44 protein-coding genes (2 of these 44 cut by a window edge) are annotated in these 57,671 nt (G+C 45.5%); 32 read left to right on the forward strand and 12 right to left on the reverse strand.

The genetic code is table 11. The annotated features are described in order from the left end of the window. On the forward strand, window positions 1–1,683 hold the 3' portion of the coding sequence (locus tag BMW45_RS13415; protein ID WP_092244412.1) for an ABC-F family ATP-binding cassette domain-containing protein. It extends 201 nt beyond the left edge of the window; the window shows 1,683 of its 1,884 coding nt (coding positions 202–1,884); its start codon lies beyond the left edge, outside the window; the stop codon is at window positions 1,681–1,683. Between the two features lie 153 nt (window positions 1,684–1,836). Here BMW45_RS13415 and BMW45_RS13420 read toward each other — a convergent pair whose 3' ends face one another. Next, window positions 1,837–3,612 carry a methyl-accepting chemotaxis protein gene (locus BMW45_RS13420; protein ID WP_092244415.1) on the reverse strand — a complete coding sequence of 592 codons (1,776 nt, stop codon included), beginning with the start codon at window positions 3,610–3,612 and terminating at the stop codon, window positions 1,837–1,839. 503 nt (window positions 3,613–4,115) lie between these two features. Here BMW45_RS13420 and BMW45_RS13425 point away from each other — a divergent pair. The 13 genes from BMW45_RS13425 to BMW45_RS13485 all read left to right on the forward strand — a co-directional run bounded on the left by BMW45_RS13425 (window position 4,116) and on the right by BMW45_RS13485 (window position 18,237). Beyond that, the gene (locus tag BMW45_RS13425; RefSeq protein WP_092244418.1) at window positions 4,116–5,231 is read left to right on the forward strand and encodes a carbohydrate kinase family protein; all 1,116 of its coding nucleotides are present in this window, start codon (window positions 4,116–4,118) and stop codon (window positions 5,229–5,231) included. Window positions 5,232–5,260: 29 nt separating this feature from the next. Then, window positions 5,261–6,121, forward strand: a complete 861-nt coding sequence (locus BMW45_RS13430) for a class II fructose-bisphosphate aldolase (protein WP_092244421.1) — start codon at window positions 5,261–5,263, stop codon at window positions 6,119–6,121. 11 nt (window positions 6,122–6,132) lie between these two features. Continuing rightward, the gene (locus tag BMW45_RS13435; protein WP_092244424.1) at window positions 6,133–6,813 is read left to right on the forward strand and encodes a D-lyxose/D-mannose family sugar isomerase; all 681 of its coding nucleotides are present in this window, start codon (window positions 6,133–6,135) and stop codon (window positions 6,811–6,813) included. Window positions 6,814–6,970: 157 nt separating this feature from the next. Further along, complete coding sequence (locus tag BMW45_RS13440) at window positions 6,971–8,056, forward strand: sugar ABC transporter substrate-binding protein (RefSeq protein WP_092244426.1); 1,086 nt, start codon at window positions 6,971–6,973, stop codon at window positions 8,054–8,056. A 131-nt stretch (window positions 8,057–8,187) separates the two neighbouring features. Beyond that, complete coding sequence (locus BMW45_RS13445; RefSeq protein WP_092244429.1) at window positions 8,188–9,675, forward strand: sugar ABC transporter ATP-binding protein; 1,488 nt, start codon at window positions 8,188–8,190, stop codon at window positions 9,673–9,675. Between the two features lie 18 nt (window positions 9,676–9,693). Next, window positions 9,694–10,662, forward strand: a complete 969-nt coding sequence (locus BMW45_RS13450) for an ABC transporter permease (RefSeq protein WP_092244432.1) — start codon at window positions 9,694–9,696, stop codon at window positions 10,660–10,662. Between the two features lie 242 nt (window positions 10,663–10,904). After that, window positions 10,905–11,852 (forward strand): sugar ABC transporter substrate-binding protein, encoded by a 948-nt coding sequence (locus BMW45_RS13455; RefSeq protein ID WP_092244434.1) that lies wholly within the window; start codon window positions 10,905–10,907, stop codon window positions 11,850–11,852. A gap of 9 nt (window positions 11,853–11,861) precedes the next feature. Continuing rightward, complete coding sequence (locus BMW45_RS13460) at window positions 11,862–13,175, forward strand: sensor histidine kinase (protein WP_025234411.1); 1,314 nt, start codon at window positions 11,862–11,864, stop codon at window positions 13,173–13,175. Next, entirely contained in the window at window positions 13,168–13,836 is a 669-nt protein-coding gene (locus BMW45_RS13465; RefSeq protein ID WP_025234410.1) for a response regulator transcription factor, read from the forward strand. Before BMW45_RS13460 ends, BMW45_RS13465 begins: the two co-directional genes overlap by 8 nt. Window positions 13,837–13,868: 32 nt before the next feature. Further along, window positions 13,869–15,185, forward strand: a complete 1,317-nt coding sequence (locus BMW45_RS13470; protein ID WP_092244436.1) for an ABC transporter substrate-binding protein — start codon at window positions 13,869–13,871, stop codon at window positions 15,183–15,185. Window positions 15,186–15,509: 324 nt separating this feature from the next. Further along, window positions 15,510–15,902, forward strand: a complete 393-nt coding sequence (locus BMW45_RS13475; protein ID WP_092244438.1) for a VOC family protein — start codon at window positions 15,510–15,512, stop codon at window positions 15,900–15,902. Between the two features lie 131 nt (window positions 15,903–16,033). After that, window positions 16,034–16,456 (forward strand): DUF3788 family protein, encoded by a 423-nt coding sequence (locus BMW45_RS13480; RefSeq protein WP_166433349.1) that lies wholly within the window; start codon window positions 16,034–16,036, stop codon window positions 16,454–16,456. Window positions 16,457–17,259: 803 nt separating this feature from the next. Continuing rightward, entirely contained in the window at window positions 17,260–18,237 is a 978-nt protein-coding gene (locus BMW45_RS13485) for a FliH/SctL family protein (protein ID WP_143057038.1), read from the forward strand. Window positions 18,238–18,351: 114 nt separating this feature from the next. Here BMW45_RS13485 and BMW45_RS13490 read toward each other — a convergent pair whose 3' ends face one another. Beyond that, window positions 18,352–23,505, reverse strand: coding sequence for a DUF7601 domain-containing protein (locus BMW45_RS13490; RefSeq protein WP_092244445.1), 5,154 nt, complete (start codon window positions 23,503–23,505; stop codon window positions 18,352–18,354). A gap of 315 nt (window positions 23,506–23,820) precedes the next feature. Here BMW45_RS13490 and BMW45_RS13495 point away from each other — a divergent pair, with 315 nt between their 5' ends. Further along, entirely contained in the window at window positions 23,821–25,236 is a 1,416-nt protein-coding gene (locus BMW45_RS13495; RefSeq protein ID WP_092246479.1) for a hypothetical protein, read from the forward strand. Window positions 25,237–25,656: 420 nt separating this feature from the next. On the opposite strand, the gene BMW45_RS13500 is transcribed toward BMW45_RS13495, so the two are convergent. After that, the gene (locus BMW45_RS13500) at window positions 25,657–26,007 is read right to left on the reverse strand and encodes a helix-turn-helix domain-containing protein (protein ID WP_092244448.1); all 351 of its coding nucleotides are present in this window, start codon (window positions 26,005–26,007) and stop codon (window positions 25,657–25,659) included. 128 nt (window positions 26,008–26,135) lie between these two features. On the opposite strand from BMW45_RS13500, the gene BMW45_RS27830 reads away from it, so the two are divergent. The 13 genes from BMW45_RS27830 (at window position 26,136) to BMW45_RS13560 (ending at window position 41,859) form a co-directional block, all read left to right on the forward strand. Beyond that, window positions 26,136–26,309 (forward strand): hypothetical protein, encoded by a 174-nt coding sequence (locus BMW45_RS27830; RefSeq protein ID WP_166433350.1) that lies wholly within the window; start codon window positions 26,136–26,138, stop codon window positions 26,307–26,309. 163 nt (window positions 26,310–26,472) lie between these two features. Continuing rightward, complete coding sequence (gene lepB, locus BMW45_RS13505) at window positions 26,473–27,015, forward strand: signal peptidase I (protein ID WP_092244451.1); 543 nt, start codon at window positions 26,473–26,475, stop codon at window positions 27,013–27,015. 32 nt (window positions 27,016–27,047) lie between these two features. After that, window positions 27,048–32,438 carry a DUF7601 domain-containing protein gene (locus BMW45_RS13510; RefSeq protein WP_092244454.1) on the forward strand — a complete coding sequence of 1,797 codons (5,391 nt, stop codon included), beginning with the start codon at window positions 27,048–27,050 and terminating at the stop codon, window positions 32,436–32,438. Window position 32,439: 1 nt separating this feature from the next. Beyond that, window positions 32,440–32,997 carry a signal peptidase I gene (lepB, locus tag BMW45_RS13515; protein ID WP_092244457.1) on the forward strand — a complete coding sequence of 186 codons (558 nt, stop codon included), beginning with the start codon at window positions 32,440–32,442 and terminating at the stop codon, window positions 32,995–32,997. Between the two features lie 99 nt (window positions 32,998–33,096). Next, complete coding sequence (locus tag BMW45_RS13520; RefSeq protein WP_092244459.1) at window positions 33,097–34,392, forward strand: DUF7601 domain-containing protein; 1,296 nt, start codon at window positions 33,097–33,099, stop codon at window positions 34,390–34,392. A 66-nt stretch (window positions 34,393–34,458) separates the two neighbouring features. After that, on the forward strand, window positions 34,459–35,406 hold the full coding sequence (gene srtB / locus BMW45_RS13525; RefSeq protein WP_092244462.1) for a class B sortase: 948 nt from the start codon (window positions 34,459–34,461) through the stop codon (window positions 35,404–35,406). Beyond that, a complete protein-coding gene (locus BMW45_RS13530) occupies window positions 35,390–36,625 on the forward strand; it encodes a Spy0128 family protein (protein ID WP_166433351.1) in 1,236 nt (411 codons plus the stop codon). The genes srtB and BMW45_RS13530 overlap by 17 nt, the downstream gene beginning before the upstream one ends. Then, entirely contained in the window at window positions 36,622–37,419 is a 798-nt protein-coding gene (locus BMW45_RS13535; RefSeq protein WP_092244467.1) for a class B sortase, read from the forward strand. The genes BMW45_RS13530 and BMW45_RS13535 overlap by 4 nt, the downstream gene beginning before the upstream one ends. A gap of 24 nt (window positions 37,420–37,443) precedes the next feature. After that, entirely contained in the window at window positions 37,444–37,863 is a 420-nt protein-coding gene (locus BMW45_RS13540) for a DivIVA domain-containing protein (protein WP_092244470.1), read from the forward strand. A 13-nt stretch (window positions 37,864–37,876) separates the two neighbouring features. Beyond that, entirely contained in the window at window positions 37,877–38,737 is an 861-nt protein-coding gene (locus BMW45_RS13545) for an ICP22 family protein (protein WP_092244473.1), read from the forward strand. 47 nt (window positions 38,738–38,784) lie between these two features. Further along, window positions 38,785–39,321, forward strand: a complete 537-nt coding sequence (locus BMW45_RS13550) for a hypothetical protein (RefSeq protein WP_092244476.1) — start codon at window positions 38,785–38,787, stop codon at window positions 39,319–39,321. Window positions 39,322–39,617: 296 nt separating this feature from the next. After that, complete coding sequence (locus BMW45_RS13555) at window positions 39,618–40,712, forward strand: PTS transporter subunit EIIC (RefSeq protein ID WP_092246482.1); 1,095 nt, start codon at window positions 39,618–39,620, stop codon at window positions 40,710–40,712. A 154-nt stretch (window positions 40,713–40,866) separates the two neighbouring features. Beyond that, the gene (locus tag BMW45_RS13560) at window positions 40,867–41,859 is read left to right on the forward strand and encodes a hypothetical protein (protein WP_092244479.1); all 993 of its coding nucleotides are present in this window, start codon (window positions 40,867–40,869) and stop codon (window positions 41,857–41,859) included. 85 nt (window positions 41,860–41,944) lie between these two features. Here BMW45_RS13560 and BMW45_RS13565 read toward each other — a convergent pair whose 3' ends face one another. From BMW45_RS13565 to BMW45_RS13600, 8 genes are all read right to left on the reverse strand, one after another. Next, on the reverse strand, window positions 41,945–43,168 hold the full coding sequence (locus tag BMW45_RS13565; RefSeq protein WP_092244483.1) for a nitrogenase component 1: 1,224 nt from the start codon (window positions 43,166–43,168) through the stop codon (window positions 41,945–41,947). Then, window positions 43,155–44,438 carry a nitrogenase component 1 gene (locus BMW45_RS13570; protein ID WP_092244486.1) on the reverse strand — a complete coding sequence of 428 codons (1,284 nt, stop codon included), beginning with the start codon at window positions 44,436–44,438 and terminating at the stop codon, window positions 43,155–43,157. Before BMW45_RS13570 ends, BMW45_RS13565 begins: the two co-directional genes overlap by 14 nt. Further along, the gene (locus BMW45_RS13575) at window positions 44,435–45,187 is read right to left on the reverse strand and encodes a nucleotide-binding protein (RefSeq protein WP_092244489.1); all 753 of its coding nucleotides are present in this window, start codon (window positions 45,185–45,187) and stop codon (window positions 44,435–44,437) included. The genes BMW45_RS13570 and BMW45_RS13575 overlap by 4 nt, the downstream gene beginning before the upstream one ends. A 14-nt stretch (window positions 45,188–45,201) precedes the next feature. Then, on the reverse strand, window positions 45,202–45,987 hold the full coding sequence (locus tag BMW45_RS13580) for an ABC transporter ATP-binding protein (protein WP_092244492.1): 786 nt from the start codon (window positions 45,985–45,987) through the stop codon (window positions 45,202–45,204). 1 nt (window position 45,988) lies between these two features. Continuing rightward, the gene (locus tag BMW45_RS13585) at window positions 45,989–47,035 is read right to left on the reverse strand and encodes a FecCD family ABC transporter permease (protein WP_092244495.1); all 1,047 of its coding nucleotides are present in this window, start codon (window positions 47,033–47,035) and stop codon (window positions 45,989–45,991) included. Continuing rightward, window positions 47,036–48,073 carry a FecCD family ABC transporter permease gene (locus BMW45_RS13590; protein WP_092244498.1) on the reverse strand — a complete coding sequence of 346 codons (1,038 nt, stop codon included), beginning with the start codon at window positions 48,071–48,073 and terminating at the stop codon, window positions 47,036–47,038. Continuing rightward, window positions 48,070–49,062, reverse strand: coding sequence for an ABC transporter substrate-binding protein (locus BMW45_RS13595; protein ID WP_092244501.1), 993 nt, complete (start codon window positions 49,060–49,062; stop codon window positions 48,070–48,072). Before BMW45_RS13595 ends, BMW45_RS13590 begins: the two co-directional genes overlap by 4 nt. 174 nt (window positions 49,063–49,236) lie before the next feature. Then, window positions 49,237–50,034: a helix-turn-helix domain-containing protein gene (locus tag BMW45_RS13600; RefSeq protein ID WP_092244504.1), complete on the reverse strand. Its 798-nt coding sequence runs from the start codon at window positions 50,032–50,034 to the stop codon at window positions 49,237–49,239. A 240-nt stretch (window positions 50,035–50,274) separates the two neighbouring features. Here BMW45_RS13600 and BMW45_RS13605 point away from each other — a divergent pair, with 240 nt between their 5' ends. Beyond that, on the forward strand, window positions 50,275–54,174 hold the full coding sequence (locus tag BMW45_RS13605) for a hemoblobin-interacting domain-containing protein (protein ID WP_092244506.1): 3,900 nt from the start codon (window positions 50,275–50,277) through the stop codon (window positions 54,172–54,174). Between the two features lie 211 nt (window positions 54,175–54,385). Here the strand turns inward: BMW45_RS13605 and BMW45_RS13610 are convergent, their stop codons facing one another. Continuing rightward, on the reverse strand, window positions 54,386–55,066 hold the full coding sequence (locus BMW45_RS13610; protein ID WP_092244509.1) for a 4Fe-4S binding protein: 681 nt from the start codon (window positions 55,064–55,066) through the stop codon (window positions 54,386–54,388). 404 nt (window positions 55,067–55,470) lie between these two features. Between BMW45_RS13610 and BMW45_RS13615 the strand changes: the two genes are divergently transcribed. The 3 genes from BMW45_RS13615 to BMW45_RS13625 all read left to right on the forward strand — a co-directional run. Next, window positions 55,471–56,169 (forward strand): GntR family transcriptional regulator, encoded by a 699-nt coding sequence (locus BMW45_RS13615; RefSeq protein WP_092244511.1) that lies wholly within the window; start codon window positions 55,471–55,473, stop codon window positions 56,167–56,169. A gap of 379 nt (window positions 56,170–56,548) precedes the next feature. Next, window positions 56,549–57,319, forward strand: a complete 771-nt coding sequence (locus tag BMW45_RS13620; protein WP_092244513.1) for an acyl-CoA dehydratase activase — start codon at window positions 56,549–56,551, stop codon at window positions 57,317–57,319. 15 nt (window positions 57,320–57,334) lie between these two features. Continuing rightward, window positions 57,335–57,671: the beginning of a 2-hydroxyacyl-CoA dehydratase subunit D gene (locus BMW45_RS13625; protein WP_092244516.1), read on the forward strand. It continues 902 nt past the right edge of the window; 337 of the gene's 1,239 nt are visible here — the first part of the coding sequence; its start codon is at window positions 57,335–57,337; its stop codon lies off the right edge, out of view.

Consider the following 57,671-nt stretch of genomic DNA (forward strand, 5'->3'; position numbering starts at 1 on the left):
TCCAGAAAACTGACAATCGGATACTTAAAGCAACAGGCATTTGATGATAAGGACAGGACAGTAGAGGAAGAACTGCTGTCCTCCTGTCCTGCCAGGGATCCCTTTGCCAGGGAGCAGTTTGAATATGAGCGGGAATATGATACGCTGTTTACCGGGTTTGGATTTACAAAAGAAGATAAGAAAAAAAGGATTTCCCAGTTCTCCGGCGGAGAGCAGACAAAGATTGCCCTTATCCGTTATCTGCTGTTAAAACCGGATATCCTGCTTCTGGATGAACCGACCAATCATCTGGATGTTCAGGCTACGGAATGGCTGGAGCAGTATATGAAGCAGTATGAAAAATCAGTGGTAATGGTATCCCATGACCGCTTTTTTCTGGACCAGACGGCATCTGTGGTATATGAATTGTCGGGAAAGAGGCTTACCCGTTACCCTGGAAACTATACCCATTACCGGGAAGAAAAGAGGAAAGCGGTCAGGATACAGACGAAGGTCTATGAACGGCAGCAGGAAGAGATCAAACGCTTAAATGATTTAGTGGAACGGTTTAAGAATAAGCCCCGGAAAGCCTCATTTGCAAGAGCAAAAAGGAAGGCAATGGAACGGATGGGCCCGGCAGTGAAACCGGTGGAAGATGATATCCACATGTTCACAGGGCCTTTGGAGCCAGCCTTTTTAGGGAGTAAATGGGTCTTTGAAGCGGAACACTTGAAAATCGGTTATGACCATCCTCTCATGGAACTCACCATGAGGATCCGAAGGGGACAGAAGATAGGAATCCTGGGTCCAAACGGGGCCGGAAAAAGTACCTTTTTAAAAACGGCAGCAGGTCTTATTCCTCCGCTCTCCGGGGAGTATTCTCTGGGAAACCAGATTACCATCGGCTATTTTGACCAGCATTCTTCTGAGATAGACTCTGATAAATCCGTTGCCCAGCATTTTCATGATTTGTTCCCTTCCCTGACAGAAAAAGAGGTTAGGAGTATATTGGGGGCATATTTATTTGGTGGAAAAGAGGCTGGAAAACGGGTGAGCCTCCTGTCGGGAGGAGAAAAGGCAAGGCTTGTTCTGGCTGAGCTTTTGCAGAGCAGACCGAATTTTCTGATCCTGGATGAGCCGACCAACCACATGGACATCAGGGCAAAAGAGACCCTGGAATCTGCATTCCGGGCTTATACGGGCACCATTTTGTTTGTATCCCATGACCGTTATTTTTTAAGCCGGGTGGCAGAATCGGTTCTCATCTTTGAGAATCAGTCCGCCTTTTACTATCCTTTCGGTTATGAGCATTATCTGGAAGGTCGCAGAAGGACAGTGAAGGGGGAAGGTCTTTCGGCACAGATCAGGGCGGAGGAGCAGGCTCTGATTGCCGGAATGCGCGCAGTCCCCAAGGCAGAAAAACATAGGTTAAGAGAGATACCGGTGGAAGAAGCCTACATGGACTGGAAGCTTGGTCTGGTTCTGGAACGTCTTTTGCCGGCAAGAGACAGGGTGATGGAATTGACAGCTGCCATGGAGGAGATGAAAGAAAGGTGGCTGGGATCGGAAGATTTCTGGAAGGAAGAAACGTGGAAAGAGTCCGGCCGCTACGAGGAACTAAAGGAAGAGCAGCAAAAGGCATGGGAGGACTGGCATGAGCTGTGCCTGGAATGGTTTGATACGGCATATGAAGAAGGTATGTAAAAGCCTGTTAATAAATAAGTTTGCATTAGAGTCGGAATAAAAAAATGAGCTTTGAGTGTGGCAATTAGACCAATCAAAGCTCATTTTTTATTTACAATTTTGTTGTGAGGCTATTTTATGGCAGCCCTATGTAATCTGAGATTGTTCCCCTTATCAATACTTGCCGGAATAATCATAGGGTGTTGAAGTGCCTGTATAAAATTCCGGTTCCGCGCTCTCAAAGGAAGGAACGTATTCCTTATGAAAATCCGTTTGTTCTCCATTTAATTTGAATTTTCCAACTTCCTGCTGCAGTGTCTCGGACTGTGCTGCCAGCTCCTCACTGGAAGCGGAGCTTTCTTCTGCGGTTGCTGCATTTGTCTGTATGACTGCAGAAACCTGTGACAGGCCCTGGTTAATCTGGTCGATTGCAACCACCTGTTGGGAAGAAGCAGATTCAATTTCCCGGATCGCTTGTTCCAAAAACTTTGATTTTTCTTCCACTTCCTGAAGGATCTTAGCGGCATCAACTGACATCTTTCTGCCTTCGGTAACGGCTTCTACGGAATGAACGATGAGGTTTGCTGTTTCCTTTGCCGCTTCCGCAGATTTGATCGCAAGGTTCCGAACCTCATCCGCTACTACTGCAAACCCCTTTCCGGCGCTGCCGGCACGGGCGGCCTCAATGGCGGCATTTAATGCAAGAATATTTGTCTGGAAGGCGATGTCCTCAATCACTTTTGTGATGCTGGAAATTTCTTCGGAAGTTGCGTTGATCTTATTCATAGATGCATTCAGGCTTTGCATGCGTATATTGCTTTCGTTGACTCCGGCTGCATTCTGTTCTACGTACTCAGATGCCAAACGGACATTATCCGCATTCTGGCTGGCCTGTTTTGCTACTGTGGCTATGGCAGCGTTAAGCTCTTCCACGGTTGCGGCTTGTTCCGTAGAACCGGAAGCCAGGGCCTGTGCTGCGGAGGATACCTGTCCGGCGCCGGAGTTTACCTGATCGGCTGCTGTGTTTATAAGAAGCAGAGTCCGGTTGAGATCCTTCTCGATCTTACGAAGGGCAAGTCCGAGCACGTCTTCCTCAGAACGAAGGGGAACTTCCTGTGTAAAATCTCCGTTGCTGATTTTCTCGGCAATGAGCACCTGATCCCGGATGCCAGCCAGCATAGTGGTAAAAGAGGCAGCAAGCTGACCGGTCTCATCTTTGGAGTTAACATCCTTTAAGTCAACATCCACATGCCCAAGAGCGATTTTATCGGCAGCCTTTACAATCTGCCCGATCGGCAGGCTGATCATGCGGGAAATTCTTAAGCCCAGGTATATGGCAATGGCTGTTCCTGCTAAAATGATGAGGCAAAGAACAACCGTCAGGATGAACGCGGTAGAATCGTTGTTTTCACTGGTCTCTTTAGCCACCCTCATCCGGACATCCACCAGCTTGTCAAAGTTGTCAAACATCCTTTGGATGTTGTCCTTCTCATTATCGAAAGCGTGTAATGCCGTGTCCTTAGACCCTTGTTTGGCTACGTTTAAGCATTTTTGGATGGAGGGATCAAAGGAATCCGTAAATAATTGAGTTGCCTCGTCTATTAAAGCGAGAGCTTCTGAATTCTTGATACTTGTCCGGTACTCGGCGGTACTACTAAGAAAGTTGTTCTTTGCTTCCACATAGCTTTTCTCCAGGGATTCCAGTTCCATGGTATCACCGGCATGGCTGGCCATAGCGTTGGCATCTGCACGAAGCTGATACAGATTTTTGGTGGCAATGATTAAGTCCTTCATGGGAACCGTCTGCTCTTTGTACAAAAAGGTGTCCTTCTTGTTGATTTGGGACATGCCCCAAACCCCTGTGATGCCGATCACAAGCATAATAAATACCATGCTGAGAAAGGCTGTAAGTAATTTTCTGGTGATGCTGAAGTCTTTGAATTTCTTCATACTGATACCTCCTAGTTTTTCATCTGCTTTTCATCTGTTTTTTATGTATAATCGTTTCCATTTGGTTTGTCATGCTCCTCAAAACACGAACTGGTGTATACATACAACGTCTGAAGCCCCGTTTTCGGTATACAATATGAATCAATATTTTGTGAACATCTCCAGGCGGCGGTTTTACCAGAATCCCGCCATCCATTTTTTGACAAATATCGACAAGGATCATTATATAATACAAGATTATTGTTTGTCAATCTAAAGAAAAAGAGTGTTAATGATAGAATATAAAAACATTTTAATAAAAAATAAAAGGTATTTTTAAAAAAAATTTGAACATTTGATTCAGAAGCTTCGACGCGGGCCAAAAGTGATTTGAAATACAAAAATATTGTGCAATATACACATGACAAATGTCATATATCTAATTACATTAGTAATAAATGCATAAAAAATATTGACTTTTTCCTTGGAGTTGTTATGATGATTACAGAGAAAGGGGGTTAAACATGAAATATCAGAAAGGGAAGAAAAAAGTTATAGTGGCCGGACATATTTCCCTGGACATTACGCCGGTATTTAACAATAGCGGTGATCAGAAGTTTTCTGCTCTTTTGCGTCCGGGAAAGCTTTTGCGTGTGGGAAAGGCACAGATATCCACAGGCGGGGCTGTTTCCAATACGGGGCTGGGTCTTCATGCCTTAGGAGCTGACGTGCTTTTGATGGCAAAGGTCGGAAATGATGACTTCGGCCTGATATTAAAAGAAAAGATCAGGCAGAGCGGATGTGAGAGCAGCATTCCGGCAGTGGAGGGGGAATCCACATCCTATACGGTGGTGATAGCTCCAAAGGGTTTTGACCGGTTTTTTATCCATGATCCCGGTTGCAATGATACGTTTTGCTGCATGGACGTGGATTTTGAGCAGGTGTCAGGGGCTTCCCATTTTCATTTTGGATATCCCACGCTGATGCGCAGATTTTACGAGAACAACGGAGAAGAACTAGTCAGCCTTTTTAGGAAGATCAAGGAGCTTTCCCTTACCACATCCCTGGATTTAACGGCAGTTGATCCTGATTCTGAGGCGGCTGGCTGTGACTGGGAGAGGATCCTGGCATCTGTGCTACCTTACGTGGATTTCTTTGTTCCAAGCATTGAAGAACTGGGGTACATGCTGGACAAAAAGTTGTATGACAAATGGCAGGAAAGGGCAGGCGGAGAGGACGTTACATCCATACTTTCCTTAAGCGAGGATGTGGAGGTCCTTGCGGACCGGGCGCTTAATCTGGGAGCAAAAACCGTATTGATAAAATGTGGGGCGGCCGGCATGTATTTAAAGACCGCACCGGAGCACTTTTTGGAAGGCTGGGGCGCAATTGCCTGTTTCCAGAACAGCTTTGTCCCTGACCGCATCCTTTCAGCTACCGGAGCAGGGGATACGAGCATTGCTGCGTTTATAAAGGCAATGTTAGATGGATCAAGACCGGAGGAATGTCTGGAGCTTGCAGCGGCAACAGGAGCTTCCTGTGTGACGGCTTATGATGCCATCAGCGGACTTCTGCCCTTTGAGGCTCTTAGAGAAAAGATACAAAACGGGTGGGAACAACAGAACATCATACACCCATAATAAAAACTATAAAACAGGAGGAAAAAGATATGCTGATCACAATGAAGGCAATTTTAGAACTGGCGGAAGTAAAAAACATAGCAATAGGGGCATTTAACATTACTTCCCTGGAAGGGATCCAGGCGGTGCTTGAAGCCTCGGAAGAATTAAACCAGCCGGTAATCCTGCAATTTGCTCCGGTGCATGAGGCCATCATCCCCATGAAGGTCATAGGTCCTATTATGCTCATGATGGCAGAAAGAGCTTCTGTACCGGTAGCAGTGCATCTGGATCACGGCGATGATTTAAGCATACTGAAGAAGGCCCTGGATATGGGATTTACTTCAGTCATGTATGACGGTTCTGCCCTGTCCTTTGAGGAGAATGCAGCCAACACACGGATCGCAGTTGAGATGGCAGGGACATACGGGGCATCTGTGGAAGCGGAAATCGGCGCCATGGGAAGACAGGAATTCTCCAGTATAGGAGAGGGAGAAGAGGGAGAAGCCACGGAAGGCTGCTATACGGACCCGGAGCAGGCGGAGAGATTTGTAAAAACCACGGGAATCGATGCCCTGGCATGCTCCTTTGGAACGGTTCACGGACTTTACATTACGGAACCTAAGCTGGATTTTGACCGGATCAGTCAGATAAAAAGCAGGATCGGACTTCCCATTGTCATGCATGGAGGCTCCGGTGTCAGTGACCAGGACTTCCGTAAGTGCATTAATAACGGCGTCCGCAAGATCAATTATTATACATACTTAGCGAAGGTAGGCGGAATGCATGTAAAAGAAAAGGCCATGGAATCGGAAGGATATGTATATTATCATGATGTGACCTTATGGGGAATTGAAGCCATGAAGAAGGATGTGCTTCATACCATAAAAGTATTTTCCAATTTGGAATAAGGAGGTTTCCGATGAAACGTTCAGAAATTAACAAAGCATTAAGGGATATGGAAGAGATGGCTAAGGCATGCGGATTTGCCCTTCCCCCATTTTGCCATTTTACGCCGGAAGAGTGGAAGAAAGCAGGCCATGACTATGATGAGATCCGTGATAATATGCTGGGCTGGGATATTACGGATTTCGGAATGGGCGACTTTGATAAGGTGGGATTTTCTCTGATCACACTGCGAAACGGAAATGTGAACATGGAGAAGTATACAAAGCCATATGCGGAAAAGCTGCTTTATATTAAGGAAGGGCAATTCGCAGCTATGCATTTTCACTGGACGAAAATGGAGGACATTATCAACCGGGGCGGAGGAAATGTGCTCATCCGTGTCTATGAGTCCACAGCAGATGGGGAATTTGCAGATACAGATGTGACCGTTCACAGTGACGGGCGGGAATACAAGGTGGCTGCAGGGACCCAGGTAAAGCTGTGTCCGGGAGAAAGCATTACCATCTATCCGGGATTGTACCATGATTTTGAACTGGAGCCGGGAACCGGTCCTGTACTTTTGGGAGAGGTTTCCATGTGCAACGACGACAATGGGGATAACCGGTTTTACCTGCCTGCCGGGCGTTTCCCGGAAATTGAAGAGGATGAGCCTCCCTACCGTCTTCTTTGCAACGAATATCCGGCAGCGGATTAAGGTGTTGGAAAACCCGGATTCTCAAGAGAGCAGCATAAGAATGTTACATTTGTCATATAAAACTCATTACATTGTGCACATGTTTTAAAAATAAACTCATGATAAGATAAAAATGTAGCAAATACAACGAACATATTGTGTACAAGGAGGAAGTAACATGAAAAAAAGCACAAAAAAATTAACGGCAATGTTGATTTGTGCAGCTCTTACAGGAATCTCTCTGGCAGGGTGCAGCAATGGGGAGCCAGAGACGAAAGCGCCTGAGACTACGGCAGCTGCCACTACGGCAGCAGAGACAAAAGCAGCAGCAGAGACAAAGGCAGCTGTAAAATCTGAATCCGGCGTCAATATGGCTGATGCCAATGTGAAGAAAAAAGATTCAAGCAAACACTACAAATTCGGATATACCTGTATGGATGGTACAAACCCTTTCTTCGTTACCATTGAGAAGACCATGCGGGAAATGGTTGAGGCCCAGGGCGATGAGCTTATTTCTGTGGACCCTGCTAATGATGTAACCCTTCAGATCACTCAGGTGGAGGATCTGATTTCCCAGAGTATTGATGCCATGTTCATGAACCCGGCGGAAGCGGAAGGCATACTGCCGGCCCTGGATCAGTTAAAGGCGGCAAATGTTCCCATCGTAGGCTTTGATACGGAAGTGGCTGACTTGTCTTATCTGATTTCCTACACAGGATCCGATAACTATAATGCCGGTTTCGTATGTGGCGAAGACCTGGTTAAGAAATGTCCGGAGGGCGGAGATATCATTGTACTTGATTCCCCTACCATGAATTCTGTAACCGACAGAACCAACGGTTTCCTGGATGCAATTAAAGGACATAACTTTAACATCGTAGCCCAGCAGGATGCTAAGGGCAACTTACAGGTTGCCATGGGTATAGCAGAAGACCTTCTCCAGGCACACGGCGATGTAGTTGCCATCTTCGGCGGCAACGATCCGACAGCACTTGGAGCTCTGGCAGCAGCCAATGCAGCAGGAATCAAGGACTGTAAGATCTACGGCGTAGACGGTTCTCCTGATATCAAGGCAGAGATGGCTTCTGGCGATTCCCTTATTGAAGGAAGCGGCGCACAGTCTCCGGTTAAGATCGCACAGTCTGCAGTCAATATTATGTATTCCTATTTAAATGGTGATAAAGTAGATGACCGTTATCCGGTAGAAACATTCCTGATCACATCTGATAATGTAAAGGATTTCGGAACAGACGGCTGGCAGTAAAAGAAATATGGAAAGTGCTGTAGGAGGGTGTCTCAAAACAGGAGAAACATTGGGTTTGGGACGCCCTCCGGGCGCTTTAAAACGGTAAATCCCAGAAGACAAAGCAATCGTTAGAACAGGCAGGTGAGTTTATGAGCGAAAAGATTCTGCTTCAGATGAAAAATATCCATAAATCCTTTCCGGGAGTAAAGGCGCTTCTAGGAGTGGATTTAGAACTCCGTACCGGTGAGGTCCATGCGCTTCTTGGGGAGAATGGAGCCGGAAAGTCTACGCTGATAAAGGTTTTAGGCGGCATTTATATAGCGGAAGAGGGGGAGATTTTCATTGATGGCCAGATGGTGATTATTGACGGGGTAAATACCTCCCATGCAAACGGTATCTCCATCATTCATCAGGAGCTGGTACTGGTGCCTCATATGACCGTAGCGGAAAATATCTTTCTGGGACGGGAGCCGGGGAAGGGCGGCTGGATCAACCATGAAGCTATGGAAAAGGACGCCCAGGAATTACTTGATGACTATCATATGAACATTCATGCAGATGCACTCGTTAAGAATTTGACGATCGCCCAGCAGCAGATGGTGGAGATCGTAAAAGCAATCTCCTATCATTCAAAGATCCTGGTTATGGATGAACCGACCTCTTCTATTTCGGATAAAGAAGTGGAGTTCCTGTTTAAGACCATGCGGGCGCTGACAAAGAAAGGCGTAGGCATCATTTACATTTCCCACAAAATGGATGAACTGGAGCAGATCTGTGACAGGGTGACCGTATTGCGGGATGGTGCTTTTGTAGGAACGGAAGTTGTTAAGGATACGACGAGAGATAAGCTGATCGCCATGATGGTCGGCCGGGAGCTGACCAAGTACTATACCCGTGATTATCTGGAACCAGGCGAAGTAGTATTAAAATGTGAAAATATTGCAGACGGAAACATGGTAAAGGGAGCCAGCTTTGAGCTGCGCAAAGGAGAAATCATAGGATTTGCAGGACTTGTGGGGGCAGGGCGCAGTGAAGCCATAAAATGCATCTTCGGCCTTACCCCGGGTTCTACCGGAACGATTTACGTGGAAGGCAGGGAAGTGAAAATCAAATCTCCCGTTGATGCCATGAAATACGGAATCGCTCTGGTGCCGGAGGACAGGAAGCAGGAGGGAATTTACAAGGTGCAGACCGTCCGCTTTAACTCTACCATTGAAGTGCTTAAATCATTTATAAAAGGAATCTGGGTGGATTCAAAAAAGGAAGAAAAGATCACTCAGGAATATATTGATATGATGGACACCAGAACTCCGTCTCAGGAGCAGTTAATGGGAAACTTGTCCGGCGGAAACCAACAGAAGGTCATGATCGGCAGATGGCTTGCCACTTCTCCTAAGATCCTGATTCTTGACGAGCCTACCAGAGGCGTGGACGTTGGGGCAAAATCAGAGATCTACGGGATCATGAACGAGCTGGTAAAAGACGGCATGTCGATCATCATGATTTCCTCCGAGCTGCCGGAGATCTTAAATATGAGCGACCGGGTTTATGTCATGTGCGACGGCAGGGTCACAGGCTGTTTCAGCCATGAGGAGAGCGTCACTCAGGAAGAGATCATGAAGCTGGCAGCAAAGTAGGAAAGAGGGGAAAATCAAATGGCAACAAGACTTCAAAAAAACATAAAACAATACTTAAAAGACAATATCGGTATTATCGGGGCATTGCTGATCCTGTGTATTTTCTTATCCGTATTTCCAAAGACAAGCGGTGCCTTCCTGACACATAAGAATATGTTCAATGTGCTGAGGCAGATTTCATCGAACTTATTCCTGGCATGCGGCATGACTATGGTCATCATTTTGGGAGGCATCGATCTTTCCGTCGGTTCTATCATCGCTTTGTCCGGCTGTGTAGCTGCCGGCTGTGTGGCCCGCTATAACCTTCCCATATTTGCTGCTGTCATCATTGGCATCCTCATCGGCATGGCAGTGGGCATGATGAATGGTGTGGTCATTTCCAAAACCACGATTCCGCCTTTTATAGTGACCCTTGCTACCATGAACGTGGCAAAGGGTCTGGCATATGTCTATACCGGCGGTTCACCTGTGCGGGTGGTTACAAAGGAATGGCAGTTTCTCGGCGCCGGTTACATCGGAGGAGTTCCAACGCCAGTCATACTTCTGGTATTTGTCCTGATCATAACTGCGGTTATTATGAACAAGACTAAGTTGGGGCGCCATATCTACGCAGTGGGCGGCAACGCCCAGGCGGCGAAATTTTCCGGCATCAGCACAGCCAGGGTAAAGCTTCTGGTTCATACATATTCCGGTATTATGGCGGGTCTTGCCGGCGTGGTATTGGCCTCCCGCATGTACTCCGGGCAGCCTACAGCAGGTGACGGAGCGGAAATGGATGCCATTGCAGCAGTAGTGGTAGGAGGTACTTCCATGGCAGGCGGTTCCGGAAAGATCGGCGGAACCATTATCGGCGGCCTTATTATCGGTGTTCTAAACAACGGGCTGAATCTGATGAATGTCAATTCCTTCTGGCAATATGTAGTAAAAGGAATCGTCATACTCCTGGCTGTATTCATCGACTATTTAAGAAATAAAAAGAAGGATTAAAACCCACATCCTTACAAGAAGCGTTTCCTTAACGGAGAGACGCTTTTTGTGATATCCACGAAAGCAAAGAGCAGTGCGAAATAGGACAGGGAAAGATTTTCGTTTTGCCTGCACATAAGAAAATCTTTCCCTGTCCTATTTCATAGGGCGAATGCCCGTGAGCGAACGAATCCTCAGGATTCGTTCGCTGCACTGCGGATGTATGATATAATGAAAAAAACCGCATTTGAGGAGTGAAATACATGAAGATGAGGACATGGCGATTCATTCTGGTCATAGCAATATTGGCCCTTTTGCCCGGATGCAGAAGAAATGAGTTAGACCCCAGACAACACGAGGCCCTCCTTTTTGGGGCGACCTATATGACAAGGAACAACCCTTATTTTGACGTCTTGAACCAGGGAATCGAAGAAGTGGTTGTAGCCAACGGGGATATTCTTCTCACCAGGGACCCCCTACAGGACCAGGAGAAACAGAATGAGCAGATTTTGGAATTGATTCATGAGGGAATCTGCATGCTGTTTATAAATCCTGTGGACTGGGAGGCTGTTACCCCTGCCCTTGATGCCTGCAAAGAGGCAGGAGTTGCCGTCATCAATGTGGATACCGCGGTAAAGGACCGGGATTCTGTCATATCCATCATAGAAACGGATAATTATCAAGCAGGGCAGATTTGCGCCCTGGATATGATGAAGAGGAAGAAATCCGCCAATATAATAATCCTGGACAATCCCATACAAATGTCCATCACCTACCGTTCCCAGGGATTTACCGATGCAATTGCAGGCAATGACAATTACCGGGTGGTATACCGTCATGCAGCTGCCGGTGAAATTGAGGTGTCTTCCAAAGTGATGGAGGAAATTTTGCGTAAAAACATTGACTTTGATGTCATCCTGGGCGGCAACGATCCAACGGCTCTGGGAGCTCTCGCGGCTTTGCAGCAGGCAAGGCGGGAGGAAGGAATCCTGATCTACGGGATCGACGGTTCCCCTGATTTTAAATCGATCCTGGATATGGGCTATGTAACCGGAACCAGCGCCCAAAGCCCTAAGTCTATCGGCAGGGTGGCGGCGGAAACGGCTTACGGGTATCTGGCAGGTGAACCGGTGGAAAAATACATAAGCCTGCCCAGCACATTGATTACAAAGGACAATCTTGATAATTACGAAATTGACGGTTGGCAGTAGGTAGAAGAGATGGAAGCAGAAAAAATTAACAGCCGGATCGGCCTCCTTCAGGTGGGGATTCTGGCCTTAAACATGATCTCGGTCATGGGGATCAGCATATTTATTTACCGGACTATTGAAAAAATCCGCAGGGCGTACGCTGCAAGGGAATTCTTAAACGGGATCCAGGCGATCGTATGGTATCCTTATGCAAAAATCTGGCTCTGTGCCCTTCTTTTAGGACTGCTGACCTTAAGCATGGTGATTCGCGACCGTTTGTTTCCCAATAACAGCAAGGTCATCCTTACCAGCTTGGTAGCAGATTTCATCATTTGCTTTATGATCATCATTCTTTTAAATTTTAACTATAACGGGATCCTGCTTCTGGTATTTTCCAATGTCATCATGTATGTGAAGAACGGGAAATCCAGATATATCCTGGCCGCCGTTGCCATCGGAAGCTTTATATTGGCAGATTATGAGCTATTATCCATTTCCTACCGTCTGTATTCCATCCAGGATTACATCTCTTATTACAGCGCATCGGTACAGCAGTACCTTTTAAGCGTATACAACATTTTAATATCATTAAATGTCATTGTGTTTGTTGTATACTGTGTTAACATCATCAACGAGCAGCAGGGAAATTTAGATGAGATTCACGGACTCAATGAAAAGCTTCAGGAGGTCAATGAGCAGCTTCAAAAATATTCTCTTATGGCTGAAAAAATGGCTGAAACAAGGGAGAGGAACCGTCTGGCCAGGGAAATACATGACACCCTGGGCCATACCCTGACCGGGATCGCAGCTGGGATCGATGCCTGCCTTGCCATCATCGGGACTTCCCCGGAGCAAACAAAGAAGCAGCTGGAGCTGATCTCCAAGGTCACCAGAGACGGGATAAAGGATATCCGCCGCTCGGTGAGCGAATTAAGGCCGGATGCCTTGGAGCGTTTCAGCCTGGAATATGCGATTAACAAAATGGTCACGGATATTAATGCGGTCTCAGAAACCAGGATCTATTTTGATTGCAGGGTCCAGAACCTAAAGTTTGATGAAGATGAGGAAAATGCCATCTACCGTGTGGTTCAGGAAGGGATCACCAATGCCATGCGCCACGGACATGCCAGGGAGATCTGGATCACCATGAAAAGAGAAAATCAGGACATCCTGATTCAGATTAAGGATAATGGGATCGGCTGTAAGGAAATGAAAAACGGTTTCGGAACAAAGCACATGAAAGAGCGGATCCGAATGTTAAGCGGAGTTGTGACGTTTGATGGAAGCGATGGGTTCATCGTCAATGCAAGAATACCGATTCGGAGGGGGGAGACTTATGATTAAAGTATTGATTGCGGATGATCAGGAATTGATTCGTCAGAGCCTGCAGATCGTATTAAACAGCAGGCAGGACATGACGGTGACCGATGTGGCTGCAGATGGCCAGGAGGTGATCCGGTGCGTGAGGAAGAACGTGCCAGATGTGATTTTAATGGATGTGCGGATGCCAAAGATGGACGGAGTGCAGTGCACAAAGATCATTAAGGAAAGCTATCCACAAATTAAGATCATTATACTGACCACCTTTGATGATGACGAATACGTGTATAACGCGTTAAAATACGGGGCAAGCGGGTACATGCTGAAAGGGGTTTCCATGGATGAGCTGGTAGGAGCCATTACAACGGTTTACAATGGCTGGGCGATGATTAATCCGGATATTGCAACAAAGGTACTGCGTTTCTTTTCTCAGATGGCCCAGGCGGATGATACCATATCTGTCCGGGAGAAAAATATGGACGAACTGACTAAAACGGAATGGAAGATCATCGCCCAGGTGGAGAAGGGGGCCAGCAACAAGGAAATAGCAAAGGCCTTGAACCTTTCTGAGGGAACGGTCCGCAATTACCTGAGTACGATTTTAAACAAGCTGGATTTAAGGGACCGCACCCAGCTGGCGATCTGGGCTGTCCAGACCAATGTAAGAAAGCGGATAGAAACTTAGTATATAAATAGAAGAACAAAGGGGAAACAGGAATGGGGAAGTGGAGAAAGCGCCTTTGCATGAGTGCCTTCATAGGGGCGCTGACTGCAGCGGCCTTGATTTACCGCGATCAGCATAGGGAAACAGTTCTGGAATTCGGCATGTTCACAGGGAGCAACTGGGATGTGGCCAGTGCCAACAGCTTTAAGATCATAGACAAAGCGGTGAAACGCTTTGAGGAATCTCACCCCAATGTGAAGATCCATTATTACAGCGGAATTGCGAAAGAGGATTATTCGGAATGGTGTGCCCGCAAGCTTTTGGAAGGGGAGATGCCGGATGTGTTCATGGTTCTGGATTCGGACTTTGACAAGTTCACTTCCCTGGGAGTTATGAAGGATTTAGATGAGCTGATGACAGGAGATAATACCTTTCATAAAGAGGATTTTTTTACCACGGCCTTGAATACGGGGCAACGCAATGGACGTCAGTATGCTCTTCCCTATGAAACAGTACCCACTCTCATGTTTGTAAATAAATCTCTGCTGGCAAAGGAGAAGATCCAGATGCCGAGGGAGGACTGGACCTGGGAGGATATGTATGAAATATGCAGGAAGGTGACAAAAGATACGGATAAGGACGGACTTTTGGATCAGTTCGGCACTTATAATTACAGCTGGCGGGATGCGTTTTACACCAGTGGAGGAAAACTGTATGACGAAAACCAGGAACAGATTTCCTTTACCGACAGCCGGGTCCTGGACGCAATCAAATATATCAAACGGCTGAATGACCTAAACCAGGGACAGAGCGTTACCCAGGAAGATTTTAATGAGGGTAGGGTCGCGTTCATGCCACTGACCTTTGCGGAATACCGTACCTATAAGACCTATCCTTACCGGATCAAAAAGTACACCAGGTTTCAGTGGGACTGTATCACTTTCCCGGCGGGAAGGGAAGGAAAAAACATATCGAAGGTAGATGCACTATTGATGGGGATCAACAGCAAGACAAAGCATGAAAGATTGGCATGGGAATTTTTGAAACAGCTGACCTATAGTACGGAAATGCAGATGGATGTATACTTATACTCTCAGGGAGTTCCAGCCTTAAAGAGTGTAGCTTCCTCTAAAGAAGGGGCAAATATCATACAGGAGGACATGGATGAGGGAGAACAGGTAATCAGCAGCACCCTGCTGTATAATGTCATTGAGGATGGTATCATTGAGTCTAAGCTATTGCAGTACCAGCAGATCATGAATCTGGCCGATGGGGAGGTATCCAAGATTCTGCAGGAAAATAAAAATGTTGACAGCAGCATAAAAATATTTCAGAGAACGGTCAGTAAATATTTGCAGCAGCAGAAATAAATTGGCGTGATGCGACCCGGTTACTCCGCTATAGATGAAGAGTATATCCGCAAAAAAAGTACGTCAAGGCTTAAATGTACGCAATGAAGCTTCAATTGGTCAATTTGGTTAATCTCACTTATCACGTCACCTATTACATTCATTTTCAAAACACAAATTCAGGGCATTAAAAACCGTGCTCATGGCATTGATACCCTACGCGTAGACAATGAATGTTATATTTATATTGTGTAATTGGGCGAAAGGATATGGCTGCTTAACGAATCATTGGATGGTTGGATACTATTATGTTATATAATATAGGTAACGAAAGGAAGGATATTTATGAGCCGGGAAAGCAGCAATCGTGTTAAAATTAACAGGATAAATATTGTCGTTGACTGTGCTGATGCAGGTATTATGGCTGATTTTTATAGTAAGCTTTTGGGATGGGAATGGACGCATCCGCAGGCAAACGGCTGGGCCGCTATTACATCTCCTACAGGTTCAGTAATTGCGTTCCAAGAGGTGGAAGGCTATAACCCTCCTGTTTGGCCGTGGGAACCGGAAAGACAGGGGCAAATGCTTCATCTTGATTTATTGGTAGACAATCTTGATGAAGGAGTGAAACATGCGATTGAATGTGGTGCAAAAGAAGCGGGTTATCAATTTTTTAATACATCCAGAACCATGTTGGACCCTTCCGGTCATCCTTTTTGTATTGATACCGAGGATTAGGAAACTGAGCAATAAGTTGGTCTGAAAAATCATTCTTGATTACTCATCAGACTTGGAGAACCATAATAACCCTGAATGGTATTACGCAAATAAAAGGTTTGTTCATTGCCCATAGAGAAAGGATGTATATTATGCCAAAGCAATTATTAAGAGATGTAAATATTTTCCCTACTTCTGAAGTTATCCATGAAGCATTGAGGGAAGCCTCCGTATCATATGAACAGTTTCTGTACAGGCTGTCAGAGTCTTTTCCCGAAATGTCACTTGACTGGCGGTATTACAAGGATGGGAAGGCATGGCTTTGCAAAGGCAGCAAACGGAAAAAGACTATATTTTGGCTTTCTGTTTGGGAAGGCTTTTTCAAGTTATCTTTTTTCTTCACTGAGAAGACATGCTCTGGCGTAATGGATTTGGAGATCGCAGAAGAATTAAAAATGCAGTTGCGAAATGCCGCAATGATCGGAAAACTAATACCACTTATTTGTGATATGAGCGATGAGTGTCAGTTAGAGGACTTATTTACCGTAATGAAATATAAAGCGGCTTTGAAATAATGTATTTCCGCTTGACGACTGCCCAATTTACTTCTTCATTGGGTGTCTACTAAATTGTATCCTCTTTTTTCTATTCATCTCTTACATGGTAAGGATAAATGCCATAATACCGTTGGCTCCATGTCTAATTAAGTTGAAAATTATTTTTGATGGAAAGGTTGATTTTTATATTTACATCCTTGATTTACTGGTTTATAATGACAGATATAATTTTTTTCTAAAGTACTTGTCTTTTATTCTAATTCATTATTTTATCATTTTCAATTTCAAATAAATCATATTAAAATCCCATATCATATAATATCTGATTCCCAAGTCATCATCGCTGTATTCCATTCTTGCAACCAAATATCTGAAATGTTATAATTCTTATAACCCGTACTCACAGATATATGTAATGAGCCGGCTTTTAGTATTAATCTGGCTTTGCGGCAATATCATTATGAATTTATGTGTGCACAGGTTATACAGTATCTGACGTGCAAAAACAAAAATACAAGCTTCGTTGTGACCTCACAGGTGATGTTCTGCGGAATCCATTTTTCAGCAGGATATCATAAATAATGCCTCCTGTTGTTGATATAGAATTTTAAGAACAATAAGAGGAGGTTTTACAAGTGGAGGAAAGTCTCATAAGAGAATTATATTCAGCCGGCATAAATGCAGAGTATGATGAACATGCGAAAAAACTATTGGCTCAGAAGATTATACTGGCTCACATTCTTGTAAGCACGGTTTCTGAATTTGCAGAAATGGAGCCTGAACATGTGGTTCCTCTTATTGAAGGGGTACCGGAAGTATCAATGGTTCCCGTAAATCCAGGAGAAACAAACTCTCTGAAAGAAAACTTGAGCAATGGAGAAAAGGGAGTTATGCCTGCTATCTCCGGGATTAACACAGAGAGCCAGATTCCTTATGAAGGCAGGGTTAATTATGATGTTCATTTCTTTGTCTGGGCCCCGGGAAAAAGGGGAAAGATGAAGATGATACTGGATGTTGAGGCTCAGAAAAATTTTTATCCAGGTTACCCAATTGTCACTAGAGGAGTTTTCTATACGTCCCGTATGATTTCTGCTCAGCTGGATACAGAATTTAAAATTCCTAATTATGATGATATTAAAAAGGTGTACTCCATTTGGATTTGCATGAACTCGTCAGAAAGAGTCGGCAACACCATTACGGAGTTTGGAATGAATAAGAGAGAGATTGTAGGAAAGTCTGGTGATATGGGAAGGTATGATCTGCTCGGCGTTATAATCGTGGGTCTGCCGAAGGAACTTGCAGGGGAAAACGACGGATCAAAGCTGCATAGACTCTTAGGAACTTTATTTTCCTCCCGTTTATCAGCAAAAGAAAAAGGGAAGATTTTATCAGAAGAATTTAATATACCAATGGAATCTGATTTAGAAAGGAGGATCAATATTATGTGTAATTTAAGCGAAGCGATTGTGGATGAAGCGATTGAAAGGGGCTGGAAAGAAGGGCTGGAAAAGGGGATTGAGCAAGGAATAGAGCAAGGAATAGAGCAAGGAATAGAGCAAGGAATAGAGCAAGGAATAGAGCAAGGAATAGAGCAAGGAATAGAGCAAGGAATAGAGCAAGGAATAGAGCAAGGAATAGAAAAGGGACTTGAAAAAGGACTAGAACAGGGAATGGAGCAATTAATTGCCAACTTTCTACATAATGACAATCATATAAACCTGGCAGTTAAAATGTTGGGAGTGCCGGAAAAAATGGTACTCTCGGTTGCTCTAAGAGAAGGGATTAAGGTTGTGAGCTAAATACTTTAAGGAAGATTTATGAAGAGGGTTGATTATACGTAGTATGACAGTAGGAAAATCATTGAATGATTTTCCTACTGTCTGTTTGTTCCTGCAGTGCAGCATCTTCAGCTGTTACTTATCAAAATGCTTTCTCCACAATATGCCCGAAGATGTCAGGCCTAGAAGTGCCGAGATGATAAGAAATCCGTAAATTATGATATCATCGGACATGTCATCACCGGTTTTTGGAAGGCCAATCGGATGGAGCTTTCCATTTGAACCTACGATATAGCCAAGAGGTACTTCACCATAAACATCATATAGCTCTTGGGGGGTCATCTCTTCCCTGGGTTTTACTTCGGTCGTTGGTGTACCTGGCTCGGTAGGCTCGGTTGGATCTGGCTTTGTCGGATCCGGCTGTTTGGGCTTTACGGAAGGTGTCTTTCCGCCACCGCCACCGCCTGAGCTAGTGGGTTTGCGGTATGTGTTGGTAAATGCAGCAATTGATGTTTCAAGTGTACGGATAATGCCTGAGTCTCCTGTTTGTGCGGCAGTGTATCTTTCAGAGGTATAGTTGGCTTCTGTCACCTGATATTTGGTTCCGTCGGGTAATCCGGTGATGGTGATGCTTTCCCCGTCGGCAAGTGAGATCTTATCACCGCTTTTGATGGTTCCGTCAGAAACTCCCTTTCCCATATAGGAATAGGTACCACTTGCGTTAAAGGTTACAGTGAAATCAAACTTCTTTTTGGTATCAGCGCCGCTTCCTGCAACTGTCTTGCTGATGGTCAGGCTACCGGGCAAAATCTTCGTGTTGATGAAGGCAGCTACATGTTCCTCATCTGTCCTGATGGTACCGGTTGAGCCTATAGATGCGGTAGAATATCCGTTTGTAGAATAATCTTTTTCGATTACCGTATAGTCCGTGTCTTTTGGAAGTCCGGTTATGGTGGCGCTTTGCCCGTCAGCGATAGAAATTGTACCGCCGCTCTTAATGTGTTTCGCCAGAGAATCTCCTGTAATGGTGTAGCCATAGGAGCTGTCATCTGGTGTACCGTCCGGTTTTGTGAAGGTAACAGTGAACTCAAAAGGACCGGTTTCGTTGCTGTTTCCGGCAACAGTTTTTTTGATAGTCAGACTACCAGGAAGATATTTTGTGTTTACGAAGGATGCTGTCTGCACTTTGTCGGTTTCAATTTTACCGGACGAACCAGTGGAGGCAGAGGAGTATCCGCTTGCGGAATAATCTTTTTCAGTTACCGTATAGATTGTATCCATTGGAAGTCCGGTTATGACGGCGCTTTGCCCGTCAGAGATAGAAAGTGTACCGCCGTTCTTGATTTGTTTCGTTATAGCATCTCCTGTTATGGTGTAGTCATAGGAGTTGTCGTCAGAGGTACCGTCCGGCATTGTGAAGGTAACTGTGAACTCAAATGGACCGGTCTCATTGGTGTTTCCAGCAACCGTTTTGTTGATGACCAGGCTACCGGGCAGATATTTTGTGTTGTTAAACTCAGCTGTCTGTGTCTTATTAATTTCGATAGTACCATGCTCACCTGAAAAGGTAGTCTGATAACCATCGCCGGTGTAGTCAGATTCAGTTACCAGATAGGTGGTATCCTTCGGAAGTCCGGTTATTGTGATACTTTCATTATGCTTAAGCTGAACCGTTCCAAGACCGTTCGTGATAATAAGCTGGCCGTTTTCTTTATTGCCGGAGCCTATATAGTTGTAAGTGCCGTCTATATTTTGGCCGATAAGCCTAATGGTGAAATTAAAATCTTTGTTGATATCACCTGCATTGCCATCAACCATTTTGCGTATGGATAGATTGCCAACTGTGTCTGGTTGGTAGTTTATAACTGTTAGAACCTCACCCGCTGTTTTTCCTGCTACCGTAGTAATGGTTTTATTATTTGAATCCTTTGCAACGGTCACAATATAAATCATATTGTCTGATTCATAGGTGTCAGGAACCGTTGTTTCCTTTAAATAGTAGGTAAACGCAGGATCGCCAAAAGCTTTTGGCGCAGGAATCGGGTTGATTCTCAATGTACCATCCGGCCGCATGATGCTGGTCAAAACAGGGTTTTGAAGTGTTTTATCTGTGTATAATGTAAACACAGCGCCGTCAATGATCTGATTCTGAGTATTAACCTTACGGATGTCAATGTAGCCATTGCGCACCAAGGTCGCGCTGGCATGAGAACTATCGACTTGATAAGAGGCATTGGTGCCAGTACCATCGATTGAACTGCCAGACACGGAGACCTGATTCTTTAAGCTGGTGCCGACATTACCGGTTACCTCGGTCGTATAAACGATCAGATATAACTTGCCGTCTGTAGGGGTAAAGGTCAATACGCGCGAATCTTTATCATACGAGATTCTGTCCTGCAGCTGCTCCGTGGTTAACACATTTCCTCCTGAGGTTGGAAATGCTCCATTTATCATCTGATCATACTCTGTGATATGGAAAGCGGTAAGATTCAGGGAGCCGTTCCGTTCAAAAGGAAGTTCAAGTCCTACGGGTATTTTATCCGTGATTTTTATATTTTTCAAATCCGGTAAATCATAGGGATTAAATTTAATTGTCCACTCCAGTGGTTCTTTGCTCGTATTTACATTTTTAATCAGGAATTGAGTTGATACTTGAACCGATGTTGTAGTTTCCGGATTCCATTTATTATCACCTTCTGCAGTCATCTTGACCGTGTTTGTCGCAGTTTGATATGGATCGGTTCTTCCATTTGTATATGATGCCTCCAGATATTTTAAATACTGGTCGTCAGAGAGCTGTGCCTTTACTAAAATGTAATAGGCTTTATCCAGTTTTTTGAACACAAATGTTGCATTTTGGCCGGAAATATTAGTGCTTTCAATAATCTCCGAATCATCCGTAACCGGAGTATCGCTGCTTGTATAAAGCTGATATTTCACATCAGAACCTATGTCAACAAACGACCAGCCAACGGGTAATGTATCTGTCACTGTCACCTTGCCCAGTTTTCCGTTTTCAATGTCTGCACCAGTCAGGTCAAAGCCATCCTTATTAATGTTTAAGCGGAATACTGCGGTCTTATCCAGTGAGTTAAATCCATTTCCACTATCGCCAACAGTCTTTGTTCCGGCTTTAAGTACCTGCTTGCTTAAAACGCTGCTGTTATAAATGGTTCCGGCATTTCCGTCATCTAAATGTACTGTTCCATAATACAGGGAAGCAGTATTGCTGATATCTTTGCCTGTATTTGCGGCAAAGATGTTCGGATCGAGAACCTGTGATTTGAAATTATAAGTGTATGCCTTGTCAGTATTGAACCCACTGACCACAAGAAGGTCACCTACGCGTGTAGAACTTACCATAACTGGTTGGATGGTAAAATTCAGACCATTCTTAGTCCAGTTTTCATTCTCGGTCCCACTTTCATTAACAACTTTCTGACCATACATTGGTGCTATCTTTTTGTATTCTTCGCCAACCAAAGTATTAAGGTTTGTGCTGTCCAGGTTTACAGAGTTACCGTAAATCAAAAGGTCGTATACTTTAAGGCTTGAAGTGTCATGAAAGCCTGATTGTTTTTTTAAGTCAACGGTTACTTTCCATTCGATTTGGCGCAAGGGATAATTCGTTGATACATAACCTTTTGTAAGGCTGTCAAAACCAATGCCTACATCGGCGCTATCCGAAAAGGTTCCATTTGGTTTACCGGTCCAAGTCAGTGTCGCGGTGTTGTGATAGGTTTTAACTGCCCCTACATATGCATCATTTGCGACATCACATACAATCGTCAGCCGAACTTTCTTGCTGGTAGTTCCAGTCAGCGTATACTGTCCGCTCCCGGGTTCCGTTGTATAGGTTGGTACATTAGTCAGCCCATCGCCGGCAGTGAGTTCTGCCCATGTATCTGCCGCTGATTCATATTCCCATTTCGCTGACTTCCAGCTTAATCCTGCAGGGCTGGTGGGAAGATTATCAGTGATGGTCAAGTCCTGTAAGGGTATCTGATCTTGATTAACGGTGATAGTCCATGTAATCGTGCGGTCATTGGGGTTATATGTACCTTCACTCAGCCCGTCTCCTGGCTTACCCTCTTTTTTTATCAAATTTTTTCTTTGAATGGTTATTGGAACAGTATTTGTATTAACCAGCGTATCTTTTCCGAACTTTGCGGTATTATTGATTGTACCGCCATTGATCAGCATCTCCGCAGGAATCATCGTGCGAAAGGTGATGATCTGTTCTCCTTTCACATCTCCAAATTCATAGGATAACAGATTACTGGCATCAGGAATGACCTTAGGACTTGGTTCACTGCCATTGATCATAAACGAATCTTCCACATACTCACCAACATTCGTCAAATGGTCCTGGAATTTATAGCCAAGTAAAGAAATGTCGCTGCCCTTCTTTGCGTTTACTTTGACAGTCCATTCAATTTGTGTCTTGTCATCGGAAAGCCGGCCGGTTTTGCTCTGGGTCTGTGTGATTGGAATCTCCGGTGCCTTGACAGTAAACTCCTTTCCTAAAATGTAAACATTGTTTTTTGGGTTTTCTTCCGTTACGTCGGAGCCGGTGTATTTCATGGTGGCACCGAATTCACAGTTGACATTTGATATGCCCGGATCCTTAAGTACCTCTCCATTAAAGTCGATTCTTACCTGACTATTCTCGAAAGTAAGAGTCCCTACCTTTTCTCCGTTAAACGTTAAATTAAGTGTTGGGGAACCTACGATTGTTATGTTGTCATCCAGCTTCAGTATTGCAAAGTCTCCATAGCTAACGTACTGGTCTGGATCGCTTATGCCATCTCCCTCAACCGGTACATCAAAGGAACCTTCTGCTGTAAAATTCTGTCCAGCAATGATTTCTGTGACAGATGAACCATTCTGCTTGATTGATATGGTTAAATTACCAAGTAATTCTGTTACATCCTTTGGTACCATATCCATAAATTCCGGCTGAAGACTTACTATGCCGGAAGGCGTGGAAGCGTTGGAATCTGTGGCTGTGGTTGGTTCATTCACCTGGCCTTCATCCAATTCTTCCGTTTCATCCGGTTCATCCGTGGGATTGGTTTTTTCCTCTTCCCCGGATGAATCCGGCTTATGCGCCTGACTACCGGTAGCGACGTTGTCATGGTTACTGATCTCAATTACACTGTCAGAACTGTCATTCAATGTATCCAGTCCTCCAGCCCAAACATTGTTGAGCGGCGAAAACACGTTCAGTACCATCATTAGTACCAACAGCCAGCTTACCAGCCGTCTTTGTTTACTTATTTTCAATCTCATTCCTCCTTTTAGTACTGCCTTTCATTGAATTTCAGGCATATGCCTGAGAATTGCGGCTTTGTATTTATAGTAATTCTTCCGCTGATTCGAATTTAGCGCAAAGAATCCTACGAAGATTATATAAAGCTGCCTTACTTGACGCTTGAAAGTTTTTAAAAAAAGTTACGGGAAAATAGACAAGAATGAAAAAATAAGTAACATTATTTTCCAAAATAGGAAAAGCAGGGTAAAAGGTTACACTGAAATAGACAAAAGAGAAAAATCATGTTACAATATTTTCCAGAATATGGAATAGTGGGGGAGCAAGTGATGAAAACCGGTAAATTGCTGGAAGAGCTGATCGATATTGCAAAGACGCCGAAAACAGACTTTGCAATCAGCATGAATATGACTCCTAGTGGATTAAGTAAGATCTTAAAAGGAGGACGGCTGCCTTTTTTAAAGGAGAAGAGAGCATTCAGCAGACAGGCTGCTGCCTATTTTGCCGAGATTCTGTATGGCCATGGCTGTTATTTGAAATTTATTCATATCTTTCCGGTCATATATAATTTCAGTTCCAGGTATGAACTGGAAATATTTCTGGCCTATGCCATAGAATATGCTTTTGATAAAGATTTTGACGAGGAGAACAATGGGAATCTGGGTTATCCGGACAGGGAAGCCAGCTTTCTGGGGAAAAAGACCATTCTGAACATGTTTTGTGTGCTTGTTTCCGATCATATCATGGTTAATCATGATATTCCCCTTGAGTTTTACAGTACCCTTTCTTTTTTTGACCAGTCATATTCCGATATTTTCCAAAGAATAAAAATATCAGGCTCCCGGAAGCGGGAAAGAGCTGTCTTTAACCACTATTTTGATATGTCCGTGATTGAGGCGTCAGCCCTCAATAATAATACTGATATACTTTCCTCCATAGTCGGAGCACAGGAGTATGTAGACTTAAATTTATGGAAAATCACAAAAGAAATGAATTGCACCTTTTTACTTTTAAAGGGGCAATTTCTTCTGATCTTCAGTTTACAGCTGGATGGGATGCCCCTTATGACCTTTGTCAGCCATAAAGGCTATTTAAACGTCTTCTATAATTCACTGGTAAAGAAGGATGCTAAGAAAATAAGCTATAGCGGAAGAGAAGCAGTTACTGTTCTGGAAGCAGATTCTTCTATTCTAACCAGGCTTATGGATATGCATGTGGAAGCTGTATATAATTTTATATCCATTGGTTATTTGATCGGAGAAAAGGATTTGGAATCTGTGAACGGGAGGGCAGTCTCAAAAAGAGCCATTCTGGAACTTTTTCGTAGAATACTGGATAAGGAAACTGCTTTTTTCGTGACTGTGGATGCGATGATTGGTTTTTGCTCTACGGGAAAAGCGATTGTACCTCTTTTTGGCGTCGTGGACTTTCCGCCCGAGGAGCGTATCCCATACCTACAAAGGTTTAATACTTTTATTAATGATAAAAGTTCTGATAAAGTCAGGATCGTGAACAGTGAACAGCCGAAAGCGGCAGTATTCTGTTTACAGGGGTTAAATCTGATTTATACGATTGACCATGATTATAAAAATGAAAAAATCCATTGCTTTGAAACGGATCTTTTTCAGTTGATTTTAAGCAGGGAAACATCAGAAAGTACGATGAAATTACTGGATTTCAGCCCTGACTTATGGCTGGCGTATCTCGATGAGATGTCCAGGAACCTTGGCAGATCCGCTTTATAAAAATGTATAGGAGGTTCCCAAGGCTAAGGTATACGCCTGAAACTGCATTTTAGAGACTGCTGAAAATATTATAAAACGGAATAAGATTATAACATTCAAAGAAAACCGGTGCCAGGATTTGAGTCCTGACACCGGTTTATTTAATTAAGAAATTATTATTCTGGCTTATCCTTGGTATTCTGACATTTTTACCTGAAGTACGTGAACCCGAACTTTGATGAAGGATCTGATGAATATGAAATTCAGTTCTGTTTTCTTTAACGTTTTTGCAAGAATAAGATAAGAATTTTATAGCAGAAAGGGTCAGAGTATGGTAAGGAAATGTATATGATGACAACTGGTGCCAGATATGGAAAAGTACTGACTTTCTTATTTTATACTTGTAAAGTACACAGTTTCTCAATATGTGGATCAACATTGCTATTTGCTTTCCCCACCAAGGCGTGTTTTCAAGGCTTTGATGGTGTCAAGCAAATATAGCTGTTCGTCTTCTGATAATCCCTTAATTACTTCATATAATTCAGTTAATATCTTTGCCCTCTGATTTATTCTTGCAGTGTTCTCCATCTCCCCCGAGCCATTCATTAGCCAGTCTTTGTTTATATTAAGGGTCTGGCAGATGGCATTTATGACTATAGTTTGTGGCTCTGTTTTATTTTTTTCTAAATTGAATATAACACCACGCGATACTCCAATAGTTTCAGCTAAGGAATCTTGGGTAAACCCTTTATTTTTGCGGGCATGTTTTAGGCGTCCGCCTAATGTATCCATTGAAATCACCTCAAGGGAATTATACACCGCAAATAATTCATTGTCAATGCGGCTTAAAAAGCGTTGACAGTGAAAAAAATCCTATGCTATAATTCATTCATAAGGCAAAAATGAGAGGGGGTTATGCCGTGTCAAAGCAAAATGAAGATATAGAGCTGATAGATGAGATTATTGAAAATGTAAACGGGCTGCAGCTTGAATATCAGGAATTTTTTTTGGAAATCGCTAAAGGAATGGCGTTTACAAAGAGCTGTTTAAACAAACAGATTGACGGCGAAACCGACAAGCCAAAGACTGCTTAACCACCGCAGGAACAGTGGTGTAGTTTGGAGCAAAAAGACTGCTGTTTATGCATTAATCAATACAAATTGAGAAAAATGGGATAAAGTTATGTTGAGAAAAATTGTTAATTAAATAAAGGATATAACCAAATCAATATACAGCAGGAAGCGGGTTTATGTAAATATGAAGAGGTCAGTAAAAACTTATCGGCCAAAACATGCCGCAGCAACGAATTACTCCAGCCAGTCATTCTGGCTCTCACTTATAAAATGTACTGTGACTGCGGTGGCGGTAGCGGTGATTTTTAATACAATGTTTGGAATTGCAGCTGTATCAGGGACCTCGATGGAACCGACTCTTTATGATGGGGATATAATCATATTTTGGAAACAATCAAGTTCATATGAAAGAGGGGATATTATATTTATTAAGGCAAATGGACGGGAAGATTACGTCAAGCGAATCTGCGGTATTTCCGGAGATGTGCTGGGGTTTGATGATGATAATGGACTTTTTCTTTTAAATGGAGAAGTACAAAAAGAGCAGTATATCTATGAAAGGACTTATGGGAAGCCGAAAATCGGTTATCCGCTGAAGGTTTCCGAAGATCAGTTTTTTGTTATGGGAGATCACCGAAGTGATTCACTGGACTCCCGCAACTACGGCACTGTAAGTAAAAAACAGATCAATGGAAAAGCTCTCATCCTATTTCGTGGCAGGTTATAAACGTATGAAATTATTGAAGGCAGAGGTACAGTATGAGAAAAAAATGTAATTGGCACATTGGCCTTTCGCTGTTGCTGGTAGTGGTGCTGATTATAGGATTGCTGCCGGTTACAGGTATCGCCCAGAATGACAATGAAGGAGAACTAATTTTGTCCTTTGACATGCCTGTGACAGAAATTAATGTTCCATTAGGTACGGTAAGTGCAGATATTCCGTTGCCTGAAACCCTGACAGCAACCCTGGAGGGCGGCTCAACAGTGAACATACCTGTAACATGGGGAACCAGTGGATTATATCAAAAGGATGAGGCAGGAACCTATCTGTTTACTGCTGATATCGGAACCTATGTCTATGCAAAGGCACGTCCTGTTGCTGTGGTAACAGTAGTACCCTTAGGCGAACTTTTCCATGAGAATCAGATCAGCGGCAAGCTGTGGCTGGATGAAAATGGTGACGGTGTAATGGATGATGGTGAACATGCTATAGCAGGTTATCCTGTCAGCCTTTATACAGCAGATGATAAAAGCACGGCAATCAGGGATACGAAAACTCTGTCAGACGGGACATACCGGTTTGATAACGTGGAACCAGGCAGTTATGTGGTGGGTATAGCATCTAAGACCATTGAAGAAACAGAATATCTTCTGCCGACAGAAGGGGTTACCGGTGATAATAAATTTAATCTGGTACAGATAGACGAGGAAATTACAGCTGCTTACAGCGAACCGGTTGTGATCATGGAGGATGTTGATACTGCGGCAGAGAATATAAATGCCGGACTGTACCAGGGAGCCAAACGATTTTCTTTTCTAGTAGGATCATTCATAAACCTGCCTTTAGGAGGCAATGTACTTGCCAGCGGTGACACGGGCAAATTGGTAGTAATGGAAGCGGACGGGGATCCTTTAAGCGGCTATTATGAGGCATATACCGCAAATGAAAGCGGCCTTCGTGCGGCGCTGATGGGAATCTACCAGAGGAACCAGGCAGAATCAGATTATATTATGTATTTTGGTTCCAATATTACGAATCTGCCGGGAAATATTTTTAATGATACCACTTCCGCAACCGGTACCGGAGATGTTACATTTGCCTCCTTGCGTGAGAGATTAAATACACTTGTGCTGACAGGGGATCAAGAGGATCCGGTTACAGACACGCCGGCGGCTTCCGCCCCCTCCAATGCAAGCCTCATCTCCGTTTCAGGCACCGGTGAAAGATATTTCGGCTGTAACATCATTCTCCGCAATATCCGGCATACGTTTAATGCAGGTAACAGCGGAACACAGGGTGTATATATGAACGGGTATGCCCTTACCCTGGGGGGGAACTCCTGGCAGACGGCAGCCACCCGCTATTTTGGAGGAAGCAGCACCGGGTTTGTTACGCCTTATGAGGAAACTGCCTCCATCACGGTTTACTCTACCGGCAATGGAGACTCTTACTTCATCGGCGGTATGAGGACAGGCACCTTAAATGGCAATGCTGCTGTTACGATACTTGGTACCAGCGGCAATACCTTCAGTATCCGGGGCGGTGGCCTGGGCACCTCCGCCAGTGCACCTGCCAATATTACCGGCAGTGTGACTAACACCATCATCAATATGGCTACCGGGAGCGGTGGATTGGAACGTTTCCTTGGTGGGGTGGAATATGGGTCCGTAGAAGGTCCGATCACCAATGAAATCAGCGGAAGCGGCAGGTTTACATCCTCGGATGCAGGATATACCTGGACTTCAGGTACAAGCCGTTTTATCGGAGGCTCCCTTTACGGTGATGTGGGAAGCGATGCCACGCTGGGAAGTGCTTTGGATACCTCCGATCTTACAGGTCTTTTATATACGGACGATTATGTCATCAAGAACTATATCGATACCAGCAATTTTACCAATGGAAGAGCGTGTTATATCGGTACTAATTTCCAGTCCGGCATTGTAAAAGGTAATGTTATCAACCTTGTAAAGGCGGGGACGGACAACAACGGATCCATCAGCGTTTTTTCCGGAGGTGCAAGTATCTACGCGGCCATCGGGGGTGTCTGGCAGAGTCAGTTCACGTATTATCCTTCCACTGCAAAGGTCACAAACGTGGAGGCCGGACTTAACGCAGCTAAGGCTGCAGCCGATTACCAGCTGTACGGTAATATTACAAATGTAATATATTCGGGCAGCATCTGCTATAGCGCAGACAATGAGCATTGGTTCCGCGGTGCCGGCTGGGGATATATGGAAGGAAACGCTTATTCAGAGGTTGGAACAGAAGGAATAGCCTATCTGGGAAACTATAAAAGTTACAGCTATTCTACCACCAATAGATCTCAGGGATACAACACGGGGTTCGATCTGGTCGGAGGCGGAGGAACTATCTCAGCTAATAACAGTTTTTGTATCAAGGGGGATACGACTTTGGTCACCAGGAATGTCCTTGCACGCTGGACCTACGGCGGCAGTTTCGGCGGGGTGCAGGTGGGGGATTCTGTACGGATTCATCATGGGGGTGTGGTTGATACCTGTGAGGGAACCGGCTACAACAGCTTTATCCATGTAGGGGATGGCCGCGCAGAGGTGCACGGCGGACAGGTGGATTGGTTTCTCAGCGGCGGTGGCTGGAACGATTCTTATCAGGATGGGAATGTAAGCGTTGAAGTTTTCGATAAACCAAATGTTTACATAAATGCTTCAATGGGAGGTACCTATGGTTCTTCTACTACCCACTATATCAGTGGCGATTCGACGATAGTCGTACATGGAGGCAATTTTTCCGGGACGGCTCGTGCTGACGTTTTCCGGGGGTTTTCCGCGGGCCCGTCATATGCCGGGTATATTTACGGCAATGCAAGTGTTACGATCGATCTGCGAGGAAACCAGTATGGTTTTTCCCTTGCGTCCGGTGACAGCATCAGCGGAGGACGGAGGCTGGGGGCTGGTACAAGCTCTTATCTAGGTACAGATGCGAACAATACGGTTACATTGAATGTTCTCACTGACGATTCCCAGACAGATCTGCTGAATGGGCTTAACATATACGGAGATTGTTCTGGTACGGCAGCCAGCGCAGGTAATACAAGGGCCGGGCGTATTATCATCAATGTCAATGCCCCTAATGCCATCATCGGAAATCTTTACGCCACGGATTACTCGAATCTTACCGGGGGAACTTTAAGAAGAGATGTGCAGGTAAATCTGGTTTCTGCGGGGACCATTACAGGACTTTGTGCCGGCAATGGTACGGAAAACATCACAAACACCGTGGCCTCAGCAAGTGAACAAGCTGGTAAGAAAGCAGTAATAAACGTTGGACCGCAGTCTGCGGATCCCAATGATATCCTGGGTGACTGGGAAACCGGCCAGACCCCAGACGGCCTGCCTCATCGGATTTTGATTTCTACGAACGGCATCATCGGCTTTACCTCCATGGATATCCAGAAACGTCTGCTGGTAGCACAGAACGGTAATATTAAAAACGGTTTAAATGCCACAGTATCCAATCACGGCACGTCCTATCATACCTTCGGAGATGTGACCCTGCATGCAGGGGAAGGGATGGTGGGTGCAGGCTTAGGTATTGCCTCTGCCGGCGCATCTTTCATTGCGGGTACAGCACATGTGGAAGGCGAAGGTCAGGTATATATCCAGTCTACCGGTCAGGTAGACCAGATCGTTCTCACTGATATCATAACCACCGAAAATAACGCGCTGACATGGCTGAAGGTGGGGAATGTTAGTGCGGACAGCAATCTGCAGACGAACTGGTTCGGAGTCAGCAGCGGCTGGCGCGTCATCACTTTGAATCCGGATAAAGAAAAAGCAAAAGACAGGATCACCCCTGTGAATTTCAGAGGCTCTGAAGAGTCCACAGGAAAAACGTTCATCGGGGACAGCGATACGCATTTCTCTGGAAATAATGGATATGCAGTTGCAATTCTCGGTTCGGTCTATAACTGGGAGGTAACGGAAGGATATGGCAAGGTATCTCATAATGTTCCGGTATCTACCACAGTGCCGTCTTCCGGGCATTCTATAAGCGCTTACGGTACTGTTCCGGCAGATACGCCGTCTGCAAAAGGGTCCATTGCTCTTCCAAGCGCTTTGATTCCAGGAACGGTTCCCTATCCGGTGTTTTCCTTTATCCCGGATTCTGCCCGCGGTGAACATATGGAAAGCGTTGACATCTTCGGTTCTGACCGGTATATATCCGCAACGCCGCATATGTACCACATTGATGCAGGTGATGTTAATCAGGTAAAAACCTGGACAGCAAGCGGTGACGACAAGGACTATAGCTTTGATATCAGAGCACAGTTTGCCCAGGGCGATACCCAGGTATCTGCCCAGGACGTCATTATCACAGAATCGGAAGCGGCAGCCATTAACAGTGTGGATGATGTCATCTCGTATACGCAGGCCAGCGGATCCCCTTTCTTCGGAAACAATATAACGGCCCAGCTGCTTGATGAGATCCGCACACCGCTGGGGCAGGATCAGACGTGGCGGACCCATACAGTCAGCTATACAGCGGGAGATGAGGCGCTGACAGGGGGTCAGGTACATACAGACGCCCGTGTTACCGTTGTGAGAGACGGAACGGCTGTATCAGCAGACCGGCAGTTTGCTCTCTATGCCAATGATGGGACGATGACACTGGAACAGGCCCAGTTGATAGGCAGCCAGACGGCTCTGGACAGCGGATTTACAAAGGCTGTGGCGATTCTGGCAAATGGAACTACTGCGATGCCTTCTATTGATGATGGAGCTCTTCCTGCTATTACAGGTTCGACTGCCGCAACGGTTCCCAAAGATGTTCCGGTCAGCTATTCTTATGCTCCGGATGGGCAGTCCCAGGCAGTTACGAAACAGGTAAACGTACATATTGAAGGTCCGAGTGAAGTAAATGTTACCATTTCCAAAAGAGTAGCAGGCGACTACGCCGACAAAACAAGGGAATTTTCGTTTGCAATATACATTCGGGACAACAGCGGAGCCGCCATCCCAGCCGGAACCCAGCTTTTATATACAGGCAGTACGGTATCCGGCTCTGGAGCAGAGGCACCGGCCAATGGAACACTGACACTTAATGAGGAAGGAAAAGCCACGTTTACGTTGAAGCATGGCCAGCAGATAACCGTTAAAAATCCTGTGCCGCAGGGCAGTGTCCAAATTGTAGAATCAGCCGATCCGAACTACAGCGTGTCTTTTACGGACAACAGCACCACAAGCGCAACAAACGGTTCGGATACCGGGATAGTCAGCCTTGCAGGAGCAGACAAAACCTTTGATTTCATCAACACAAGAATTTCTGTCGTACCGACCGGCGTATTGATGGGAAGCATACAGGGGCCGGCTCTTCTAGGGCTGTCCATGCTTTTGCTGATGGGGCTGTTTAGCGCCTGTATGATTAATTACCGCCGGAAAAGGAGTTTGTGACATGTCTGAATTGCAGAAACAAGGAGAAAATAAAGCAGCAGAAAAAATTTACGAATTTCAGGCAGAACCCTCACTTGGAAAAGAAATCGTGTTTCTTCTGGCAAAAATAGCTGCGATCATCCTCGCCTTCCTTTTGGTGTTCACGTTTTTGTTTGGTCTTTGCCGCAATTCGGATGCCTCTATGGTTCCGTCCGTTAAAGACGGAGATCTGGTGATGTTCTACCGTCTGGACAAAAGCTATGTTGCCCAGGACACCCTTGTTCTGGAGTATAAAGGAAAGAAACAGGTGCGCCGGGTAATCGCCACAGCAGGTGATACGGTAGATATCACGGAAGACGGGCTTCTGGTTAATGGCGCGCTTCAGCAAGAAGCAGGAATCTATTCACCTACGCAGCGATATGAAGATGGCGTAGAATTTCCGCTTACTGTCAGGGAAGGAGAAGTATTCGTTCTTGGTGACAGTAGGGAAAACTCCACAGACAGCCGTATATACGGAGCTGTGAGGGTGAAAGACACACTGGGGAAAGTGATGACGATCCTCAGACGTAGAAATATATAGCATATGCGGAACAATAGGCGGCAGAATGTCAGAATACAACCCCGCCATCCCCTGTGTTTATATAAAAAGTACAAGAATAACAAACAAGGAGTGAATACGATGAAAAAAAAATCGAACGAGTTACGAGGGAGGCTGACGGCCATGGCGCTTGCTGTGGTCATGTGCATGGGAACTGTCATATCCTCATTTGCGGCCGGTGATCCGATCTTTGGTACGGAAGACGCACCAGCAGCGGCCGCGATCACGAAAAATCTGATCATGCCGGAAGGAACTACAACACCGGCTGCAACCTTTACCTTCCAATTTTCCCCGGTAAGCGTTGACGATAGAACAACATCTGATGATTTAAATACAATGCCGGCCGTTGGTCCAACGACCTTAGCATTTTCAGCCAGCGATACAGGCACTGTATCTGCCGGTGCCAAGAACATATTAAAGCAGTCTGGGGACGTTCTTTCCGGCGTTTCCTTCCCCCATGCGGGCGTATACGTATACAAAATTGATGAGAATCCCAGTGTGACCGGCTATACACCCGGGGACAATGAGTCCTATGTATTTTCTCCTGCACAGTATACGCTTACGGTTTATGTGAAAAATGGTGTAAATGGACTGTACGTGGCTGCTGTCGCTTCAAGTATTTCTGTGAATGACAGCAGTAACCAAACTTCCGATCCTGGCGATAAGGTGGATCCGACTCCGCAGCCAGGTGACCCTAACATCACTGGCAATTACAGTAAAATAATCTTTACCAATACCTATTCAAAAACCGCAGGCGGCGTTGACCCTACGGATCCGAATAACCATGTTCTTACTATAGGAAAAGCTGTTTCAGGCGATTATGCCGATAGGACCAAGTATTTTGCATTTCAGATAACGGCGACTCAGCCGGGTGTTGTACAAGGCTCTGCTACATATAAAGCGTATGTTCTGGATTCAGGCAATAACGTAGTAACATCAGAAGACAACGCCTCTAACCTGCAAACTGACGTCAACGATTATTCGTATATTGAATTTACGTCGGGAGCCACAGAAACAGTTAATCTCAAACATAATCAAAAGCTGGTATTTACTGATTTGCACATTGGTGCAAACTATGTTGCAGTAGAAAGTGCAGTGGAACATTATACGGCATCCGCAATGGTCGTGGAAAACGGGGTAGGTCCGATCCAATATTTTAATTCAATCGAAAATTTGTCTCTTAGTACCAGCACCAAACTGATCGGAGAAAATGAAAACAGTGCTGCATTCACCAATACCTACAGGACCATTACTCCTACAGGCGTGATTATTAACAACCTTCCCTTTGTTATGATTTTGATTTTGGCAGCAGGGGCATTTGCGGCATTTGTAGTAATAAAATCCCGTAAAAAAAGCAACTATGTTCCCCATCGTTAGGCCGGGACGGAAAAGCGGCAGGAATATCCTGTGATTTACATTTAACTTACCGGAAAGGGGTCTTATATGGACATAAAAAGAATCGGCAGAAAAGCAGTAAAAACCGCAAACAGTATTGTAGATTTCCTGGTTCTGACTGTCATTCTCCTGCTGGTCGCTATAGCTTTTTATGCCATATGGGACTCGGATCAGGTATATCAGGCAGCGGATGCTGCCCAGTACTCAATTTATAAGCCGGATGCAGAAGAAGGCAGCATATCATTTGATGAACTTAAGGCAATTAACCCGGAGGTATTCAGCTGGCTCACAGTTTATGGCACGAATATTGACTATCCGGTAACACAGGGAAATGATAATGCAAAATATGTAAATACCAATGCATTAGGAGAATATTCCCTGTCGGGAGCGATCTTTTTAGACTATTCTAATAGTAAGGATTTTCAGGATTTTAACAGTATTTTATACGGACATCACATGGAAAAACAGGCAATGTTCGGAGAACTTGGCTCATTCAGCAGCAAAAGTTTTTTTGACAACCATGTATACGGCAATCTGTACTATAACGGGAAAAATCATGGATTGGAATTTTTTGCTTTTATTAAAACGGATGCATACGACGGAGGAGTGTTTGCGCCGCGGGTCCAGGGCAAAGAGGCACAGCAGGCTTATCTGCAATATCTGTTGGATAAGGCAATGCATACCCGTGAAACCGGAGTTACGACGGAGGACCATATTCTGCTCCTGACCACCTGTGCTTCGGATGCCACCAATGGAAGAGATATTCTTGCAGCCAGGATCATGGAAGAATGTTACACCAATACGTTTGACAAGGAACTATCAGGCGATACAAACGAATCAGTATCGGTGGACCGGCAAGCTGGTCTGTGGGAAAGCCTTCCCCAGTGGCTGAAGATCATGCTGCCGATTATGCTGATAATCCTGTTTGCTATTGCAGTTTATCATAAAGTTAGAAGAAACGCGAAAGGGGTTAATGGAGATGAGCTCCAAGAATAAAGTGAATCCGAAAGGGATAGCTGTGTGGTATCTGCTTATCCTCAGTCTTATGGCCATAGCATTTCCCCTGGATACTCCCGCAGGAACGGATTCGGTTTCCGTTACTCTATATGTAGATCAGGTCTTCGTAAAAAACAGTTCCGCATCAGATGTGAACAATGTGTTTTTGTATGACCTTATTTCTCTGGATCCGGGAAATCCAATGCCGTCAGGGAGTTTAAGCAGTGTCCATTCCTTTACGGCTGCCGGTACAAGCGTGAAAGAAGTCGGTCCCATCACCTTTTCTAACACTGGTATATATCGTTACGAAATCAAAGGGAATGCATCATCCCCGGCCAGTGGATATTCCTATGATACTCAGGTTTATTCGGTGGAAGTCTATGTGAAGAGGATCACAGAAGAGCTTTCGGCTGAGATCATAGTAAAAAAAAATGACGGCAGCAAAGTGGGCAGCATTAAGTTTGAAAATACTTATACTCCCCTTGCAAGCGATCCCGAGATTATGGTAGATCCGCCGGTGAAAAAAACAGTATCCGGCAACCCATCAAAAACCAGCAGTTTTACCTTTTCCCTGACGGCCAGAGATGGGGCAAATCCCATGCCGGAAGGCAGCGCGAATGGTGTTAAGTATATCACCATTTATGGTTCCGGTGAAAAGGATTTTGGTACATGGAGCTATATCCGGGAAGGTACTTATTATTATACTATTTCTGAAGTAGTCCTTCCGGACACCGGATATACTTACGATGACTCTGTTTACACGATCACCGATGTGGTAAAGGATACAGATGGACAGCTTGTAGTTACTCGGACGGTAACAAACGGCTCAAACAAGCAGGTGGAATCCTGTACGTTTATCAATAAGTATAACGGAGGAGGCGGAAGCAGTGGGAGCGGCGGAAGCGGCGGGAAAGGGAGCGGTGGAAGCAGCTCTGGAGGCCCTGGTGTCAAAATCGATGAAAACAGTGACGACAGCCTTCAATTTGTAAATGGAGATACTCCGCTTGCAAACCTTCTCGAAAATGAAAGCAATGCCGGTTCTGGTGCTTACAGCCCAAAAACCGGTGATGATATCAGATACGAATTATATGCAGCAATGCTTTGTACAGCTGCTGCTGTCGCGGCGGGGTGTGTGATCTATCTGATCCTGGCCTCCAACCGCATAAAGAAAAATCAGAGGAAAGATGATAACGGTGAAATAATCACAGGTGAAACATGAGTAAGAGGCAAAAAACAATTGTAACAGCAGTGTGGCTCCTTCTGATCGGTTCGATCTGTGTCATCGTGTTTTCCGGGTATAGGCTTAAGGAAAGCCTGCAAATTTATGCAGAAGGGGATCAAAGCTATGAAAATCTGAAAGAGCGGGTCCGCCGTCAGGAAAGCAGCAGTTCTTCTGATTACATAGAAGTAGATGAGCCCGGAGCAGAGCCGGCTAAGGACATTCCCACGGTCTCCATTGATTTTGAAGCGCTGAAAAAGATCAATTCTGATGCAGCCGCATGGCTGTACTGCCCGGACACCGTAATTGACTATCCGGTTATGCGTGCCCACGATTATGACTGGTATCTTCATCATCTTCCGGACGGTACCTATAATGCCAATGGCACTTTATTTCTCGATTACAACTGCCCGGAGGATTTTAGCGGGAGCCTGAGCATTATTTACGGACACCATATGAAATCCGGCGGGATGTTTGGAACACTGACAGAGTACAAGGCGCAGGATTATTATGAACAGCACCCTAATCTGTACCTTTACACAGAGCAGGGAAACTATCGGATTGATTTGAAATATGGCTGTGTCATCAGTGCGGGGGAATGGCGTAGCCGGGCGTTTATGTATGAGGTAAATAGAAAGGCATTGTTATCATATGCCTCGTCAAAAACAACGTTTGAGAGCAGTGCTGAATATACGGATCGTGACAGGTTCCTTGTGCTTTCCACTTGCAGCTATGAATTCGACGATGCCCGGTACGTTGTAATTGGTATTTTGCGGCCGGAATACGGAGACTGATGAGATAAAGGAAAGGAGTAAATAATGGTACTGACGAAAGAAGCGATTCAAGCGGTTAAACTGACCAAAAGATTCAGGAGATGCTATGATGCCCAGGAAGTTGATATCCTCTTGGATGAGATTGGGGAGGCAGCGGAAGAGCAGTGCCGGGAACTGGAACATCTGCGCAGCGTGCGCATGGAATACAACCAAATGAAGAATCAGATTTCAGAAGCTCTGCTGGCTGCACAACAGACCGCAAAGGAAATGCTTGAGCAGACCCGGAATAAATGTAACGAAGAGCTGGCGTCAATGCAGCAGAGAAGAATTACACTGCAGCAGGAGATATCCGGACTTGAGAAGTATAAGGTTTTAGAACTTGAGAAGATTCGGAAAGATCTTGAGAGTCTGTTGGGCGATCCTGAATCAGATGAGGCGGCGCAAGAGGCAGCTGCATCAAAATAAGGAGGAATATCAAATGAAAAAATATACTGCATTCCTCATCTCTGCGGTATTGTGTTTCAGTTTAATTACCGGGAAGATCGTTCAGGTATATGCACAGCAGGAGGAAGTAAAGCTGGAAGAATCGGAACAAGTGGATAACACGGAGCAGGATAGGGAAACTGTAAAAGATCCTGAGGAGAATGCCGCAGGCAGCAATGAGCAGGAAACGGCTGAACCAGACACGGAGCAAAGCGAAGCCGATACAACCGGGAACTCTTCGGAATCGGAAATTCCCGATGGATCAGAAGTCCCCGAATCGGATCATGATCAGACAGAAGAGGAAGAGCAGCAGACAGGTTCCGATGAAGACGAGGAAAGTGAAATTCCTGAGGAAAATGGGAACCAGGAGGAAAGTGAAATTCCTGAGGAAAGCGGGAACCAGGAGGAAAGTAAGATTCCAGATGAAACAAAGGTCCCGGAAGAAAACGAAGGCAATCCGGATGTTGCGGCAGCCATGGAGGCTGCATATACCGGCTTTTATGATCATATCAGTGATATTGCCGAGCTGCTTGATATATCAGACAACTATATGCTCATAGAGGGTGATGATAATTTTTGCGAAGCACTTGCTGTCTATGCCATAAAACATGATCAGACCGGGAATTATCCGTATGATGTGAAAATAACAAATGAGGCTGATTTTGACGAACTTCAATCCATCTATTGGAGCCTGAATATGGTAAATGGAGCTAAAAACGAAAAAGAATCGGTTATCCGTGTAACGCGGCTGTCCGGTGTGGATGTATATGCCTTATCCGGTTCCGATAAAAAAGTTTTTCAGTCACTCACTACGAACAAAATCAGAGAAAGAATTTGTACACTGCTTTCAGACTGACAGAAGAAAAACCGATAAACACAGATACGAAAGAGGAGAAGGATTGTATGGTAAAAAATGAAGAAATACAGGACATCTGCAGCGCCATGACTGTAACGGACCGCATCAGCACAATGCTGATTTGCTTTCAAGGAAAAGAAGGGGAAGATTTTTATGGTGAAATCCTTAACTGTTACATAGAAAAGCCTGTCTGCTTTTTTGGTATCGGTGATCTGATTCTTAAATTAGATGAAATCTGCGACTGGATCGGTTCCCCTCAACCAACTACTGAACCAAGATTTCTTAATAAAAAAATGGCTGAGCAGTATGCGCTCAGGACCAGGAGAAATAGTATAATACCGGAAAAGGCCAGTATTCAGCTGCAGAACAGTATGGTTCTGTATTCACAGGCCAGTCGGGCGAAGAGCACGCTCTTAATCAAGATAGAGTTTCGTCAGAACGCCACCATGCAGGGAAGAGTGATTGGAAAGCTAACATCAAAAAAGTATATAAGCTTCCGAAGCGCTTTGGAACTGATGCGTATGATAAAAGAAATTGCCATAAAGACAGAGAGCACTTATTATAGGCATAAATCAGTGCTTTAATGGCATGCTGCCTGCATGTTAAAATCCCCTGCATCTGCGGTCAATCCAGATGCAGGGGATTCTGTCTAATATCCTTACACTTTAACCTCAAACATAATTCTTTCGCGGTCATCTGTTTTCCCCTATTCCGGGATTTCCCAGGACTTCTTTATCCGGCTTCATGGCTGTCATGCGGTACAGACTGCATCAAGGTATCGATAAAAATACATATGGAAAATGATGTGAAATATGTTACAATGGCAGAAGCGGAAAAAGGAAATTTACGCAGAGAACGTTTCACCATAGGAGAGGAAAACATGAAAGAAAAAAAGTCAATGATTAATGTTATGATCGATGGGATCTCAGGAATCTTCCTGCCTATTATTAATCTGTTAAGCGCGGCAGGAATATTAAAAGGCATATTGACCATTCTCACCGCATCTAATATTGTGTCAGGAACAAGTGAGACTTATCTGGTGTTAAATGCCATGGCAGACAGCCTGTTTTATTTTCTGCCTATGGTACTGGCATTTACCGCGGCAAAAAAATTTGGCTGCGACCCATTTACTGCAGTGGTCATCGGCGGAGTGCTTTTGTATCCTTCCCTAACTAAAGTATTTGAGGCTGGCACTAACATATTTTTTGCCGGAATTCCCATGAAGGCCGTTATATATCATTCCGGTGTAATCCCCATCATCCTGGCGGTTGGACTTCTTGTATATGTGGAACGGGTGGCAAATAAAATACTGCCGGATCTGATAAAAGGTTTCTTTGCCCCCTTGATCTGCATTGTAGTTGTTGGACTGGTCACACTGTTTGTATTCGGGCCAATCGGGAATGTAATAGGAGACGGCCTGGCTGCGGCTTATGAATTTGTATATCAGATCAGCCCAATGATTGCAGGTGCAGTATTAGGAGCGGTGATCCAGCCGATGGTCATATTTGGTTTTCACTGGAGTTTTGTACTGGTCGCTATGAATAATATTTCTGTAAAAGGCTCTGATACCATACTGGCTTTGATCGGGCCGGCAGTATTTGCCCAGGCTGGTGCGGCACTTGCGGTTTGTTTGAGAAGTAAGGATAAAAAGTTCCGGTCTCTCTGCTTATCTGCCGTAGTGTCCGCATGTTTCGGAGTCACAGAACCGGCTATGTTCGGCGTAAACCTGCCGTTAAAAAAGCCTATGATTGCAGTATGCATCGGCGGTGGGGTGGGAGGAGCCATAGCAGGATTTTCGGGAGCTCAGGCAATGACCTTTGCTTTCCCAAGTATGATTACATTACCTGTTTTTATTGGAAGGGGATTTGGGCTGTTTGTTGTGAGCTGTTTTGCCGGTTTTTTAACGTCGTTTTTGCTGACATTATTCCAGCCGGGGGTAGTTTATGACGGAATCGCTTCAGAAGCCGCATGTTAGAGGGGAAGTGATCTGACGTTTCACATTCATATTTATATGAATTCATAAAAAAATCACAATTTATCTGATGAAATTTAAGGTTTGTTTCAGCTTTACATGGTAAAAAAGAAGCAGATAAAAAAATTGATTTAACCTAGAGTGAGGAGGAATTTATATGTATATGTTAAAAAGGTCTGCAGCATTTATCACAGCAGCTATTTTGTCTGTGACTCCAATTACGGCATTGGCGGCAACGGGAACCCAGATCAGCAGTGTTTCACTTTACATATCATCAGAGATTGAGGCCGGAGAAGGCGGCAGTGATGTAACGGTTACATCCAGTTCCAGCAAATTCAGTATCGACGATGTTGAGGTTACAAATAAACCGGATGAAGAATGGAAGGATGGAAATAAGCCCAAATTAAAGGTTACTTTAGAAGCAGAAGACGATTATTACTTTGCCTCCGGTTTTTCCAAAAGCAGTGTAAGTCTTAGCGGTTCTGACGGGACGGTCAGTTCTGTCAGCCGGAGCAGCAGTGAACTGATTGTATATATAACGCTTGATGCTTTGGAGGATGATGAAAGTGATCATGAGCTGGCAGTGAGTAACCTGGAGTGGGATGAAGAAAACGGCACAGGCTACTGGGATGAATGTGAGGATGCCAATAAATATGAGGTACGCCTTTACAGGGGAAGCAATGCAGTGACTTCCGTGCTTACAACCACCTATACCAGCTATGATTTTTCAAGCTATATGACGAATAGCGGGAATTACTCCTTTAAAGTACGGGGAGTATACAACTCATCCAATAAAGGCAGTTGGGAAGAATCTGACAGCTGGTATGTATCAGCCGATGTGGCAGAGGAGATTAGTTCTAAAAGCCCAAGCGGTGTTTCAGGGCCGGGAAGCAGCACAGGAGCAGGCGCATGGCTGAAGGACAGCACAGGCTGGTGGTATTGTAATGCGGACAAAAGCTATACCATCAATAACTGGCAGTATATTAATGATTGCTGGTATTATTTTAATAAGTCAGGATATATGGTTACAGGCTGGATCCATTGGAACTCCATATGGTATTATTGCGGAGAAAGCGGAGCTATGCTTATAAACACTACAACGCCGGATGGGTATGAGGTAGGAAGCGACGGGGCGTGGATCCAATCATAAAACAGATAAAATATTGCAATGATAAAGAAGGACAGGAGTGTTACATTCCTGTCCTTTTGAATGTTATTTCCTAATGCTGCGTGTGTCAGTGAATCCTCACCATTTCGTTGGTCCACACTGCCGCCAGATTTACCGCTCCCCGGAAACCGGCTAGCGGAGGCTCATAGGCATGGCGCCAGATATGGTCAGGTACTACAATCTGCAGGCTCTGGTCTCTTTTCGCCATGTGCAGCAGTTCACCGCTGCCCATAAGAAAGCCCTTTGAATCGCTCGCAACCCTTTCTTTGGCGGATTCATCCAGATAGGCCATATCTTCACCTGCCATTTCGGAACAATCACAATAACATTCGGTTCGTGAAAATCCAAAACATTCTTTTCCGTATTCCGCAATTCCAGGCACTACATCGGCATGTCCGGCAAGAACCAGCTTATTATCTTCTCTGTGGACACGGAGGAAGCGGGCCAGTACCGTCTGCATTGGCGCTATTTGCTCCAGTGCATTTTCTTTTTCCCGGCGGATAAACGATTTGTCCGCCTGCCTGCCGCATATGGCTGCCGCATCCTCCAGCCAGTCAAGGGTTCCCTGGATTCCATAGGGGCGTGCTGTTAGATAAGGCGTGCCAAAGCGTTCCTGAAGATATTTCGCGGCGGCTTCGCCCTCTCGGCGAATAACAAAGTTCAAATGAGCCGCACCCAATGTTTCCAGCTGCGAGATGCTTGTTCCGGAAGTCATAGTACACAAATGCTCCATTCCCAAGGCACCTGATGCCATCCGGGCGATCTCTGCGGCATCAGCATGATAACGAAACATGTCTGCACAGGAGCCAATGATGTTAAAGGAGGGCAGTTCCGTTTGATGCATTTCCTTAGGTAGGGTTTTACAGAGCTCCAAAAGGGTAAATTCCACCCCCTTGTGTCCGCTGACATCAAATCCTCCTGCAGTCAGCGGGATCAGGCGTGTATCGGGAAATTGGGGCGACAGCTCCTGAGCCAGGGCTTTTAAGTCTATTCCAATTACCTCCGGCACGGAGGAGGGCAGCAGGAAGATTGTTTTTATGCCCTGGTTTTCTGATACCCATTCCACCGCACGTGTCAGCCGGCTGGTATCCCCCATGGCAATATCGGTTTCTCCGATATGGGTGGAATAGAGCTTTCCGCCAAAGGAACCCATCCGATGAAGGAAGGTCCTTCCATAGGCCATATGTCCCATGCAGCCAAATTCTATCACGGCCGACTGGGCGATGCCGGATAAACACCAAAGTGAGCCCATCCGCCCTGACAGGGGCGGTGCTGTTTTATACAGTCCCATTGGTCCGTTCCTCCTTTCCTATCCTAAGCGCCCTGGTCATACGATTCAGCAGGTCAATGGTCCTTTCATATCCTATGTGACCGTATAGGTCCAGTACGGGCACGCTGGGCGGATTGTTCCGGCCCCTGCCGCCCCAATCCCCCATCACCAGATCCGGTCGCAATTCTTCAATGATCTGCATGTCGGCCTGCTCATTAAGCATCAGGCAGATGATAGGGTTTATATCCTGCACGGTCAGCATCTCTTTCCAGTGATTGTCTGAGGGATAAAACTCCGCTATGTGAATCATGATGGGAGACATTCCCAGGTCCGATAAATAAGCCGACAAGGGCAGCGGCTGGACCGTGCCTAAGTTTGCGCTGATATACTGCAGGGTTTTCAACTGGGCTGCTGCCGCTTTCTGCGCTCTTTTCCCTTCTTTTTTCTGTTCGTCAAACTCATATGCCATCTCTAAGTCCAAATACTGCCCGATCTGTGAATAAGTGCTTTCTATCTCCCGGACATTGTAAACATCGTGGAGGCTGACAAAAGGGATGTCATGCTCCTTAGCCATCCATTGGGCGAGAGAATCCATAAATGGGGAAAGGACGAGATTCAGTCTTGCGTCTCCGGAGGATATAAAGTCATCCAGCGAGGAATCAGGTGCCAAAAAGCGCAGGGGCACACCCTGCTGTTTTAGAAATGCAATCAGATGAGGCATGGGAACATGCTCCTCTAAGGCGCTGCGGCCAAGGACATTAACGGTCATTCCCTTACTGACGGATTTTTCAATGGTCTTTCCCATTGCCAGAAGGGTTTTCCAATATCCTGGCTCATAGCCGCCGCATTTAAAATTCCCAAAGGGAAGGTGGATGAGCATTGCTTTTACCTCTGGCTGTATCTCAAGACAGATACTTTGCATATCAAGGCCAATGAGCTCCGGCACACAGGTGGAAAGAAGCAATATAAGCCTTGCACCGGCTTGATCCATTTCCCGGATGGCCTCCATCAGCCCTTTTCGGAATCCAAATACCACCTCTTTGCTGTCAAGGACGTAATTCCAATGAAAAGCCTCCTCCCCATAAGGGGATGAAAGGGGGACGTTACGGCTGTAGTACCCGCATTCGGCGGTGCCGATCAGGAGTGTAGACACACCTCTTATGTTAGCGGCTAGTGCCAGAGCTGTGTGCATAGGGCAGTGGACGCCGGGATAGGCAGCAGGTGTCAGCTGGCGGACGGCAGTCATGCTCCTGACAGCTGACAGACATTTTAAATGTTTGATATCGTTCATGACAACCCTCCTTCCAGAAGCAGTCGGGCGAGGTCCTGATACCTCTTTGCCATATGGCTGTCAGGAAATGCCTCAACCACAGTTTTTCCCTGTTCTTCCGAAAGCTGCACATAGGGATCCCGGGGGATATGAAAAAGGACGGAAGCGTCTATTTCATCGGCGGCTTTTTGTACAAGACCTTCTTCGCCGTCAAAGTTTTTTGCGTTGAAAATCAGACCCCGCAGACCGGCATAGCCTCTGGGCGCAAAGCTCTTGACCGCTTGCGCGATGTTGGCGGCAGCGTAAAGACTCATCATTTCCCCGGAAGTGACAATGCATACTTCGTCTGCGTAGCCGCCCCGGATGGGCATGGCAAATCCTCCGCAAACCACGTCGCCTAATACGTCATACAGCACCACATCAGGAGAAAACACAGAATAAGCATCTAACTCTTCCAGCGTTTCAAATGCAGTAATGATACCCCGGCCGGCACAGCCCACGCCTGGAACCGGCCCGCCGGATTCTACACATAAAACACCGGTTTCACTTTTGAACACGATATCGTCCAGTTCTACATCCCCCTTATCCCGCAAAGTGTCCAGCACGGTTGGAATGTTTTTCCCGCCCGTTAAATTACGGGTGGAATCCGCTTTGGGGTCGCAGCCGATTTGCAGTACGGTGAGCCCCAGTTTTGCCATGGCAGCTGATAAGTTGGAAACCGTAGTTGACTTCCCAATGCCGCCTTTTCCATAAATAGCAATTCGTTTCATAGTATTAAACTCCCTTAGTCAATCAAATGGTATGAGATGCAGGCAGGTCTGCCGGTTCGGGGGTCGGCGGCTATTTCTGCATCGATATGAAAGGTTTCCCGCAAAACCCCGGGCGTCATGATCTCCTCCGGCGTACCCTGCGCTACAATGCTTCCACCCCGGATGGCCACGAGAAAATCTGAAAAGCGGGAGGCAAGATTTAAGTCATGGAGCACCATGGCAATGGTACAATTCCGTTCCCTGTTAAGCTTTTCTAACAGTTCCAGAACCTCAAGCTGATAGGCCATGTCTAAGTAGGTGGTGGGCTCGTCAAGTAAAATCAAGTCGGTCTCCTGGGCAAGAGCCATGGCAATCCACACTCTCTGCCGCTGCCCGCCGGAGAGGGCATCAACCGCTGCTGTTTCTAAACCGGTGAGCCGGGTCACCTCCATCGCCCATGTGATTTTGTCCTCATCCTCTTTCTTTTCCTTGCCCAAACCATGACGGCGGGGAAAGCGTCCATAGGATACAAGCTCCCTCACGGTCAGACCTGCTGGCGCAGTGGGCGTTTGGGGCAATATGGACATCCGCTTTGCCACCTCTCTTGTGGGAAGGGCCTGGATATCACTGCCGTTAAGAAGCACCCAGCCTTTTTGCGGCTTAAGGATACGGCCGGCTGCCTTTAAAATGGTGGATTTTCCGCAGCCATTGGGCCCTATGAGGGAAGTGACTTTTCCATGGGGAATCATCAGATCCAGACAGTCCACCACCCGATGCCCGTCATAGGCCAGCCTCAATTTTTTTGTTGCTATTGCGTTCATTTTATCGCCTCATTTCTTTTTTCCGCCGGGAAAGCAGGTATATAAAGTACGGTGCACCGATTATGGATACCATCACTCCAGTGGGCAGTGATGACGGCTGGATGACAACCCGGGCAATGGTATCGGCTGCCGATACCAGCAGCGCTCCCAGCAGAGCGCATACGGGCAGGGCAATGCCATGCCCCGGCCCTACTATGCGGCGGGTGATGTGGGGAGCCATAAGCCCCACAAAGCTGATGCTGCCGCTTACCGAGACACAGGCGCCGGCTAAGGCTGCCGCCATGAGCAGAAGTTTTTTCCGTTCCTTGTCCACAGAAACGCCAAGGCCGGCAGCGGTTTCATTCCCAAGACTCATAACATCTAAGATCTCTGCTTTGTATAAGGAGGCAGGAATCAGGATACACAGCCAGGGCAGAAGGGCGAGTACAAATGTCCAGTTGGCTCCCCAGATGCTTCCTGTCTGCCATGAGGAAACAAAGGCGTACTGGGTGTCATCAAGTTTAACCACCAGCAGGGTGGTCAGTGCGGATAACCCTGCCTGAATCGCGATTCCGGTCATCACCATGGATACAGGCGACGTACCTGCTCCTTTTTTACAGGAAAGGAAATAGACGAGAACTGCCGCAGCGCCTGCCCCCAAAAGCGCCAGAACAGGAAGCGTGAAAACGGCAAGGGGGGACCGGGGGCCAATGAAAAGTACATAAAGCACCACCATAAGCCCTGCGCCTGAATGGATGCCTAACAGCCCAGGATCTGCCAGGGGATTTTTAGTGACCCCCTGCAAGAGACAGCCGGATACCGCCAGTCCGGCCCCCACCAGCATGGAAAGGACTATGCGGGGAAGGCGGAAGGAGAACAGGATCAGATTCTCTTTTCCCCTGCCCCCGCCCATCATGGCGTGGAGGATGTCTGAGGGGGAAAGCTTGCTGTAACCGGTGTTCAGGCTGATAAGACCGGACAGGATAAGAAGAGCAAAACATGTGCCTATAACCATCGTATTTCGCATTGTGGTCTTTCTTTTAAAAAGGTTTATTTTATTCTGCGTCATTTAAGCAACCCTCCTTGTTTTCTGCGACAGATATAGAAAGAAGGGAACGCCGATGAGGGAGGTGATCACGCCCAAAGGAACTTCAAATGGCGGGTTTACCGTCCTTGCGCCTAAATCTGCCAGAACCAGAAGAAGGGCTCCCAAAACAGCCGCGGAGGGGATTATTTTTTTATAGTCCACGCCCACGAGAAACCGGGCTCCATGGGGGATGATGAGACCCACAAAGGAAACTGATCCTACCACCGATACAGAAATACCTGCCAATGCAAGCACTACAAGTGTGCAGAGACAATGGATAAGGGCCGTGTTAAGTCCAAGCCCTGTGGCAACATCCTCACCCATATTCAGTATGGATACATAGGGGGAAAGCAATAACGCACACAGCAGGGCAGCCGAAACAACAGGCGCAAGAATATAAAACTGCTGCCACGTTACGTTTGCCACGCCCCCCACGGTCCAAAACAGCACGTCCCTTCCTGCATCAAAGCCCAGGGCGATTCCCTGGCTAAACGCCGACAAAAGTGCACTGATTGCAGCCCCGGCCAGCACCAGGTCCATAGGACTCCTTCCGCCTTTGTGGGAGGCGGCAATGCCGTTAATCAGAAGGGCGCCAAGGGCCGCACCCAGAAAGGAGAAAATAATCAGCATGCCATAGCTTATCCCCGGCATAAATGCAAAGCACAATGCAATTGCAAAACCTGCGCCTGCATTGATCCCCATAAGCCCTGAATCGGCCATGGGATTGCGGGTGGTTCCCTGCATAATTGCACCAGCTACGGCAAGAGCCGCGCCAATCAGGCCGCTGATGAGCACTCTGGGCAGCCGTAAGTCTATGACCATAAGGTGCTGGGGGTTCCTGCTGTCAAAATGTGTGAAAGCGTTAACAACAGTATCCATAGAAATGTTTGCAGTGCCTTGTGTAATGGAAATACACAAAAGAAGCATTAATAAAATCATTCCGGCAGTAATGAGAGGACGCAGCGGGATAACACGCCTATGGTTTCCGCTTTTCATGGGTTTGTGTTTATGGATCATCATTTGATTGCCCGTACCAGCTTTTTGGCAGTTAACTCCATGGCTAAGGGCCCAAAGGTGTTAAGGGAGTCATCAAAATAAAGTACATTGCCATTTTTTACAGCGCTCATATTCAGCCAGACTGATGAAGCTTCCTGGGATTTTACAAATCCTTTGGCGGTATCAATATAGTCCATGAAGATGATGTAATCCGGGTCCATATCCGCCACCGCTTCCAGGGAGAAGGTTTCATAACCAAAGGTATATCCCTTGGGCGGAGTGATGCCGAAAGCATCGTAATAGCTGCGGCTGCCCCGGGCAACAAATGCCTTGCCTCCGCTGGTGCGGAAAATAGCAACGGTTTTATCCTGCTGACTTAACACTTTATGGGCTGACGCTATGGCGTCCTCAGTTTCCTTGATGATTTTCCCGGCCACATCTTCCCTGCCCACGAGTTCTCCGCAGGCAAGGGTCTGGTTCTGCCATGTGTCACTATAGTCCAGCAGTACTACGGGGGCGATCTGATTTAACTGGTCATATATTTCGTCCAGACCTGTGTGCCCGGCAAAAGTTACGATCATATCTGGTTTCGCTTCCAGAACCGCTTCCAGATTGATTTCCCGTGCACTTCCAAGATCCATGATTTCTTCGGTACCGCCATAAGGAATCAGTGTTTCATAGGTTTCCAGAGCCTGCTGAGCCGTTCCTGCTGAAGCCCCTGCCGAGGCGGCAACCGGAGTGCCGAGTGCAAAAAAGTATTCCAGATAGTTGGAATGGAGAATGGCAATGCGCTTAGGCTGGCTGGCCAGGGTTATAGTATGGCCGCCGGCATCTGTTATGGTACGCGGCCACGAAGAATCTTTGGAAGTATCCGGTACCTGCGGTTTTCCGGATTCTTGTGTACCAGTACTTTCTGTTGGTAAGGGGGTTACTGTCTGCTGTTCCTTTGAACAAGCGGATAACAGTCCGGCAGACAAAAGCAGTGCAAATAAAATAGAGATTTGTTTTTTCAATGTAGCACCTCCTGAATTATTGGTTAGACGAAACTAACTCCTGGATAATATATCAAACCATGGTGCTTATGTGAATGGCTTTATCCGTAATTTATATGGACATATCCTGAATTGTAGTTGGCAGCACGAAAAAACGCCCATGGAAAACTATGGGCGTTTCCTTGTACCGGCGGCTTATTCTTCCCTGAATTTGCTTGGAGGCACTCCAAAATGTCTCTTAAATATGCGGCTAAAATACAGTGCATCCGGGTAGCCTGTTTGCTCCCCTATGGTTCCAATGGGAATGGAGGTTGTAACAAGCAGCTCCCTGGCGCGGTTTAGGCGGTACGTCCGTAAATAATCTGCCGGCCCCATGCCTGCATACTTTTGAAAAACATAAAACAAACGGTTTTCATTAACTTCGTTTTGTCTGGCAAGTGAATTTACGGTTAAACCATCCATGTAGTGGGTATGGATGTACTCCGATACCGATTCAAAAAGCTCCTGTGCGCCGTACCTTGTCTGGTTTCTGGCACACAAGAATGTCTCCTCCAGCACCCGGCGGAACAAGGTTTCCGTTTGAAAGACCGCAAGACCGCCGGGCCGGTTAGAGGTTGCGTATAAATGATGAAGCATATCATACAGCTGGGGGCTTTGTCCGACGGCTATGCTGAAATGGGTATTCCTCAATTTCATGTGAGGTGATTCGTTGTAAGTTTCATAAAGAACAGAAACGAATTCCCAGTCTTCGTCTCCAATGACACGCTTGCGCATGGCGGTGTTTGCCGAACCATGGATAACAACTCCTGGTTTGATAAAATATGGCGTATCGTTAAACTGGTATTCAGCGCAGCCGGAAAGCGGGAATATAAACCCCGGATAAGATGCGGTTCTTTGTATACCCTTACTACCGGCTGGTATTTTATAACGGTATACCCCTTGTACTTTAAAAAGTGTGGCTGCAAAATGCTCTACAATCGTATTTAGTTCCATTGCCATGGCTCCACATCACATTCCTTAGATAATAAAAGTATTGATAGTATCACATAGAAAGGTCCTCTGTCTAAAACCTTACCGTATCATCATACCACAGGTCCTCTGCAAGGAAAAAGGAATTCGGGCTGTTGAGAAAAAGACTCATTCATTCTCTCATATCATCATTGACAACCGATAACCTCCCCGATATACTGAGATGGCAATGGTTAGTTGAGACTAACTTAAAAGGAGGATGGAATGGTTAAGAAAAAGTTGATTCAAAAAACAGTGGTACCAATATTGACAGCCGCTTGTGTACTTTCCCAGTTCGGCATAGCCTGGGCGGGTATAACAGGAAGCTCCCAGACAAGCAGAGACGGGGGCATATACACGCAGGGCGACTGGAAATATGAAAATGATGGCTGGAAACATTATGAGGCCTCAGGCAGTATAAGCGCCGGTTGGATTAAAAAGGCGTCGGGCTGGTATTATCTTCACCCGGAAAACGGTGCCATGATGACAGGATGGTTTCAGGATGAAAAGGGAATAAGATACTATCTGAACACTTCCAATGATGGGACAGAGGGCCAGATGCGCTCCGGCTGGTACCAGGCTGGCGGCGGAACATGGTACTTTTTTAATACGGCCAATGATGGAATCCTTGGAGCCGTGAAGACAGGGTGGCAGTGGATTGACGGTTATTGCTATTATTTTAATATTGCTGACGGAGCAGATATGGGAAGGATGTATACAGGCCAGACTACCCCGGATGGATATTTTGTAAATGGCGACGGCCGATGGGCGGAGTCTGACGGAACTGTTCATTACGAGGCCGGAAGAGGCCTGGCCTCAGTGCCTGCAGCAGAAAGCGCAAAGAAAGCAGCATCTTCTGGTGGAGGAAGCAGTTCTTCCGGAAGAGGCGGTTCCTCAGGCGGAGGCAGTTCCTCGGGGAATGAAAATAATGGAGGTAACTCCTCAGGCAATGAGAATAACGGAGGCAGCCCCGGCGGGAATGAGGGCAATCCTAACGAAGAGAATAACAGCCAGGAAGGTAAGGATGTTTTTGTTCATGCAGAAAAGACAAAGCTGGTAGATTTAGGCTGGATCCAGTATGCAGTTATCGCGTTCCAGGAAGGAAGTATAGATGATTATACCATTGATGTGGATGGGACAGATATTACGGACGTATGCACAAACGTAGATGATGACGGAACTGTGGTCAAGTGGCAGACGACCCTATGGAAGCCGAATACCATCACTGTTACCAGAATTTCTGACGGCAAAGAGCAGGGCATAAAGGTTGGAAAGGGCTCTACGGCAGAATTGCCGGAGAGAGGCAGCCTTGATTCAGCCCCAAGTGCGATCCTGACCAACGGATCTATATCTGTCTTTGACTATTGGCTGGATAATTACGATAAAGACGGCAATGTGCGTGTAAGGCCTGAGAAGACTACCTTTCATTTAAGCGGAAAGAATCAGGAGACTTCTTCTGATGTACCTGCCGATTATTACTTGCCGGATACCATGATTGATAAAGACGGAAAGGGCAGGATCCAGCTTAAGCTGTCCTTAAAGACTCTGGCACAGGAAAATTGGTTTGACCAGCTGAAAACCATTAAGGTTCTGGATACTGAGAACTCTATTTTAAACAAGAACCTTGTTTTTACAACTGTTCTCGAAACAGAATATGGAAAAACAGGAGTAATTACCATCCAGCTGCCTCAGACCAACCTTTTTGTCCGGGGGCGTTATCAGCTGAACCTGTCTTCCGGATACAGCAAGGCAACCATGAACGTGCCCCTTCATCTGGTGGATAACAGGCTTTTTGCGATGAACTTAAATACTTTAAACCCGAGCCCAAAAGAGGGAGAAGACTTTGCTTTTGATATTGTGGGACCGGAGGGAGAAAGCTTTGGAACAGAGATCCTGTCTCCGATTTACAGGGTAGATTTAACGATGCCGTCAGGTAAAGTAAAGTCTCTTACAAAAATAAACCAATGGTATGAGATTGGTCCCATGCTTCATATCTGCGGTACGGATACAGATGACAATGTGATTACCGATGAAAGCGGCATATATACGGTTACGGCATATGCAAACGGCTACCAGACAATGTCTAAGAAAGTAGAAGTTGGCAGCAATTCACAGACCAGGGCAGATGACCTTAAAATCTTTGCAGTAGCTAAACCTTACGGCATTGACGCCATGTCCAGCGCAACTGTTGCCATACCGGATGGCGGCAGTTCCGGAGGCTCTGGTTCTTCCGGAGGTTCAAAAATGAACGGGTACCTGATATTTGACCATGATCTGCTGGCGAACGCATTGATATTACATGAGATCGATGATGTAAATGAGGACAGCGAGGCAGTAGTGCAGTGGTGGTATGACCAGAAAGCACAAGCTGTTATGGATGAAAACGCTGAAATTTTTTATGATTTTACCCACTATTTAAATGCAGTTAAAGATGGAAAGCTGGGGACAGGAGAATATCTTTCCTTTGAAAAATATAAGGAGACCCAGACCGGAGGAGAGACTGGAAACCGCCCATACCAAATTAAGCGGGTCCTGGAAGATGGAAAATTAGGAACCGTTGAAAGTCTGCTTTCCGTAGTAGGAAAGACGGCGCCTGCCCTTAAGGGCGCAGAAGGAAAGCTGGGCGAGGATCTGGTGCTGACCTCTGATAAGGAGTATATTTCTAAAATAACAGCACTTTATCTGGACAATTCTGCAATCGCACTTAGAAGTGACGATTATATTACGGCTTATAAGATCAGCGAGGCAAAGGAAAGCGTTACCCTCCTGTCAAAAACAGAAGGAACTGGAGGCGGTACGCAACAGCTAACGGAAGAAGAGCACAAGCTGCGAATTGTGGCAGAGGGGTACAAGGAGCAGACGGTTGTTTTACATGTGGTAAAGGAATTGGAAATGTTTAAACTTTCTCTTGCTGAGAATCCAAACAAAGCAGAAGCTGAGGACGCGGCAGCTTACCGCGTAGGACAAAAGGTTTTCATCAATGCTTCAGCCGATGAAGACGATGAAAGCCAGAAGAAGCTTCGCGGTGACTTTGTGAAGAATTTAACAGGGATGACCCTGACTGACCCGGATGATAATACAAGGAAAGTGCTTTCCAAAGAACAGGGTGGAATATTCAGCCAGGATAATTATGAAAAAGGAGATTATTCTTTCACGCTGCAGAAAGATCTATTTCAGAAGGCAGGGCGTTATACGGTTCTGGTGACTGCTGAAGGATATACTGCCAAGACCTTGACTTTTGAAATTCTGGAAGCTGCAGGGAAAACGGTTGAGAATGAAAAATCAGCTCCTGGTGTGGAAACGACAAAATATGTGAAAGGAACGAACTGGGATCCGGCATATTATCGCGTGACCTTCGATACAACAGATGAGAAGGTAACAAAGGAGTATTTAAATGCAGATAAAACAGTAATTGTTAACGGAATTCCTTATAAAAAGGCCATATTGTTCTCCACTTCCAGGCAAAATGAGTTTAAGGTATCTAAGGATGATTCCTATGGCGTTGTAAAATATCTTGACTTTACGGCAGATGGCTTTACAGAAGAAGAAAACGAAGTGGTTATTGAGGTGAGCGGCTACGAGACATTGACATTTATAGTCGAGTTATTTGATCCGGATGAAGGTATGGAAGGAAAGTTTGCTTCTGTAACTCTTAAGGAAGAGGAAGAGGCTGCAGAAGCCAAGGAAGAAAAGACTGGAGTAACAAAGGAAGAACCGGGTAAAGCTGAGGAAGAAAAGACAGAAGAAACGAAGGAAGAACCGGGTAAAGCTGAGGAAGAAAAGACAGAAGAAACAAAGGAAGAACCGGGTAAAGCTGAGGAAGAAAAGACAGAAGAAACGAAGGAAGAACCGGGTAAAGCTGAGGAAGACAAAACAGAAAAAGTTAAGGAAGAACCAGGTAAAGCTGGGGAAGACAGTACTGAAGGCGTCAAGGAAGAACCAGGTAAAGCTGGGGAAGACAAAACAAAAGAGGTTAAAGTAGAACCGGTGGAAACTGCGGAGGACCAGGCAGATGATACCAAGGAAGTAACGGCTGAAGCGAGGGAGAAAGACACAAAAGAAGCTGCAGAGAGCAAAAAAGAAGGAATTCAGAAAGATACTGCAGGAACCGATGAGACAGTTTAATTCGTCTGTTGGAGAATAAAAAGATTAATTGAAAGACCGTGTAAAAGAGGGGTAAAATTTGCCCCTCTTTTCAGACTATAGACAAACTATAAAACATGATTTTTATATACTATGTTGAATAAAAATACAAAGTATCAGATAGCTTAGAATATCTGGTGATTTATCTTTTTACAATAAAATTGAAATTTACTTATCGTATATTGTTCTAAAACTATTCGCTGTTCCCAAAACGGTAAGGGCATATCGTCCGGCACAAAAAACACTTTACTTTAAATTTTCTGTCTTCTATTGTAAAAAATTTAGAGCATCCTTTTTTTCCGAATGAGGCAAGATCGTCCAATGCTCCCGCAGGGCAGGCTTCAACGCATTTGTTACAGTTATCGCACATGGTAGATTGAGCTTTTTCATCCGGCATTATCTCTGCATCGGTAAGAACAGCGCTTAACCAAAGAAGATTGCCGTACTGCGGATTCGTAAGTAAATAATTTTTTCCAATAACACCAAGCCCCGCGATTTCTGCGGCGTGTTTCAGAGAAATGTATCCAAACTGCTCTTTTCTTCCATCGCCTTCCACCCATTTGCCACCTGCTGCACTTATGACTTTTGTTTTACCCCCATCGGCCTTTATTCGTTTTGCTACCTCTTTTGCCATGTTGGTCATTGCAGTAAGCATTGCATTGCGGCTTGTGGTATATTCGGCTATATCGTTTAAGACTTCCGGTGAAAACGTAGTGCCTAGAACGATAACGGAAAGGCATTCCGTGAGTACATCAGTGGGCTTAAAACCGTTCGGCGCCAAACCAAAATCTTTGGAAGCTGCTATACCGACTACATTCGCCCCTGCATCCATTCCATATTTTTTTACAATCGAACTATTAATTTCAGTTTTCATTAGCATTAGCTCCAGTTTCATTATTAAGGAATCACAAATGATATTTTATAAATATCTTAGCATATGAAATATGACAATAGTGTGTCATGTTATGCTCCGAAAATATAAACAGCCTATAGTTACAACTAATGAACAAAATTTTGATGTACCTATTATACTACATACCAGAACGTTAATATAGCACTGAATATTTATTCCCGTATATATTCAGTGCTATAATATAAATTTGACTTTGTCTACACTCTGAAAAGAAATTTTCAAACATGGGATTGCCTGATATCGTAATGGTGAAACAGCAGCTGGCAGCCATGCCATGTATCAGAAACGAATTGACAGAAATCTGCAGTCAAGAGTATAATCGTCTCATAACAAAAAATAAGTAATATGAATTGAAGGTAAGGAATATGGATTATATGAAAAGTAACAGCCAGCCGGTTTCCGCTGATTATGTTTTCCTTAACATTAGAAAACGTATTTTAAAGCTGGAATTAGAGCCTGGTACCAGGATCAGTGAAAATCAGATGGCGGAAGAGTATGGGGTGTCAAGAACCATCATCCGTAATGCCTTTGCAAGGCTGAATCAGCTTGGGCTTCTTACGGTGTACCCCCAGAGAGGTACTTATGTAAGCTTGATTGATCTAAAACTAATCGGAGACCTGTTGATTTTAAGGACTGCCGTGGAGAAGGAAGAGCTTTATGAGCTGTTGTCCCAGAAGGACGAAGAGAAGATTGGAAAACTGGTAAAAGAACTGGAGGATAATTTAGAAAAACAGGAGTCCTACCGGGATGTGGAGGGGTATGACCTGGAGTTTCAAAAGTTGGATTCTGCATTCCACCGGGCCATTGCGGAAAGTGTGGAACGGTATAATCTTATAAAATTGCTGGAGGATTTAATGCTCCACATTTCAAGATGGCGGAATTTCGATGTGGCACTTGGCAAAAGGATGCCCTGCCTGATCGATGAACACCGGAGGATTGTCGATGAAATCAAAGGCGGCGATTTTGTCAAAGCCCAGCAGGCGATGGCAGATCATCTGGAAACCATATCCGAGATCAGAGCGAAAGCAAAGGAAAAGTATCCACAGTATTTCTTAAACATTTAATCCGGCTGGACAAGAAGAAATGGTCGGAAGTCTTCAGTCATATAGATTTCAAGCCGTTTGCAGCGAAAACAGCCGATTATTTGTTTATAAGAAAAAGATTGTCACAAATTAGACGATTACAGAGGAAGAAGGAGGAGACCACGGTTCCAATCAGGTTCCATATAATATCTAAAGAAAATCCTGATTTAAAAAAAGTTATTGACAAATACGACAAATTTTGATAATCTATGCATGAAAAAGTGTATCTTATTACATTTTATTTTTTATATTTAACTTGTATACAAGGATACACTTTTTCATAGAGCAACTTGTATACATGTATACATATATATTTTTTTCTTAATTATTGTTAAAAATTAAACAAAGAAAGGAAAAGACCATGTTCACATTAGGAGTTGACATAGGATCTACCACCTCCAAAGCGGTCATTCTGAAAGATGGACAGGAAATTCTGGCTACTTCCCTGATTGGGGCAGGGACAGGAACCGACGGTCCGGGGCGGGCAATTGAGGCAGTACTTGCCGAAGTAAGTTTAAAGCCGGAAGAGATAACCGCTGTTTATGCTACCGGTTATGGAAGGAAGCTGTTAAAAAATGCCGATGGCGAGATGAGTGAACTGAGCTGCCATGCAAGGGGTGTCCATCATCTGCTTCCGGAAGTGCGGACCATCATTGATATTGGCGGACAGGATGCAAAGGTACTTTCCCTGGGTGCCGACGGGCGCATGACAGAATTTTTGATGAACGACAAATGTGCGGCAGGAACCGGACGGTTTCTGGATGTCATGGCAGGAATCCTTCAGCTGAGGATTGAGGATCTGGAAAAGCAGGCGGCCCTGTCAAAACAGACCGTCAAAATATCCAGTACCTGTACGGTATTTGCTGAATCCGAAGTTATATCCCAGCTGGCAAACGGGGTCGAGATCCCGGATCTGGTTGCCGGCATCTGCCAGTCTGTGGCCAGCCGGGTAGCGGCTTTGGCAAAACGGGTCGGTGTGAAAGAAACAGTGTGTATGAGCGGCGGCGTTGCAAAAAATGGCGGGGTACGGAAAGCCATGGAGCAGGAGCTGGGTCTTAAAATTACATATTCACCAATGGCTCAGCTCATGGGTGCTTTAGGAGCGGCGCTTTACGCTTATGATAAATCATAAAAGGAGGAATTTTTCATGGGAGAAGGAGAGAAAAAACCAAAGTTTACCATTGATCCCAATTCAGCCAAGTTTAAGCTGAACGAGATTGTGGCAAAGCACTACAAGGAGGTCCAGGAGGCAAAGGACAGAGGAGAAAAAATCGGCTGGTGCGCCAGCAATTTCCCTCAGGAAATTTTTCAGACCTTAGGCATTAAAGTGTGCTATCCCGAGAATCAGGCAGCAGCGATTGCGGCAAGAGGAGCCGGACAGCGGCTGTGTGAAATTTCAGAGGCGGAAGGTTATTCCAATGACATCTGCGCTTATGCAAGGATCAGTCTGGCACATATGATGGTGGGGGAAACTCCGGAGCAGA

Origin of the sequence: Lacrimispora sphenoides (assembly GCF_900105215.1) — a bacterium.
In the GTDB taxonomy this organism is placed as follows: Bacteria; Bacillota; Clostridia; order Lachnospirales; family Lachnospiraceae; genus Lacrimispora; species Lacrimispora sphenoides_A.

Bases quoted from the DNA above. Each gene is read 5' to 3' on its own strand.
- BMW45_RS13600 (WP_092244504.1), bottom strand. From the start codon at position 50,034: ATGGAACTAAATACGATTGTAGAGCATTTTGCAGCCACACTTTTTAAA.
- BMW45_RS13485 (WP_143057038.1), top strand. From the start codon at position 17,260: ATGGTTCCCGTAAATCCAGGAGAAACAAACTCTCTGAAAGAAAACTTG.
- BMW45_RS13560 (WP_092244479.1), top strand. From the start codon at position 40,867: ATGTATATGTTAAAAAGGTCTGCAGCATTTATCACAGCAGCTATTTTG.
- BMW45_RS13535 (WP_092244467.1), top strand. From the start codon at position 36,622: ATGAGTAAGAGGCAAAAAACAATTGTAACAGCAGTGTGGCTCCTTCTG.
- BMW45_RS13425 (WP_092244418.1), top strand. From the start codon at position 4,116: ATGAAATATCAGAAAGGGAAGAAAAAAGTTATAGTGGCCGGACATATT.
- BMW45_RS13565 (WP_092244483.1), bottom strand. From the start codon at position 43,168: ATGGGACTGTATAAAACAGCACCGCCCCTGTCAGGGCGGATGGGCTCA.
- BMW45_RS13545 (WP_092244473.1), top strand. From the start codon at position 37,877: ATGAAAAAATATACTGCATTCCTCATCTCTGCGGTATTGTGTTTCAGT.
- BMW45_RS13575 (WP_092244489.1), bottom strand. From the start codon at position 45,187: ATGAAACGAATTGCTATTTATGGAAAAGGCGGCATTGGGAAGTCAACT.
- BMW45_RS13500 (WP_092244448.1), bottom strand. From the start codon at position 26,007: ATGGATACATTAGGCGGACGCCTAAAACATGCCCGCAAAAATAAAGGG.
- BMW45_RS13620 (WP_092244513.1), top strand. From the start codon at position 56,549: ATGTTCACATTAGGAGTTGACATAGGATCTACCACCTCCAAAGCGGTC.
- BMW45_RS13610 (WP_092244509.1), bottom strand. From the start codon at position 55,066: ATGAAAACTGAAATTAATAGTTCGATTGTAAAAAAATATGGAATGGAT.
- BMW45_RS13465 (WP_025234410.1), top strand. From the start codon at position 13,168: ATGATTAAAGTATTGATTGCGGATGATCAGGAATTGATTCGTCAGAGC.
- BMW45_RS13435 (WP_092244424.1), top strand. From the start codon at position 6,133: ATGAAACGTTCAGAAATTAACAAAGCATTAAGGGATATGGAAGAGATG.
- lepB (WP_092244451.1), top strand. From the start codon at position 26,473: ATGAAGAGGTCAGTAAAAACTTATCGGCCAAAACATGCCGCAGCAACG.
- BMW45_RS13460 (WP_025234411.1), top strand. From the start codon at position 11,862: ATGGAAGCAGAAAAAATTAACAGCCGGATCGGCCTCCTTCAGGTGGGG.
- BMW45_RS13615 (WP_092244511.1), top strand. From the start codon at position 55,471: ATGGATTATATGAAAAGTAACAGCCAGCCGGTTTCCGCTGATTATGTT.
- BMW45_RS13470 (WP_092244436.1), top strand. From the start codon at position 13,869: ATGGGGAAGTGGAGAAAGCGCCTTTGCATGAGTGCCTTCATAGGGGCG.
- BMW45_RS13455 (WP_092244434.1), top strand. From the start codon at position 10,905: ATGAAGATGAGGACATGGCGATTCATTCTGGTCATAGCAATATTGGCC.
- srtB (WP_092244462.1), top strand. From the start codon at position 34,459: ATGGACATAAAAAGAATCGGCAGAAAAGCAGTAAAAACCGCAAACAGT.
- BMW45_RS13480 (WP_166433349.1), top strand. From the start codon at position 16,034: ATGCCAAAGCAATTATTAAGAGATGTAAATATTTTCCCTACTTCTGAA.
- BMW45_RS13420 (WP_092244415.1), bottom strand. From the start codon at position 3,612: ATGAAGAAATTCAAAGACTTCAGCATCACCAGAAAATTACTTACAGCC.
- lepB (WP_092244457.1), top strand. From the start codon at position 32,440: ATGTCTGAATTGCAGAAACAAGGAGAAAATAAAGCAGCAGAAAAAATT.
- BMW45_RS13530 (WP_166433351.1), top strand. From the start codon at position 35,390: ATGAGCTCCAAGAATAAAGTGAATCCGAAAGGGATAGCTGTGTGGTAT.
- BMW45_RS13445 (WP_092244429.1), top strand. From the start codon at position 8,188: ATGAGCGAAAAGATTCTGCTTCAGATGAAAAATATCCATAAATCCTTT.
- BMW45_RS13430 (WP_092244421.1), top strand. From the start codon at position 5,261: ATGCTGATCACAATGAAGGCAATTTTAGAACTGGCGGAAGTAAAAAAC.
- BMW45_RS13440 (WP_092244426.1), top strand. From the start codon at position 6,971: ATGAAAAAAAGCACAAAAAAATTAACGGCAATGTTGATTTGTGCAGCT.
- BMW45_RS13555 (WP_092246482.1), top strand. From the start codon at position 39,618: ATGAAAGAAAAAAAGTCAATGATTAATGTTATGATCGATGGGATCTCA.
- BMW45_RS13450 (WP_092244432.1), top strand. From the start codon at position 9,694: ATGGCAACAAGACTTCAAAAAAACATAAAACAATACTTAAAAGACAAT.
- BMW45_RS13590 (WP_092244498.1), bottom strand. From the start codon at position 48,073: ATGATGATCCATAAACACAAACCCATGAAAAGCGGAAACCATAGGCGT.
- BMW45_RS13520 (WP_092244459.1), top strand. From the start codon at position 33,097: ATGAAAAAAAAATCGAACGAGTTACGAGGGAGGCTGACGGCCATGGCG.
- BMW45_RS13475 (WP_092244438.1), top strand. From the start codon at position 15,510: ATGAGCCGGGAAAGCAGCAATCGTGTTAAAATTAACAGGATAAATATT.
- BMW45_RS13585 (WP_092244495.1), bottom strand. From the start codon at position 47,035: ATGACGCAGAATAAAATAAACCTTTTTAAAAGAAAGACCACAATGCGA.
- BMW45_RS13540 (WP_092244470.1), top strand. From the start codon at position 37,444: ATGGTACTGACGAAAGAAGCGATTCAAGCGGTTAAACTGACCAAAAGA.
- BMW45_RS13495 (WP_092246479.1), top strand. From the start codon at position 23,821: ATGAAAACCGGTAAATTGCTGGAAGAGCTGATCGATATTGCAAAGACG.
- BMW45_RS13510 (WP_092244454.1), top strand. From the start codon at position 27,048: ATGAGAAAAAAATGTAATTGGCACATTGGCCTTTCGCTGTTGCTGGTA.
- BMW45_RS13570 (WP_092244486.1), bottom strand. From the start codon at position 44,438: ATGAACGATATCAAACATTTAAAATGTCTGTCAGCTGTCAGGAGCATG.
- BMW45_RS13580 (WP_092244492.1), bottom strand. From the start codon at position 45,987: ATGAACGCAATAGCAACAAAAAAATTGAGGCTGGCCTATGACGGGCAT.
- BMW45_RS13550 (WP_092244476.1), top strand. From the start codon at position 38,785: ATGGTAAAAAATGAAGAAATACAGGACATCTGCAGCGCCATGACTGTA.
- BMW45_RS13605 (WP_092244506.1), top strand. From the start codon at position 50,275: ATGGTTAAGAAAAAGTTGATTCAAAAAACAGTGGTACCAATATTGACA.